This window comes from Allobacillus halotolerans (genome assembly GCF_018967645.1).
In the GTDB taxonomy this organism is placed as follows: Bacteria; Bacillota; Bacilli; order Bacillales; family Alkalibacillaceae; genus Allobacillus; species Allobacillus halotolerans.
The window spans coordinates 1-50,036 of record NZ_JAHLZF010000020.1; the positions used below are offsets into that span (position 1 = coordinate 1).

59 protein-coding genes, 1 tRNA gene, 2 pseudogenes and 1 riboswitch are annotated in these 50,036 nt (G+C 39.9%); of the genes and pseudogenes, 28 read left to right on the forward strand and 34 right to left on the reverse strand.

The annotated features are described in order from the left end of the window. Nucleotides 1–119: 119 nt before the first annotated feature. From KQ486_RS11660 to KQ486_RS11670, 3 genes are read left to right on the forward strand one after another with little or no spacing between them, the layout of a single operon-like run. Entirely contained in the window at nt 120–716 is a 597-nt protein-coding gene (locus KQ486_RS11660) for a rhomboid family intramembrane serine protease (protein WP_144162544.1), read from the forward strand. A gap of 29 nt (nt 717–745) precedes the next feature. Beyond that, nucleotides 746–1,651: a DMT family transporter gene (locus KQ486_RS11665; protein WP_144162542.1), complete on the forward strand. Its 906-nt coding sequence runs from the start codon at nt 746–748 to the stop codon at nt 1,649–1,651. A 15-nt stretch (nt 1,652–1,666) separates the two neighbouring features. Further along, complete coding sequence (locus KQ486_RS11670) at nt 1,667–2,512, forward strand: DegV family protein (RefSeq protein WP_216687719.1); 846 nt, start codon at nt 1,667–1,669, stop codon at nt 2,510–2,512. 132 nt (nt 2,513–2,644) lie between these two features. Here KQ486_RS11670 and KQ486_RS11675 read toward each other — a convergent pair whose 3' ends face one another. Both KQ486_RS11675 and KQ486_RS11680 read right to left on the reverse strand, forming a co-directional pair. Continuing rightward, nucleotides 2,645–2,938, reverse strand: a complete 294-nt coding sequence (locus KQ486_RS11675; RefSeq protein ID WP_216687720.1) for a YppG family protein — start codon at nt 2,936–2,938, stop codon at nt 2,645–2,647. Between the two features lie 55 nt (nt 2,939–2,993). Further along, on the reverse strand, nt 2,994–3,233 hold the full coding sequence (locus KQ486_RS11680; protein ID WP_216687721.1) for a glutaredoxin family protein: 240 nt from the start codon (nt 3,231–3,233) through the stop codon (nt 2,994–2,996). Between the two features lie 178 nt (nt 3,234–3,411). Between KQ486_RS11680 and KQ486_RS11685 the strand changes: the two genes are divergently transcribed. Then, on the forward strand, nt 3,412–4,023 hold the full coding sequence (locus KQ486_RS11685; protein ID WP_216687722.1) for a class I SAM-dependent methyltransferase: 612 nt from the start codon (nt 3,412–3,414) through the stop codon (nt 4,021–4,023). A gap of 87 nt (nt 4,024–4,110) precedes the next feature. Here KQ486_RS11685 and KQ486_RS14410 read toward each other — a convergent pair. Continuing rightward, nucleotides 4,111–4,260: pseudogene (locus KQ486_RS14410) on the reverse strand (glucose starvation-inducible protein B); the annotation flags it as partial. Nucleotides 4,261–4,380: 120 nt separating this feature from the next. Then, a pseudogene (locus tag KQ486_RS14415) lies at nt 4,381–4,644 on the reverse strand (KGG domain-containing protein); the annotation flags it as partial. Between the two features lie 369 nt (nt 4,645–5,013). Between KQ486_RS14415 and KQ486_RS11695 the strand changes: the two are divergent. Next, nucleotides 5,014–5,256 (forward strand): GlsB/YeaQ/YmgE family stress response membrane protein, encoded by a 243-nt coding sequence (locus tag KQ486_RS11695; RefSeq protein ID WP_144162574.1) that lies wholly within the window; start codon nt 5,014–5,016, stop codon nt 5,254–5,256. 46 nt (nt 5,257–5,302) lie between these two features. On the opposite strand, the gene KQ486_RS11700 is transcribed toward KQ486_RS11695, so the two are convergent. Then, complete coding sequence (locus KQ486_RS11700; RefSeq protein ID WP_144162528.1) at nt 5,303–5,506, reverse strand: hypothetical protein; 204 nt, start codon at nt 5,504–5,506, stop codon at nt 5,303–5,305. A 248-nt stretch (nt 5,507–5,754) separates the two neighbouring features. Between KQ486_RS11700 and KQ486_RS11705 the strand changes: the two genes are divergently transcribed. The 3 genes from KQ486_RS11705 to KQ486_RS11715 all read left to right on the forward strand — a co-directional run bounded on the left by KQ486_RS11705 (nt 5,755) and on the right by KQ486_RS11715 (nt 9,832). Then, nucleotides 5,755–6,759 (forward strand): LLM class flavin-dependent oxidoreductase, encoded by a 1,005-nt coding sequence (locus KQ486_RS11705; protein WP_144162525.1) that lies wholly within the window; start codon nt 5,755–5,757, stop codon nt 6,757–6,759. A 24-nt stretch (nt 6,760–6,783) separates the two neighbouring features. After that, nucleotides 6,784–7,464: a VOC family protein gene (locus KQ486_RS11710; protein WP_144162522.1), complete on the forward strand. Its 681-nt coding sequence runs from the start codon at nt 6,784–6,786 to the stop codon at nt 7,462–7,464. 583 nt (nt 7,465–8,047) lie between these two features. Further along, complete coding sequence (locus KQ486_RS11715) at nt 8,048–9,832, forward strand: M3 family oligoendopeptidase (RefSeq protein ID WP_216687723.1); 1,785 nt, start codon at nt 8,048–8,050, stop codon at nt 9,830–9,832. Between the two features lie 41 nt (nt 9,833–9,873). Here the strand turns inward: KQ486_RS11715 and KQ486_RS11720 are convergent, their stop codons facing one another. The 3 genes from KQ486_RS11720 to KQ486_RS11730 all read right to left on the reverse strand — a co-directional run bounded on the left by KQ486_RS11720 (nt 9,874) and on the right by KQ486_RS11730 (nt 12,184). Next, nucleotides 9,874–10,401, reverse strand: coding sequence for a GNAT family N-acetyltransferase (locus KQ486_RS11720; RefSeq protein WP_216687724.1), 528 nt, complete (start codon nt 10,399–10,401; stop codon nt 9,874–9,876). A gap of 110 nt (nt 10,402–10,511) precedes the next feature. Continuing rightward, nucleotides 10,512–11,336, reverse strand: coding sequence for a DUF368 domain-containing protein (locus KQ486_RS11725; RefSeq protein WP_144162513.1), 825 nt, complete (start codon nt 11,334–11,336; stop codon nt 10,512–10,514). A gap of 74 nt (nt 11,337–11,410) precedes the next feature. Continuing rightward, nucleotides 11,411–12,184 (reverse strand): ABC transporter ATP-binding protein, encoded by a 774-nt coding sequence (locus KQ486_RS11730; RefSeq protein WP_216687725.1) that lies wholly within the window; start codon nt 12,182–12,184, stop codon nt 11,411–11,413. Between the two features lie 46 nt (nt 12,185–12,230). Between KQ486_RS11730 and KQ486_RS11735 the strand changes: the two genes are divergently transcribed. Continuing rightward, a complete protein-coding gene (locus tag KQ486_RS11735; RefSeq protein ID WP_216687726.1) occupies nt 12,231–12,446 on the forward strand; it encodes a hypothetical protein in 216 nt (71 codons plus the stop codon). Here the strand turns inward: KQ486_RS11735 and KQ486_RS11740 are convergent. Together KQ486_RS11740 and KQ486_RS11745 are read right to left on the reverse strand one after the other, a co-directional pair. Beyond that, nucleotides 12,443–13,501, reverse strand: a complete 1,059-nt coding sequence (locus KQ486_RS11740; RefSeq protein ID WP_144162507.1) for a FecCD family ABC transporter permease — start codon at nt 13,499–13,501, stop codon at nt 12,443–12,445. The two genes, KQ486_RS11735 and KQ486_RS11740, sit on opposite strands and share 4 nt — an antisense overlap. Nucleotides 13,502–13,504: 3 nt before the next feature. Further along, a complete protein-coding gene (locus tag KQ486_RS11745) occupies nt 13,505–14,506 on the reverse strand; it encodes an ABC transporter substrate-binding protein (RefSeq protein ID WP_216687727.1) in 1,002 nt (333 codons plus the stop codon). Between the two features lie 126 nt (nt 14,507–14,632). After that, nucleotides 14,633–14,815: riboswitch (cobalamin riboswitch) on the reverse strand. 119 nt (nt 14,816–14,934) lie between these two features. On the opposite strand from KQ486_RS11745, the gene KQ486_RS11750 reads away from it, so the two are divergent. The 3 genes from KQ486_RS11750 (at nt 14,935) to KQ486_RS11760 (ending at nt 17,320) form a co-directional block, all read left to right on the forward strand. Then, a complete protein-coding gene (locus KQ486_RS11750; RefSeq protein WP_144162501.1) occupies nt 14,935–16,194 on the forward strand; it encodes a helix-turn-helix domain-containing protein in 1,260 nt (419 codons plus the stop codon). Continuing rightward, nucleotides 16,194–16,964: an enoyl-CoA hydratase gene (locus KQ486_RS11755; RefSeq protein ID WP_144162498.1), complete on the forward strand. Its 771-nt coding sequence runs from the start codon at nt 16,194–16,196 to the stop codon at nt 16,962–16,964. The genes KQ486_RS11750 and KQ486_RS11755 overlap by 1 nt, the downstream gene beginning before the upstream one ends. Before the next feature lie 113 nt (nt 16,965–17,077). After that, on the forward strand, nt 17,078–17,320 hold the full coding sequence (locus KQ486_RS11760) for a YkuS family protein (RefSeq protein ID WP_144162496.1): 243 nt from the start codon (nt 17,078–17,080) through the stop codon (nt 17,318–17,320). 112 nt (nt 17,321–17,432) lie between these two features. On the opposite strand, the gene KQ486_RS11765 is transcribed toward KQ486_RS11760, so the two are convergent. Continuing rightward, entirely contained in the window at nt 17,433–18,005 is a 573-nt protein-coding gene (locus KQ486_RS11765; protein ID WP_144162493.1) for an NADPH-dependent FMN reductase, read from the reverse strand. 392 nt (nt 18,006–18,397) lie between these two features. Here KQ486_RS11765 and KQ486_RS14570 point away from each other — a divergent pair, with 392 nt between their 5' ends. After that, nucleotides 18,398–19,045: a 3D domain-containing protein gene (locus tag KQ486_RS14570; RefSeq protein WP_144162490.1), complete on the forward strand. Its 648-nt coding sequence runs from the start codon at nt 18,398–18,400 to the stop codon at nt 19,043–19,045. A 122-nt stretch (nt 19,046–19,167) separates the two neighbouring features. Beyond that, entirely contained in the window at nt 19,168–19,530 is a 363-nt protein-coding gene (locus KQ486_RS11775; protein WP_144162487.1) for a SpoIIAA family protein, read from the forward strand. A gap of 148 nt (nt 19,531–19,678) precedes the next feature. On the opposite strand, the gene KQ486_RS11780 is transcribed toward KQ486_RS11775, so the two are convergent. Together KQ486_RS11780 and KQ486_RS11785 are read right to left on the reverse strand one after the other, a co-directional pair. Further along, nucleotides 19,679–20,419 (reverse strand): YqjF family protein, encoded by a 741-nt coding sequence (locus KQ486_RS11780; RefSeq protein ID WP_144162484.1) that lies wholly within the window; start codon nt 20,417–20,419, stop codon nt 19,679–19,681. Nucleotides 20,420–20,500: 81 nt separating this feature from the next. Continuing rightward, nucleotides 20,501–20,923, reverse strand: a complete 423-nt coding sequence (locus KQ486_RS11785; protein ID WP_144162481.1) for an organic hydroperoxide resistance protein — start codon at nt 20,921–20,923, stop codon at nt 20,501–20,503. A gap of 211 nt (nt 20,924–21,134) precedes the next feature. On the opposite strand from KQ486_RS11785, the gene KQ486_RS11790 reads away from it, so the two are divergent. Together KQ486_RS11790 and KQ486_RS11795 are read left to right on the forward strand one after the other, a co-directional pair. Further along, nucleotides 21,135–22,733 carry a catalase gene (locus KQ486_RS11790; RefSeq protein WP_144162478.1) on the forward strand — a complete coding sequence of 533 codons (1,599 nt, stop codon included), beginning with the start codon at nt 21,135–21,137 and terminating at the stop codon, nt 22,731–22,733. Nucleotides 22,734–23,011: 278 nt separating this feature from the next. Continuing rightward, entirely contained in the window at nt 23,012–23,287 is a 276-nt protein-coding gene (locus tag KQ486_RS11795; RefSeq protein WP_144162475.1) for a hypothetical protein, read from the forward strand. Nucleotides 23,288–23,342: 55 nt separating this feature from the next. Here KQ486_RS11795 and KQ486_RS11800 read toward each other — a convergent pair whose 3' ends face one another. Continuing rightward, entirely contained in the window at nt 23,343–23,540 is a 198-nt protein-coding gene (locus tag KQ486_RS11800) for a cold-shock protein (RefSeq protein WP_144089218.1), read from the reverse strand. Nucleotides 23,541–23,800: 260 nt separating this feature from the next. Between KQ486_RS11800 and KQ486_RS11805 the strand changes: the two genes are divergently transcribed. Next, a complete protein-coding gene (locus KQ486_RS11805) occupies nt 23,801–24,577 on the forward strand; it encodes a SurA N-terminal domain-containing protein (RefSeq protein ID WP_144162472.1) in 777 nt (258 codons plus the stop codon). Between the two features lie 101 nt (nt 24,578–24,678). Here the strand turns inward: KQ486_RS11805 and KQ486_RS11810 are convergent, their stop codons facing one another. Continuing rightward, nucleotides 24,679–24,927: a hypothetical protein gene (locus KQ486_RS11810; protein ID WP_144162469.1), complete on the reverse strand. Its 249-nt coding sequence runs from the start codon at nt 24,925–24,927 to the stop codon at nt 24,679–24,681. Nucleotides 24,928–25,177: 250 nt separating this feature from the next. On the opposite strand from KQ486_RS11810, the gene KQ486_RS11815 reads away from it, so the two are divergent. Continuing rightward, entirely contained in the window at nt 25,178–25,675 is a 498-nt protein-coding gene (locus KQ486_RS11815; RefSeq protein WP_216687728.1) for a CopD family protein, read from the forward strand. A gap of 48 nt (nt 25,676–25,723) precedes the next feature. Further along, nucleotides 25,724–26,650, forward strand: a complete 927-nt coding sequence (gene menA / locus KQ486_RS11820) for a 1,4-dihydroxy-2-naphthoate octaprenyltransferase (protein ID WP_216687729.1) — start codon at nt 25,724–25,726, stop codon at nt 26,648–26,650. A 58-nt stretch (nt 26,651–26,708) separates the two neighbouring features. Here the strand turns inward: menA and KQ486_RS11825 are convergent, their stop codons facing one another. The 9 genes from KQ486_RS11825 to KQ486_RS11865 form a co-directional block, all read right to left on the reverse strand. Beyond that, nucleotides 26,709–27,425: a Crp/Fnr family transcriptional regulator gene (locus tag KQ486_RS11825; protein ID WP_216687730.1), complete on the reverse strand. Its 717-nt coding sequence runs from the start codon at nt 27,423–27,425 to the stop codon at nt 26,709–26,711. Between the two features lie 99 nt (nt 27,426–27,524). Beyond that, nucleotides 27,525–27,605: transfer RNA gene (locus tag KQ486_RS11830), tRNA-Arg, on the reverse strand. Between the two features lie 201 nt (nt 27,606–27,806). Beyond that, the gene (locus KQ486_RS11835) at nt 27,807–29,702 is read right to left on the reverse strand and encodes a heavy metal translocating P-type ATPase (RefSeq protein WP_144162454.1); all 1,896 of its coding nucleotides are present in this window, start codon (nt 29,700–29,702) and stop codon (nt 27,807–27,809) included. Nucleotides 29,703–29,723: 21 nt separating this feature from the next. After that, nucleotides 29,724–29,930, reverse strand: a complete 207-nt coding sequence (locus KQ486_RS11840) for a heavy-metal-associated domain-containing protein (protein ID WP_144162451.1) — start codon at nt 29,928–29,930, stop codon at nt 29,724–29,726. Nucleotides 29,931–29,945: 15 nt separating this feature from the next. Beyond that, the gene (locus tag KQ486_RS11845; RefSeq protein WP_144162448.1) at nt 29,946–30,161 is read right to left on the reverse strand and encodes a heavy-metal-associated domain-containing protein; all 216 of its coding nucleotides are present in this window, start codon (nt 30,159–30,161) and stop codon (nt 29,946–29,948) included. Between the two features lie 362 nt (nt 30,162–30,523). Continuing rightward, nucleotides 30,524–30,967: a hypothetical protein gene (locus KQ486_RS11850; protein ID WP_216687731.1), complete on the reverse strand. Its 444-nt coding sequence runs from the start codon at nt 30,965–30,967 to the stop codon at nt 30,524–30,526. A gap of 123 nt (nt 30,968–31,090) precedes the next feature. Next, a complete protein-coding gene (gene arsC, locus KQ486_RS11855) occupies nt 31,091–31,507 on the reverse strand; it encodes an arsenate reductase (thioredoxin) (protein ID WP_144162442.1) in 417 nt (138 codons plus the stop codon). A 15-nt stretch (nt 31,508–31,522) separates the two neighbouring features. Then, nucleotides 31,523–32,815, reverse strand: coding sequence for an arsenic transporter (locus tag KQ486_RS11860; protein ID WP_370512031.1), 1,293 nt, complete (start codon nt 32,813–32,815; stop codon nt 31,523–31,525). Nucleotides 32,816–32,837: 22 nt separating this feature from the next. After that, nucleotides 32,838–33,605 carry a hypothetical protein gene (locus tag KQ486_RS11865; RefSeq protein WP_216687732.1) on the reverse strand — a complete coding sequence of 256 codons (768 nt, stop codon included), beginning with the start codon at nt 33,603–33,605 and terminating at the stop codon, nt 32,838–32,840. 123 nt (nt 33,606–33,728) lie between these two features. Between KQ486_RS11865 and KQ486_RS11870 the strand changes: the two genes are divergently transcribed. The 3 genes from KQ486_RS11870 (at nt 33,729) to KQ486_RS11880 (ending at nt 34,932) form a co-directional block, all read left to right on the forward strand. After that, nucleotides 33,729–34,151: a disulfide oxidoreductase gene (locus tag KQ486_RS11870; RefSeq protein WP_216687733.1), complete on the forward strand. Its 423-nt coding sequence runs from the start codon at nt 33,729–33,731 to the stop codon at nt 34,149–34,151. Between the two features lie 2 nt (nt 34,152–34,153). Next, a complete protein-coding gene (locus tag KQ486_RS11875; protein ID WP_216687734.1) occupies nt 34,154–34,630 on the forward strand; it encodes a thioredoxin family protein in 477 nt (158 codons plus the stop codon). 158 nt (nt 34,631–34,788) lie between these two features. Further along, nucleotides 34,789–34,932, forward strand: coding sequence for a hypothetical protein (locus KQ486_RS11880; protein WP_216687735.1), 144 nt, complete (start codon nt 34,789–34,791; stop codon nt 34,930–34,932). Between the two features lie 72 nt (nt 34,933–35,004). Here KQ486_RS11880 and ytzI read toward each other — a convergent pair whose 3' ends face one another. The 3 genes from ytzI to KQ486_RS11895 form a co-directional block, all read right to left on the reverse strand. Continuing rightward, a complete protein-coding gene (gene ytzI, locus KQ486_RS11885) occupies nt 35,005–35,154 on the reverse strand; it encodes a YtzI protein (RefSeq protein ID WP_144162427.1) in 150 nt (49 codons plus the stop codon). A 96-nt stretch (nt 35,155–35,250) separates the two neighbouring features. Then, the gene (locus tag KQ486_RS11890; RefSeq protein ID WP_216687736.1) at nt 35,251–36,111 is read right to left on the reverse strand and encodes a 5'-3' exonuclease; all 861 of its coding nucleotides are present in this window, start codon (nt 36,109–36,111) and stop codon (nt 35,251–35,253) included. Between the two features lie 18 nt (nt 36,112–36,129). Then, nucleotides 36,130–36,417 carry a hypothetical protein gene (locus KQ486_RS11895; protein ID WP_246569313.1) on the reverse strand — a complete coding sequence of 96 codons (288 nt, stop codon included), beginning with the start codon at nt 36,415–36,417 and terminating at the stop codon, nt 36,130–36,132. 199 nt (nt 36,418–36,616) lie between these two features. On the opposite strand from KQ486_RS11895, the gene KQ486_RS11900 reads away from it, so the two are divergent. Next, complete coding sequence (locus KQ486_RS11900) at nt 36,617–38,344, forward strand: ABC transporter ATP-binding protein (protein ID WP_216687737.1); 1,728 nt, start codon at nt 36,617–36,619, stop codon at nt 38,342–38,344. Next, entirely contained in the window at nt 38,337–40,166 is a 1,830-nt protein-coding gene (locus tag KQ486_RS11905) for an ABC transporter ATP-binding protein (protein WP_216687738.1), read from the forward strand. The genes KQ486_RS11900 and KQ486_RS11905 overlap by 8 nt, the downstream gene beginning before the upstream one ends. A 148-nt stretch (nt 40,167–40,314) precedes the next feature. On the opposite strand, the gene KQ486_RS11910 is transcribed toward KQ486_RS11905, so the two are convergent. Then, entirely contained in the window at nt 40,315–41,133 is an 819-nt protein-coding gene (locus KQ486_RS11910; RefSeq protein ID WP_216687739.1) for an RsiV family protein, read from the reverse strand. Between the two features lie 149 nt (nt 41,134–41,282). After that, nucleotides 41,283–41,612 carry a hypothetical protein gene (locus tag KQ486_RS11915; RefSeq protein ID WP_144162409.1) on the reverse strand — a complete coding sequence of 110 codons (330 nt, stop codon included), beginning with the start codon at nt 41,610–41,612 and terminating at the stop codon, nt 41,283–41,285. A 346-nt stretch (nt 41,613–41,958) separates the two neighbouring features. Between KQ486_RS11915 and KQ486_RS11920 the strand changes: the two genes are divergently transcribed. The 3 genes from KQ486_RS11920 (at nt 41,959) to KQ486_RS11930 (ending at nt 45,021) form a co-directional block, all read left to right on the forward strand. Continuing rightward, nucleotides 41,959–42,849: a cation diffusion facilitator family transporter gene (locus KQ486_RS11920; protein WP_144162406.1), complete on the forward strand. Its 891-nt coding sequence runs from the start codon at nt 41,959–41,961 to the stop codon at nt 42,847–42,849. Nucleotides 42,850–42,892: 43 nt separating this feature from the next. Beyond that, nucleotides 42,893–43,270, forward strand: a complete 378-nt coding sequence (locus KQ486_RS11925) for a RidA family protein (RefSeq protein ID WP_144162403.1) — start codon at nt 42,893–42,895, stop codon at nt 43,268–43,270. Nucleotides 43,271–43,542: 272 nt separating this feature from the next. Then, nucleotides 43,543–45,021, forward strand: a complete 1,479-nt coding sequence (locus KQ486_RS11930) for a catalase (protein ID WP_216687740.1) — start codon at nt 43,543–43,545, stop codon at nt 45,019–45,021. Nucleotides 45,022–45,170: 149 nt separating this feature from the next. On the opposite strand, the gene KQ486_RS11935 is transcribed toward KQ486_RS11930, so the two are convergent. Next, a complete protein-coding gene (locus KQ486_RS11935; protein ID WP_144162397.1) occupies nt 45,171–45,629 on the reverse strand; it encodes a hemerythrin domain-containing protein in 459 nt (152 codons plus the stop codon). A 135-nt stretch (nt 45,630–45,764) separates the two neighbouring features. Here KQ486_RS11935 and KQ486_RS11940 point away from each other — a divergent pair, with 135 nt between their 5' ends. Continuing rightward, the gene (locus tag KQ486_RS11940; protein ID WP_216687741.1) at nt 45,765–46,253 is read left to right on the forward strand and encodes a DinB family protein; all 489 of its coding nucleotides are present in this window, start codon (nt 45,765–45,767) and stop codon (nt 46,251–46,253) included. Between the two features lie 48 nt (nt 46,254–46,301). On the opposite strand, the gene KQ486_RS11945 is transcribed toward KQ486_RS11940, so the two are convergent. From KQ486_RS11945 to KQ486_RS11960, 4 genes are all read right to left on the reverse strand, one after another. Next, nucleotides 46,302–47,936 (reverse strand): b(o/a)3-type cytochrome-c oxidase subunit 1, encoded by a 1,635-nt coding sequence (locus tag KQ486_RS11945; RefSeq protein WP_144162391.1) that lies wholly within the window; start codon nt 47,934–47,936, stop codon nt 46,302–46,304. Next, nucleotides 47,937–48,422: a cytochrome c oxidase subunit II gene (locus KQ486_RS11950; RefSeq protein WP_370512030.1), complete on the reverse strand. Its 486-nt coding sequence runs from the start codon at nt 48,420–48,422 to the stop codon at nt 47,937–47,939. It abuts the gene before it with no gap. A 24-nt stretch (nt 48,423–48,446) separates the two neighbouring features. Continuing rightward, nucleotides 48,447–48,677, reverse strand: coding sequence for a hypothetical protein (locus KQ486_RS14425; protein ID WP_144162388.1), 231 nt, complete (start codon nt 48,675–48,677; stop codon nt 48,447–48,449). A gap of 268 nt (nt 48,678–48,945) precedes the next feature. After that, nucleotides 48,946–49,569, reverse strand: coding sequence for a trimeric intracellular cation channel family protein (locus KQ486_RS11960; RefSeq protein WP_144162383.1), 624 nt, complete (start codon nt 49,567–49,569; stop codon nt 48,946–48,948). Nucleotides 49,570–50,036 lie beyond the last annotated feature (467 nt).

Here is a 50,036-nt window from a genome sequence, read left to right on the forward strand (position 1 = left end):
AGACTTTGGGGAGGTACTTCCTTTTTTGTGTTTTGAAACCCTTGCCCTGTAAGGGCTAAGATTTATGAAATTTATTCTATTATAAAAGAAAAATGGTACTATTTAGTCAGGTGATTAAAATGTTCTTTGTGCGAACAGAAAACTTTCAACAATTTATCCGGTTTTATCCAGTCATCACAGCTTTGGCTGCGATTCATATCATTTTATTTTTATTGACGGAAGTCATTCCACTAAACGGCTTCTTGGAATTGAAAGCTTTATTGATCGGAAATAATTACTTAGTTCAAGTAGAAGATGAATATTGGCGGCTTTTCACACCAATATTTGTCCATCTATCGCTTACTCACGTAGTTTTCAATACATTCAGTCTCGTGCTTTTTGGACCTGCACTGGAAGTCATGCTCGGCAAGGTTAAATTCATTCTAGCATATTTGTTCATGGGAATAATCGGGAACGTATTCACTCTATATGTCGGGTCCCTCCTTATGAGCCATGCCGGTGCATCAGGTGCCATTTTTGGTATGTTCGGCTTGTATCTATATTTATCTTTTTTCAGAAGGGATTTAATCGATCACCAAAGCAGGCAAGTCGTACTTGTGATCATTGTTCTTTCATTAGTGATGACCTTTACAGGAGCCAACATTAACGTCTATGCACATCTGTTTGGATTGATTGCAGGAGTTGCTTTAGGACCGATTGTTTTTGGGAATAAATAATAGGTGGACTTAATGAAGGGAGTGTCTGTATGAAAGACAATAAGTTGGGCCCATATCTGGCGGTAGCAATCGGAGTGCTGGCGGTCTCAACTTCTGCTATATTTGTTAGGCTTGCGGATGCACCACCATCCATCATCGCTTTCTATCGTTTACTTTTAGCGGTTGTTATGATGCTTCCTTTAATTCTTTGGAAATATAGGGATGAATTCATCAAAATAACGAAGCAGGATTGGTTATATACAGCTGCGGCTGGGGTTTTTCTTGCGTTCCACTTTATATTTTGGTTCGAATCATTGGAGTTGACCTCTGTAGCTAGCTCGACTGTTCTCGTTACAACACAACCGATTTTTGCTTTTATCGGCACATATATTTTCTTTAAAGAACGATTCACCAGTGGGGCTGTATTCAGTATGCTCATCGCGCTAACTGGTAGCTTCATCATCAGTTGGGGTGATTTCCAAATAAGCGGAATGGCTCTTTTCGGTAATTTCCTTGCCTTAATGGGGGCCGTTACCATCACTGGCTATTTCTTATTCGGCCAAAATGTGCGGCAAAGGTTGTCTCTTGCAACCTATACATTCATTGTATATGGCTTCACGACAGTTACCCTATTGATTTATAATATGATTACTCGTGAGTCGTTTACTGGATACTCAGATGAGACATGGATTTATTTCTTCGTCTTAGCGATTATTCCAACGTTCTTTGGCCATACACTTTTTAACTGGGCATTAAAATGGGTTAGCGCATCGACCGTTACGATGGGGATTTTATTCGAACCGATCGGAGCAAGTGTTCTCGCTTACTTTGTGTTGAATGAGCTTGTTACGTGGTCTCAGTTCCTTGGCGGCTCCATCGTCCTATTTGGATTAGCCTTATTTATATTCAGCACGACAAAGAAAAAGAATGTGCGTGTCATAAATAAAAACACTTAACGGAGGGGATTTTTCATGAAAGTTCAGTTAATCACAGACGGAAGCGCGGATTTACCAAAAGGCTTTGCCGAAAAGCATAATATCATTGTTGTTCCATTAAACATTCATTTTGGGGAAGAGGAAATACGGACAGATGAATTGTCAGTTGATGAATATTATAAAAAAATGCGAGCTGCGGACGATCTGCCGAAGACTTCTGCACCGAGCCCAACTGCATTTTACGAAGCCTATAAACAGGTCGATCCGAACACACCGATTTTAACGGTTACATTGACGGAAGAATTAAGTACAACCAACCAAAATGCAATCATAGGAAAAAAGATGCTTTTAGAGGAAGAACCTAATCGCCAAATCGAGGTTCTCAATACAAGAACAGCCTCTGGCGGTTTGGCCTTACTCTTACATGAAGCGATACACAGCAAACGGCAAGATTTACGCGAACTCTTCACCTATTTAAAAGAGAAAAATGAGAAAGTGACAACACTCTTCTCTTTAGCCACAGTCGAGAACGTTGTCAAAGGCGGAAGATTGGATCGCGTCAGAGGAGCGATTGCCAAGACTTTAAACATTAAGCTATTGATGCGTGCTTCTGAAGTCGGAAATATCGAGGTTACCGAAAAAATACGAGGTGAGAAAAAAGCGCTTCGTCGTCTTGTAGAGCAAATCGGTGAATACTCAAGTTCCCTTCAAAATAAAACCATTGCCCTCGCGCATAGTAACTGTGAAGAAAAAGCTAAAAATGTATTGGAGAGCATTCGTGAAAAATACGCTCCGAAAAATGAATTTCTCGTAGATATGGGACCACTGATCGCAACATACGCAGGCGAAGGTGGAATTGTCATATCATTCTTTGAGGAGTAAATGAAGAAATGAAAACCCGAGCAATTTAGCCGTATAAATTGCTCGGGTTTCCTGCTTGTATAGGTCCATCAAAAGAATTCCAACCGTAAAAATCAATCTTACGCTTGGTTCAATACTTTTAATCTTTACCGTTTATGATTTAATTTTTCGAACAAAATCTTGCATGTTTTTTACCATTGGACGGATCTCTCTTGTCGTTCGAACAACATGGCCTACTGTATGCAGTACTTTTTCCATATCGACTTCACCTTCATCGTCTTTAAAATAGTCCGCTAATACTTGCTGGACAGCTTGTCGTTGCCAACCAGATTGCTTAAACGAATGCTTATTGCTACTTTTGGTCGAAGGCTCCGTCCAATATGGGCGATGATAAAATTGGTCTTGTGGAAACCGCTCCAATTCTCGCATGTCATCATCCCTTCCCATTTCCTTTACTGTTATTAGTCTATGTTCGTGATGGAAAGGGTGTGTCTCCAGCAAATTAAAAGAGATTTAATTCTTGCTTCAAGCGCGTCGGCTGAAAACCCAAAATGGCTTGGCTTCCAACAAATGTCGTCGGAGTACCAAACTGTCCTACATCTTGCAGTTCAACTAAGTAATCTCGATCTGCTGTAATATTCTTTTCTTTATAGTCTAGTTGATATTGATCTAACCACTGAAGCAAATCTTTACTTCGCTGGCAATTCTCACTTGTATAAACAACGATGTCATACTGCTCCAAGATGTTCACCTCAATCTATAAGATTTCAACAATCGTATTCCCGGTGTTTGTTAACACTAAACTCCAATTTAATCATTTAGTAATATTCCACCCATTATTTTTCCAATTCTTATAAGTAGATTCCACTTTCCTAACGAGTCAATCCATGCCAAAATAGATGACGAATGGAGTGATCTAAATGATTGAAGATACAGGAGAACGCGTGATTCCAAAAAAGATGAGCCCGATGAATAACCTATTGCTCGAGCATATCGCACGTTACCAGTTTGCCCTACCTTATCTTGAAGGGCGAGTCCTCGACATGGCTTGTGGTGCAGGCTACGGAACCCATATGATCGCCAAACAACGAAAAAAATTCATTGATGAAGTGATTGGGATTGATATCGATCCAGAAATTATCGCTTATGCAAAAAAGGAGTATTACCATCCGAAGTCATCGTTCGATATTTACAATGCTACCGAATCAACGCTGCCAAACAAGCTTGGCACATTTGATGCGATTGTCAGCTTTGAAACGATCGAGCATATTGCTGAGGAAAAAGACCTTCTAGACAATTACTATCGCTTATTGAATCCAGGTGGAACGTTAATCGTTTCGACACCTTTTGGTAAAGGCAGAGGAAAGCCGGTCGGTTCTCCCTTCCATGTCCATCAGCTAACAGTCGAGGAGTTTCAAGAGTTATTCACTGACTATGCAGAAACAGATTTTTATTATCAACGCGGCGTATTGATTGAACCCGGTCGTAAGGATCTCAGTTATCCATTAGGTATCGCTGTTTGTAAAAAATAATCAAGGATGTTACGGTGAAAATAAGTAAATAAGGCTCACGGGAATCATCCCGCAAGCCTTATTTTAAATGCGTTATTTACGAACTTATTTGTTGTCTCGCTGACGAGCTCTTTCGTTGCCGCCTTTTTCACCGATTTCTTGATAGAATTCTTTATCGTAGTTACGGCTTGTTGTTTTGCCGCCTTTTCTTCCTGCTTCCTCTAGAGACATTTTGTTGTTGTTTTTACGTTCTGCCATTCTTAACATCTCCTTTCGAAATTAGTAAGAATAAGCGGTAGGCTTAATGACGCCTACATTATAAACAATTCCACGTGTGTGTTTTCCTTAAACATTTTTGCCGGGATTTACTGATTAAGAATCTTTGTTTTGACGAGCTCTTTCGTTGCCGCCTTTTTCGCCAATTTCTTCATAGAATTCTTTATCGTGATTGCGACTTGTTGCTTCGCCGCCTTTTTCACCGATTTCTTGATAAAATTCTTTGTCGTGATTACGGCTTGTTGCTTCGCCGCCTTTTTCACCGATTTCTTGATAGAATTCTTTATCATGATTACGGCTTGTTGTTTTGCCACCTTTTCTTCCCGCTTCTTCTAGAGACATATTGTTGTTTTTACGTTCTGCCATTCTCAACATCTCCTTTCAGATTTGGATTGGCGAATCATCATCGCCTACACTAAAAGATTTTCCACGTGGGAATTATTTCTAAACCCTTATAATTGAATTCTCTTATATTTGCAGCACATCTATTGCTACGAAAGAATTCTACTTACATCTAACCGCGCGTGAACTCATCCCAATGTTCAAAGTTTATTTTTTGTTATCCTGTTTTTACATAGAAACATAAAACCGTGGCAAAATTAATGGTAAGAACACGATATCTTGGGTGTGAATGTTTGCTCCTGTATCGATTTTTGAAGGTTTCGATGTTTTGACTCACTCATCCAGTGGGTAAGGTTTACTAGAAACTGATAAAAAAAGGAGTGAAGAATCATGATTGGATTTTTACTATATTTATTAGTCGGTGGTATCATCGGTTGGATTGCTGGATTGATTCTAGGTGGTGTACCTGGTGGTATCATCGGTAACATTGTAGCCGGTGTCGTTGGGGCATGGATCGGTCACTCTCTAATGGGATCATTCGGGCCGGTCATTGCAGATATCGCAATCTTTCCAGCCATCATCGGTGCGTTGATCTTTGTTGCGATCTTAAGCATTATTCTTAAAGCAATTAGATAAAATGAAACAAAGCACGAATGGACTCATTTCCATTCGTGCTTTTTCTTTACGTTAATTTTCTTTCATAGATTAGCCAGCTACTCAATCGATACAATGGATAGATTACACACAACACATACACAAAAATCGGAACTTCAAAAACGAGTATAAAACTAATAATCAATAATAAGAAAATCAACGTCATCACGTTGCCATAGGTACCGTTAAGCGGCATCGCATCAAAAAACATAGACGCCTGTTCACGTTTCATCTTCACATGCTCTTTAAAGCATTTTTCATGAAAGGGCCGCAACACCATCTTCATATTGGACACAACAAGATTAGATTTTTTCCCAATCGATTGTTTACATCGAATACAGGTTATCGTTTTATCGGACATCGAAAGATCCTTTCTTTCAATTAAGTATATTCATAAACGTTTAAAGCATAATGATTGAAAAGCGTATGTCATTCTAAAATAATTATAAACATAGTCTTTTAAAAAAGAAAGGTGTCGTGATGGCAATTCAATTAAGTGTTTTAGATCAATCACCCATTTTACAAGGGAGTAGCCCACAAGAGGCACTTCAACAAACAATAGAACTCGCCAAACGAGTTGATCAATTAGGATATAAACGTTTTTGGATGAGCGAACACCATAGTGCTCAAAGTTTAGCTGGCTCAACACCAGAATTATTGACTGGAATCATCGCTCAAGCGACTGAACGAATTAAAGTAGGAACAGGCGGCGTCTTATTGCCACATTACAGCACATACAAAGTGGCAGAGATTTTCAGAACATTGGAGAGTCTGTATCCTGGACGAATCGACCTCGGAGTTGGACGTGCTCCGGGCGGGATGCCTGGTGTAAACTATGCATTGAACAAAGGAAAATATCCTGACGTTCAATCTTTCCCTAAGCAAGTCGCTGACCTTCTTTCTTACTTAGAAGGCGGAAGTCCTGAAGGTTATCAAGCATACGCAACACCGCTTGGACCGACAGTTCCGCCAGTATGGATTTTAGGTTCTAGTGGTTCAAGCGCCGGACTTGCTGGTGAACTCGGTGCCAATTATACATTCGCTCAATTTATTAATCCGGATGGAGGTCCAGCAGCGATCCAGCAATATTATGACCATTTCATTCCTTCTGAAAGACAAAAAGAACCGAGCGCAAGTGCCGCTGTATTTACGGTCGTTGGTAATACAGAGGAAGAAGCAGAGTATCTCGCCTCCTCTCTTGATGTATCTTTATTGATGGCTGATCAAGGTCAAATTCGAAATCATTTTATGTCTCCGGAAGAAGCCCAGCGTTATACGTTTTCTTATTTCGAAGCCGAACGAGTGAAGTATAATCGAAATCGTATGATCGTCGGGAATGTCGAAAGTGTCAAACAGCAGTTGGAGCAGATGGCAGCAGATTTTCAAATTGATGAAATCATTGCCAATATCATTGTGTACCCATTTGAGAAACGATTAGAAAGTTATGAGAAATTGGCTCAAGCTTTTCAGTTAAATAGAAAGTAAATCATATGAAAAGGGGTTTTTGAGATGGTTGCATTTGATCACCTTGTCATTTTTTCGAATGATCCTGCTCTGGATGCTTCCGATTTTGAGAACAATCATCAACTTCAAGCCGTTCAAGGTGGCGAACACAAGGATTGGGGAACGTATAACCATTTAGCATTTATGAAGAATAACAGTTATGTTGAATGGATTGGCATTCGCGATCAAGCGTTAGCTGAAACTTCGGATAACCCATTGATTCAGCACACCGTACATGCGAGCGTGCAACATACGAAAGGGCCGATTCAGTTCGCCCTTCGTGTGGAAAATATCGATACTTTTATCGACCATTTTGAAAAGAAAGGCATCGCCTATAAAGGACCATTTCCCGGCAGGCGAGTACGCGCGGATGGCAGTGTGCTCGAATGGCGAATGTTATTTCCTACTTATTCATTCGACGAAGCTCCCCTTCCTTTTTTGATTGAATGGTCTGGCGAGGGGAACCAACCGACGGATCTTAGTCAGCTTAATGAGGTGACATTTTCGAGAATTCAACTATCTGTTAATCAGCCTATGGAGTATAAGAAAAAGCTGAAGGAAATTTACGGGCTATCGGAGAGAACCAACTCCTTATTTCATTTGGAAAATGGAGAAATTGAAGTCAAGCAAGGAAACAACATCGTAGCACAATTTGAATCTATTCGATTTCAAAAGTTTTCATCCTAGATATTTTTTGAACACGGAAAAACCCGGCTTTTTTCTTCCTTCTGTGGTTGAGAGCTATTATCAAACACGGAAGGACTTCTTTTTTGCTCCCTTCCGTTGTTGAGAGCCCTTGTCGGACACGGAAGAACTCGCTTTTTTCTCCCTTCCGTCGTTGAGAGCCTCTATCGGACACGGAAGGGCTCGCTTTTTTCTCCCTTCCGTCGTTGAGAGCCCTTGTCGGACACGGAAAGTCACCTTTTTTTCTCCCTTCCGTCGTTGAGAGCCCTTGTCGAACACGGAAGGTCTCGCCTTTTTCTCCCTTCCGTCGTTGAGAGCCCTTGTCGGACACGGAAAGTCACCTTTTTTTCTTCCTTCCGTCGTTGAGAGCCTCTATCGAACACGGAAGAACTCGCTTTTTTCTCCCTTCCGTCGTTGAGAGCTATCATCAAACACGGAAGTCCCCTCTAGATATGACAAAATCACCGCATTTACTACTCTCACACAAAAGTATTTATTTCTATTCTCGAAATATTATTTATTCGGAATAATTTTTTTGCTACAATAGAATGTGTTTAGAAAATTAAGAAGTTTCGGAGGGAAGTTTATGGCCTATTCACAGGTTTGGGATTTGGATGTCTTTTTTGAAGGTGGTAGTGATTCTCCACAATTAAGAGCTCATTTAGATGAAACAAAGGTTAAGGTCGATCAATTCGCAGGTAAGTTACAAACGTTTGAAACACCTACAAATCAGAGTGCTGCTGGTTCTGTCGCTCAATTGCTAGAAGAAGGGTCAACGATTCAAATGCATATTAGCCAGGCGAGTGGATTCATCAGTTGCTTGGAAGCGCAGGATATGAATGATACACAAGCAAACACGCTTCGTAGTGAAGTCACGCAAATTGTAGCTACCTTTAGTTCAGCTTTTAATTCATTGGAACAAAAGCTAGCCAAGACAGAGCAGACAGTTTGGGAACAGCTAATCCAAGACGAGCAATTGTCCGACTTTCGTTTTGTTTTAGAAGAGTGGCGAGCAAAAGCGAAGGAGCAGCTTTCCGAAAAGGAAGAATCGCTCATTTCAGCTCTTTCCGTTGACGGATACCATGCTTGGGGACAAATGTACAATACGATTGTTGGTCAAATGACCGTTCATGTAACAGTCGATGGGGAGGAAAAAGAACTTTCTGTCGGACAAGCGAACAATCTCTTATCACATGAAGATCCTACGGTTCGTAAAGAAGTCTATGAAAAATTAGAAGATGCATGGAAGAGTAAAGAGGCCCTATTCGCCCGAACGCTCAACCATTTAGCTGGTTTCCGGTTGAATGTCTACGAAAAACGTGGATGGGAGAATGTGTTGAAAGAGCCGCTCGATTATAACCGGATGCAGCAGGAAACACTCGATGCGATGTGGGGTGCCATTACCAAACATAAAGCTACATTCGTAAAATTCCTTGAACGCAAAGCGAAATTATTGGGGAAAGAGCAGCTTGATTGGTATGACCTGAATGCTTCGACACAGGATAATAACCAAAAACTTTCCTATGATGAAGGCGCTGAATTTATCTTAAAGCATTTCCAAACCTTCAGTCCAAAAATGGCCGACTTTGCGAAGATGGCTTTTGAAGACCGATGGATCGAAGCAGAAGATCGATCAGGGAAACGGCCAGGTGGATTTTGCACAGGTCTGCCACTCAGCAATCAATCGCGGATTTTTATGACCTATAGTGGCTCCATGTCGAATGTGGCGACACTCGCTCACGAGCTTGGTCACGCTTATCATAGTTATGTTCTCCGTGATGTTCATCCGTTGAATCGTCGCTATGCGATGAACGTCGCTGAAACGGCTTCGACTTTTGCGGAAATGATCGTGGCGGATGCATCTGTCAAAGAAGCTCAATCAGAAGAAAATAAAATTGCTTTGCTAGAAGATAAAATTCAACGAAGTGTCGCTTTCTTCATGAATATTCATTCTCGCTTTTTATTCGAAACCCGTTTTTATGAAGAGCGGAAAAATGGTTTTGTTACGGCAGATCGACTGAACGCTTTAACAGATGAAGCTCAACGAGAAGCTTATGTCGATACGATTGCGACAACAAGTCCAAGTTATTGGTCCAATAAGCTTCATTTCCACATTACCGGCGTGCCGTTTTATAACTTCCCTTACACATTCGGTTACCTCTTCTCGCTCGCGATCTATGCGAAAGCATTGGAAGAAGGAACGGATTATGAGGACAAGTATATCGCATTGCTTCAAGATACAGCGCGAATGACGACAGAAGACTTAGCCAAGAAACATTTAGGTGCAGACATTACAAAAGAATCTTTCTGGGAGAAAGGCATCGAACTTTGCGAAAAAGATGTAGAAGAATATTTGCGATTGACTGACTAAAATAAAATCCTAGTTGGGCTTATGACCCGACTAGGATTTATTTATGAATGGATTTTCTTTTCATAATATCTAAAAGGAAACGGCTCTCCTTCTTGGTATTTTTCGATAACAAATTGATAATTTGCTCGGTTAAATAATCGTAAAGCCGCTTCATTGATCGCATTTGTATCTGCGCATATATAATGGATACCCTTTTCCTTACCCAATTCCTCTGTAAAACGAAAAAAGGACTGCGCGATGCTTTTCCCTTGATAGTCCGGATCAACCGCCAGCCGTTTCATGCATAAATACGGTTCCTTATATGTCCAAGGTATCTCAGCATATTCTTCATGTCCTTCTGTACTGATGCACACGGCCCCTACAATCGTTCCACCAATTTCATATACGTATAACTGCCTGTTATGTATGTCATCTTCATAAAATGCCTCAGGATATGAACCATTCCATTGCGGGTTTCCTTCATCATTCATTTTTCTTTTCGACCGCTTTGCTACCGCTTTAATGCATTCTAAATCTTCAGGCTTCGCTTGTCGGATCATATCTGTCTCACCCCTTATATCTTTATCCATTTAAAGGGTTAATTCTCCATACGTCAAGCGTTTTTATCAGAAAAATTCATAAAAAAACAGTCCACGCTAAACTGCGATGAACTGTTCCGAATCAAATGTAGAATGATTTTTTATTCCTCTGTCAATTCCAATTTTCCTAAACCATAAGCTGCAATCAACCCACCAATTAAGCAAATTACGCTTACGATGTTTCGCATCTTATCCAATTCGAATCCAGGGTAAATGACGACCAATGCACCGATGACCAAGCCTATGATCAACGCATACATATGGAAATAGAACCGATCAAACAACACACGAATGATTCTACTCATGATCAATAACCCAAGTACAATCCCTAAACCTAATGGGATTAACGCTTCGATTACGAGATTTTCGATAGAATGGGTAAAGGTTTTGTACATACCAATGAGCAACAATAAGAACGAGCCACTAATTCCAGGGAGAATCATTGCTGAACTCGCTAACCAGCCGGATAGAAATAACATGAGGTAATCCATGCCTTCAAATTCTGTCATCGGGGTGATTGATTCATCGCCACGGAAAACGACCATCGAACCTACAAAGATCGCTGCTAGTAAAAGAGTCAAATAATGAGAACCTTGAAACTGACGACTTCCATCTGCCTGACGCCATAGAAATGGAATTACACCGGCAATCAATCCGAGAAAAGCAAATATCAGCTGATGCGGATAGTTATTTAATAACCAGTTAATAATTCCACTGAAAAAATAGACAGCAGTTAACACACCAACGCCTAACGGTGCTAAGAATGCCAAATGTTTTTTCCATTCACGCGTAAATATGCCATTAATGCCTTCAATCAGGCGTTGATAAATCCCTAAAACAACAGCAATCGTGCCTCCGCTCACACCCGGAACGATATCACTCGCTCCCATAAGCGCACCACGATATAGATTTTTCCATTCAATCATATGTTAATCCCCATTTCTCTTCTTCATACACTTTCAATATTATACTAGATAAGACTAGCATATGCCCATGTTTTTTAAAAATGTCCTAAGAGAATTTGGGGTACATTTGATTTTGGATGACGAATAATTTCAGGCGTCGTATGGTAAACATTTTTCAGTAAGTCTGAGTCAATAATTTCTTCATTACTCCCCGAGCGAACGACTTTCCCTTCACTCATCAAGATCAGTTCCTCACAAAATTGGGAAGCTAGATTTAAATCATGCATCACCATGATGACCGTCAAGTTATCTTTACGTTGCCATTCCTTGACTAATCTTAAGATGTTCAACTGATGACCGATATCCAAGAAAGTCGTTGGTTCATCTAATAACAGTAATTCCGGTTGCTGAACCATCGCCTTGGCAATTGCGACACGCTGCCTCTCTCCCCCACTAAGGGTATCAAGAAATTGATCTTTCAAATCGGTCAGTGAGGTGAATGCCAAGACTTCTTCCACTAACTCATAATCCTTTTTACTCTCTCGTTGGAAAAAACCCAAGTGTGGATAACGTCCAAGGAGAATGGCATCAAAAACTTTAATAGGATAGGCGGCTAGTCCTTCTTGTGTCAATACAGCAATCCTTTGCGCCAGTTTTTTTACATTCCAATGCTGGACGTCTTGACCGTGAAAAGTAATGCTTCCACCCGTAGGCTTTTCATAAGCAGAAATCAATTTCATCAAGGTCGATTTTCCTGCACCATTCGGGCCAATCAATCCAATTGAACTGCCTTTAGGCACATCAAAAGAAACATTGTCCAAGAGGCTTTTATCTTCTATTTTTTTAGTCACTTGCTGGATTGATAACATGATGCTCCTCATCCTTTTTAGTTAAATTAGGATCCGTTAAAGACTGTTGTTTAAATTTAAAGTCGTCCGCCAGGTGCTAAATGTTCAAAGAAAGCGTCTGAACGTTCAAATGATGACGCTGACCGTTCAAAAAGGCGTTCTAACCGTTCAATCTAGGCGTCTGAATGTGCAAAACACAACGCTGAACGTTCAAAGAAGCATTCTAACCGTTCATAGATTAACGCTAACCGCTCAAACAGGCATCTTCCATCTCGATCTCTAGAAATAGCCACGTCTAGCTCTCCGCAATAAATAAGCGAAGAAGGGTGCGCCCAAGAATGCTGTAATGATGCCTAAGGGAAGCTCTCTCGGCTGCATCACTGTTCTCGCAAAAGCATCAGCTCCGACGAGAAAAATTGCACCACCGATTACGCTTAATGGAATGATCATGCGGTAATCCGCTCCGAAAATCAAACGGATAATATGTGGGATGACCAAACCGACAAATCCAATGGCTCCGGATACAGATACGGCCGCTCCTGTAATCAATGAAGCCAAAACCAACATAATAATTCGTGAGCGTTGCACAGAAACACCGCTATGATGTGCCGCTTCTTCTCCTAAACCAAGCATATTCAAATCTCTTGAGAAAAAATAAGCGATGACAACAGCGATCGAAATGACTGGAAAAACCACCTGAGTATAGCTCCAGTCTGTTAATGTTAGACTTCCCATCATCCAAAAAACAATCGTTTGTAGCTGCTCGTTCGATAATGCCATAATTAATGATAAACATGCGCCTAAAAAAGCTTGGATGACGACACCTGATAAAATCAACGTTTCAACCCGCATTTTCCGCTCAACCGTTGCTAAATAATACACAATCATTAAAGAAGCAAGACCTGCTAAAAACGCCACGAAAGGTAGGGTGAATTTTCCTAACCATGCAATTTGCCAGCCGAAAGCCATCACTAAAGCAGCACCGAATGAAGCGCCTGACGAAACACCTAAAATAAAAGGATCTGCAAGTGGGTTACGCAATACACCTTGGTAAATTGCTCCTGCCAATGATAATGCCGCACCCACCAAAGCACCTAAAATGACCCTTGGCAGCCGGATATCCCAAATAATTGTTTCGGTTGATTCCTTCCAATCAACCGAAACCCAGTTTTGAACAATAGGAATTTTTGAGAGAACGACTTTCCAAACAACAATAAAATCAATACTTGCTGCACCCAACGTAATGGATAGGCTCATCACGATCAATAATAGAATCGATAAAAGAATTGACCAAAAAGCAACTTTTCCAAACGAGTGGGTCGATGTTGGATGTTTCATTGGTTACTCCATTAAATCGGGATAAAGGATGTTTACTAATTGTTCAAGTCCTTCAATCAACCGTGGACCAGGACGTGACAGAAGATCATTATCGATATTATGGACTTCTTCATTTTGAATAGCCGTTACATCTTTCCAGTTTTCTCGTGCAAGGACTTGTTCCTCGACGTCTTCCATGTAGTAGCCGTATGTGGTGATGATCACATCAGGATTCGCTTCAATCACCACTTCTTCGTTCACCTGTGGCCAGCCTTCTTCTCCAGCCATGATGTTTTTACCACCAGCGATTTGTAGCAGCTCATTCATGAATGTATTTTCTGCAGCTGTAAATAATTCTTGATCAATCTCAAACCAGACGGATTTCTTTTCGTCTTCAGAGAGCTCGGCCGTTTTCTTTTCAATTTCTTCTATTCTGTTTTGCATATTTTCGACGGTCTCATTGGCTTTCTCTTCTGTTCCAACCGCTTGACCAGCTAAACGTAAATCCTCATAAGTTTCTTCCAATGTTTGTGCACCGAGTACAATAACTTTCAAGCCTTTGTCCCGTAGTGCTTGAATATCATCTCCATTATTTAAATCAGCCACTACCAAATCTGGCTCTAGTTCGACAATTTTTTCGAAATTTAAGTTCATGTCACCGACTTTTTCAATATCGGTTACTTCTTCCGGATAGTTGGACCATTCATCTACACCTACGACTTTGTCGCCACCACCAACAGCGTACACAATTTCAGTCGCACTTGGGATGACTGTCACAACTCGCTCAGGTTCTTCTTCAATGGTTACTTCTTCCCCTGATTTATCTGTTAAGGTTACAGATTCGGAGGCTGCACTCTCTTCATCATCTTGCGCCTCTTCTTCCGACGTTTCCTCACTTGATTCATTTTCCTCTACTTGCGTTTCTCCCTCATTTGATGTGTCGTCTCCACCTTGACAAGCCGCTAACCCAATAACGAATGCCATGACCAATAGGATTAAAAACTTTTTCCAACTTCCCATCTTCATGTTATACTTCCTCTCTCATCAGTATTATTGTATTTTTCGCATAAAAAAGCTCTGAATCCTTTGTCATAAGGAGCCAGAGCATACATAACAATATCGATGCGCAGGCGATCCTTTGACCCGAAGGATTGAAGCCAAAACAAATAGGCAGGTCTCCTGGCTTAGAGTCATTGCATTCCATCCCTTCCCATTTTTAAAAAACAGTGGTTCGATGGTTTGCTTCTCATTACAGTGGCGGGACCGCGTCGGATTTACACCGATCTTCCCTATTATGTGAGTCGTAATACTCACACCTACACGTTTCGATTATACGATTGTATATTCATCATAATTCGAGCAATTATTTTCGTCAAGATAATATCTATCCTTTTATTAATATTCAAAAAAGTATGGTAATATATAGTTAACTGGAAAAAGTAAGGTGAAGAAATATGGATCTTGGTGCCATCATACAATACTATCGTACCAAAAAAGGTTATACGCAAAAACAGATGGCGGATGGCATTTGTTCTGTATCTTATCTAAGCAAAATAGAAAACGAGATGATCACGCCGAAAGAAGACGTAGCGAGATTGTTATTTGACCGGTTAGACATCAGTTACGATGACATCACGCATAGCGATAACCACCAAATTATCCGTAAAATTTTAAAACTATATAAGCGGATCAAAGAAAAAGATTATGAAGCGGCAAAAGAATCTATTGATGAATTGAAACGAATCCTCACACCTTTTCACGCACCGGAAGCATTGAACATCTTTCAATTGGTATATTTTTATTTCATCATTCAAACAAGAGAAAATGAAAAAGTTGAACAAATGTACCAAGAGGTCCTGCGTTTGGAAAATCGTTTTGAAAAAGAAGAGCTTTACCTTTTCCACAAGGTTATTGGCCTTTATTACAATTACAAAGCACAACCAAATAAAGCTCTCAATCATTTTGAAACAGCGAAAGCAATGTCAGTGAAATGGACAATCAAAGATACAGAGATCTATTATTTACTTGCTCTTTCATTGACTAGAATCCGGAAGCCGGCCCAATCGAATTATTACTGTCAAATCGCTAAGGATCAATTCGAATCAGACTTCTTATATACGAATGTTACCGATTGTTATATTTTATTTGGTGTTAATTATATGTTGCTGGAAGCTTATGACGTTTCAGAAAAATATTTTTTGCAAGTGTTACATTCGAAACCAATGGGGGATTTGCCCGACGTCCAGCGACGTGTTAAGCATAACTTAGCCATTCTTTATTTTTATATGGAAGAATATGATCGTTCCATTTCTTATATGGAACAGTTAAACAAATATGATTATAACTTATACGACAAAATTCAAGCCTTTTACATGCAAGCAAAAATTCATTATTTGAACGATAATGATAAGCAAGCCATCAAGTTTCTTAATAAAGGTGAAGAAGCCCTTAGAGAAGTGAAATACTTGAAATTCCAATACCAATTCTATGTACTCAAACATCAAATATATAACAAAACAAAAGACCCTGAATTCCTGAAAAAGGCTAAAAATGTTCTATTGCCTTATTTCCAACATTCAGGTGAGAAGAAAACAATCAAAGAACTTTCTTTAATTCTGGGACACCAATCTTATGATAACGGCGATTATAAGCAAGCAGCCGATTATTATAAATTTTTGATTGATCAATTTAATCACGTAAAGGATGAGGTGTAATGAGTAATACAGTAACTGTACAGTATGAAGAAAAAGTCGCTAAAATCACATTGAATCGACCTGACAAGATGAACTCGATGAACCAGGAAATGTTGGAGGAAATGGCCACCAAAATGGAAGAGGTCAGTCAAAGTGAAGCACAGATTGTGATTCTGACTGGTGAAGGCCGTGCTTTTTCAGCGGGCGGCGACATTAATATGATGCTTGATAATGACGATCCTAGTGACTTCAAAAAGATTATGGACACCATTGAGAAAACAGTTAAAACCTTTTATAGCATGCCGAAAATCACTATCTCGATGTTAAATGGTGCAACTGCTGGACTCGGTTTAAGTTTGGCATTAGCTGCAGACTATGTTATCGCTCAAAAAGAAGCCAAAATTGCCATGAATTTCATTGGCATTGGGTTGATTCCCGACGGTGGCGGGCACTTTTTCATGGAGCAACGACTCGGCACACATTTAGCTAAGCAAATGATCTGGGAAGGCAAAATGATGCAAGCCGAAGAAGCAGAGAAATTAGGCCTTGTCGACCTTGCAACTGAAAACGCAGAAGAAGCCACTCAAAAATACGTAGAAAAATTACAAGGCGCACCATTACGCGCCATGATTCGAACGAAGACAATTTACCATCAAGAAAACCTCAATAAGCTTGAGTCTTACTTAGCAGGCGAATCTGAAGGTCAAGTTGCCATGAGGCAAACCAAAGACCACCAAGAAGGAATTAAAGCATTTATGGAGAAGCGAAAGCCCGAATTTCGTGGTGAGTAGTTTATTGATGTATTAAGTAACCATCCAGGAAAGCACGCTATTTATTCGATATGTATAATCGTTGCGCTCCCCTCCAATAATAATTGACGAGATTATTATTGGAGGTGTTATAGATGGCAAGAGTTGCTGTAGAAGATACGTTGACGAACGTAAAACAAGCACTACAGAAGGATGGACATGAAGTTGTGTCACTTGAATCAGATCAAGCAAATGACTGTGATTGTTGTTGCATTTCTGGTCAAGATCAAAATGTCATGGGAATGAGTGATGCAACGACGCAGGCAACTGTAATTAATTGTGATGGTAAAAATGCCAATGAAGTTGTCCAGGAAGTGAATGAACTTTTTCGTACTTAATGGTTCCATTGTCTATGGACAAATCAATAGACATGTAAAAAGCCAGTCAATCCGACTGGCTTTTTTGATTGCTTAAATGTTGATAACGATTGATAAGTCATTTACTGACGAATTAATAAAATTCATGTCCAAAGTTATTGCCTTTTCTTGCTTCGACACTCATTGTCATATAAAGATCAAAAATTCGAAGCATCTCTTTGAGACGGCTTATGACATCTTCATTGATCAATTCATTTGTTTCTGTAAAATGCTCGCTATGCGCATAAACATAATTCGGCGTTACCAATGAACGAAAGTAACTTAAAATTGGTTTTAATTGATTCTCAATGACCAAGTGATGCTGAAAAGTTCCTCCATTTGCGATAACCGAAACGGGCTTGTATCGCATCGTTTTCGGCGAAATTAAATCTAACAAGTTTTTAAAAGAGCCTGGGATTGATCCTTGGAAAATCGACGTAGCAATAATATAGCCATCTGCAGCTTCCATTTTAGCGATGGCTTCTTGTGTATCTTCATTGTATTTTTCTTTTGATCGACCATCCGCAAGCTCGAGTGTTAATTGATCCAATGATAGTTGTTCCACATCATACGAATAATTTCCTTCATTTAAATAATGTTCAATTTCTTTTAATAGAACTTTTGGTTTCTCACCTGTCACCGTTCCATTGATCAGTATTATATTCAAAAAAACCAAACCCCTCTCTATCTGTACCTTCCATTTATTTTCATTTTTTATTCGTTTTCTATTACACTATCTCTCTTACGTAAACGAATTTTATTCAAATAGTTAACTCGTTAACTTATAAACTTTGAACGAGTTGGAAATGATAGGATTACGCACATGCAATCCAATCTATACGGAATATCCATTTCTATCTTATCAGATTTCAGACTATTATGTTTCATTACATGCTTTGTTAAGAGATTGTTTTCATTCTGTGGTTTGATTGAAACTAGTCTGTAGTCATTATTTGATAGAATCCTACTTGTGACTAAATAATCAGTGGATGGCATTTGCGTGCAGGGTAGAATCCTTGGCCTTAAAAGCCAACCATTAAAATATTCGGAGGGATTTTCATGCATCAATCTATTAAAAAAAATATCGGATTGGTCAGTCTCGTTTTAATCTGTTTGACAATGTTAACGGTTGCTGTTGTAACCGGTCAAAGTGACCAAGCAGATCAGGAATCCAGTGTACAAGCTGAAACTATCGATAATCAACAGACGGTCGGACAATTAGCAACAGCACAGTTAAGCTTAGATGAAAAAGATAAACTAGCAATGAATCAAGCAGCAATGAAAGAAGCTGTTAAAGAGCAGCCAACTGCTGTAAAGAAGAAACCCGTACAAGAAGCAGCAAACAAACAGACGGCGCAATCTAGCCAAGAAAAATCAAAGGGTAAAATTGTACAAGCCAGTCAACAAGAATCGAACAACCAAACACTCTATGTCACTGCAACAGCATACACAGCTTATTGTGATGGTTGTAGTGGTGTAACTCGAACAGGAATCGACTTACGTGCGAATCCGAACCAAAAAGTGATTGCGGTTGATCCAAATGTGATCCCACTTGGATCGAAAGTATGGGTTGAAGGTTATGGAACAGCAATTGCTGGTGACACAGGTTCAGCGATTAAAGGAAAACGTATTGATCTTTTCATCCCTTCTCATGAAGAAGCAATGCGGTACGGTGTCCGGGAAGTGAAAATAGAAGTAATCGAATAACTTATTCCGAGCCAATTGTTCACTACAATTGGCTTCTTTCTTGTTTCAATCACCCTCCTCAAGGGAAAGGGATAAAAAATTGCCTTACTCAAAAACCTGAACGGCAATAAGGAGGCATTCGCATGTTTTCTTTTTTAAAAAGTAGAGATGATCAAACGATCGCTTTAGGAATAGAAGGTAAAGTCAGTCAAACTGACGCCGAACGACTCAGCCAGTATGTAGAGGAAAATTTTGGTGATGACCAGCCATTTAATGTCGTCGCATATATGGATGAAGTTGAGAGCACAACCTTTAAAGGGGCTCTGGAAGGAATGAAGTTTGACACAAAGCGATGGGATCAATTTCAACGTCTTGCGTTCATTAGTGATAAGGATTGGATAGAGGCTGCGACGAATATTGGTTCACTATTGCCAGGTGTTGAAACGAAGCATTTTAATAAAGACGAAGTAGAAGAAGCATGGGGCTGGATTATGGAGAAGGAATAATATAGAACAAACGAAGAGACTGGGACAGAAGAAACGTATTGATGCATCAATTGAGAATTTCTTTGGAATTGGAGCAATTCGCCATGAAATTCTTGACGGTGTGATGCATTTGTCGGGCGGCTCGACACGTTTGTCCCAGTCTCTTTTTTTAATCGGAAAAACGAAATGGCCAAAACAACGCTCTTTTTTGGTAAGCGTAAAAGCAATACGGTTCTTCAAGAATCGAACCATCAGGCAATTGGGGCAGCATTCCGTTTCGTCGGATTGATACATCCACATCAGCCACTTTCCACGGTCTATGGTGAATTGGCCCTTCGATGAGCCGGTTTCCGAGCGTGGAATACAAAAAGTAGCGGTCTGCTAGCCATTTCGCCAAACTACCTTTTCCTACTGAAAAAGTCTTTTCTGATGGCTTAAATTGCCCGACAAATAGGCGTTGATAATTCATCATTCTTTTACTTTGATAATAATGGATGCCTTCCCTCTCGTTCTTTTCTAGAGACATTTCCGCCAAATAATAAGGTAAGGTCAGAAAGCGTGCCCCCAATACTGCTACAGGGTGTTCCGCTTCCAGATTGAAAAAATATACACCCGGTTTTCCATTATGAGTGACATATGTTCGGACATTTAATTCTAAGAAAGTATTTATTCCTTTCAGGGACTGTGTCCTCAAAGTAAAATCGTTGATGCTAAACGGGAGTACCGTAATCCATGCCTTTCCCTCAAATGTATCCAACTGCAATCCCTGCGGAAGCAGCGTCTGAACGGCTTTAGGATCCACAGGATAATTGATGAATAAGAGATCTTTCCATAACTGACTAGCGATCCACGGACTATCTGGGAAAATCGTTTTGCGATGAGCGGTCTCTTTTAAAATTTCTTCATACATAGAAGCCACCCTTTAGATGAACAAAGATTATGTACAAAAAAGCTGTCCTTTTTGTTAATGGACAGCCTTTTTGAATTGCATTTAGGATTCATTTGATTTTGCTTCTAATTCAACATCGACGTTTCCTCTTGTCGCTTTGGAATAAGGGCATACTTGATGTGCTTCTTTCATTAACTCTTCTGCCTCATCTTGAGCGACACCATTAAATTCAGACACTAATTTAACGGCAATCTTAAAACCGCTCTCTCCCTCTTTCAAAAAGCTGACTTCTGCTGTTGTGACCGTATCGATTTTTTTATTCTTTTGCTTGGCAACCAAATTCAACGCACCATCATAACAAGAGGAATAAGCAGCCGCGAAAAGTTGTTCAGGGTTCGTACCTGTTTCATTCGAATTTTCTGTAGGCATGACAATATTTAAGTCAATGACACCATCTTCTGATTTTACGTGACCATCTCTTCCACCTTTTGCTGTTGCTTTTGTTGTAAACAATTCGTTACTCATCGTCAACACTCCTTTTCGGTTGGATTTTTTGGTTTCTATGAACTTTTCCCTTATGTTGTTTACTTTAACCATAAATGAACAGACTGCGTACTTCAAATGAAATGTCAGAAATCTTCGGCAAAAATCCGATTAAATTCTTGTTGGTTGGGAAAACATACATATAGCTCTTCTATGTTAAATAATAGAAGAAATACCTTTCCAGGAGGATTTCATGGCAGACAAATCCGATCGTAGTAAACAGGAGAAGAATAAGGAAAGGCTGACTAACCGACAAGGTCATCCGGTAACACAAAATCAAAATATCCGAACTGTCGGTAATCGTGGGCCAGGCACATTGGAAAATTATGATTACATCGAAAAGATCAGTCACTTTGACCGTGAACGGGTTCCCGAGCGTGTCGTACATGGCAGAGGTGCCGGTGCGCATGGCTATTTCGAAGCATATGGAAAAATTGGTGATGAACCTGCATCCAAGTACACGAGAGCGAAACTTTTCCAAGAAAAAGGTAAACGAACCCCTGTGTTTGTCCGTTTTTCAACCGTCATCCATGGTACACATTCACCGGAAACATTACGGGACCCACGCGGCTTTGCAGTGAAATTTTACACAGAAGACGGAAATTGGGACTTAGTTGGAAATAACATAAAAATCTTTTTCGTCCGTGACGCAATGAAATTTCCAGATATGATTCATGCATTCAAGCCGGACCCTGTGACAAATATTCAAGACCCTGAACGGTTCTTTGATTTCTGCGCGAGTTCACCGGAAACTTTTCACATGGTCACATTCATTCACTCTCCATGGGGGATTCCAGCAAATTACCGTCAAATGCAAGGTTCTGGTGTGAATACTTACAAATTGGTGAATGATGATGGCAAAGCTGTTTTGGTGAAATTTCATTGGGAGCCAAATCAAGGAATTAAGAATCTGACACAAAAAGAAGCAGAAGAAATTCAAGGACAAAACTTCAACCATGCGACGCAAGATCTGTACGAAGCCATTGAAGAAGGAAACTATCCAGAATGGGAGCTATATGTTCAAATTATGGAGGACGGAGAGCATCCGGAACTTGATTTTGATCCGCTAGACGATACAAAACTTTGGCCAGAGGACCAATTTCCATGGCTTCCTGTCGGAAAGTTGGTGCTCGACAAGAATCCTGATGATTATTTTGCGGAAGTTGAGCAATCTGCATTCGGTACGGGTGTATTGGTTGATGGCATTGATTTCTCTGATGATAAAATGCTGCAAGGGCGTACCTTCTCTTATTCCGATACACAACGACACCGTGTTGGAGCAAATTATTTACAATTGCCAATTAACCGTGCAAGGACAGAAGTGAATACCAACCAAGAAGGCGGCAACATGCGTTATGAGGTCGATCGTGAGCCGAGTAAGAATCCTGCCATAAACTATGAACCATCCATTTTGGGTGGCTATGAAGAAGCTGAACCATATGGCAAGGATCATGAACCATATGTCGAAGGAAACTTAACACGCGAGTCCATTGATCGGACAAGTAACACCAAACAAGCTGGTGAGACGTTCAGACAGTTTGAAGAATGGGAAAAAGCAGAGTTGATTTCCAATCTTGTCAATGATTTATCTGTATGCGATCAACGAATCCAAGATCGTTGGATGGAGCTCGCAGAAGAAGCCGACGAAGAATATGGACTCCGATTACGTGAAGGTCTTGAAAAAGCGAAGAATGGGATGGATGATTCAAGTAGAGGCCCTATAGGAAACACATCGGCATCTGAAGCTACTGAAAAAGCAGAGCGAGAAGGACATGAAGCAGATCCTTATTAAAATAGCAAGATCTCCAGTTTTTTATTGAACTGGAGATCTTTTTTATTAATCATCCCGAATTTAACATGGTGAAATGCGCGATATACTTGAGCTAGCGACTTCCCCTGCTTTGAACCAACGGACGATATTTATGTATTTAAAGCATTGTCAAACAGCCACCAGCTTCCTGCACTGCCAAACTATTCTATTAAAGTCTGCCGGAGAGAACTTGGCAGGCCTATTGCATGCTTTGAGAGAGCTTATGACTGTCCAAGGCGCCAAGCTGACTGTTCAATAGAGTGATCGTTCAAACTACACGCGTGAATGTTCAAAGCAGGGAGCTGACTGTTCAAAATACGTGCCTGATCGTTCAAACCAATCGACTAACCGTTCAAATGACGTGCCTGATCGTTCAAAGCAGGGAGCTGACCGTTCAAAATACGCGCGTGACCGTTCAAAGCAGGGGGCTAACCGTTCAAACCACGCGCGTGACCGTTCAAATCAATAAGCCAACCGTTCAAACTATGTACGTAATCATTCAAATCAAGACGCTGTCTCTGAAAAACGGTGAATAAAAGTACAAATAAATAAAAAAGATGCACGCCCGTAAGCGTACATCTTGTATAGTCATTATTGAGCAACAACGTTAGCTGCTTGTGGTCCGCGATCGCCTTCAACGATTTCGAACTCTACTGTTTGACCTTCTTCTAAAGTTTTGAAACCTTCAGCTTGGATTGCTGAGAAGTGTACGAATACATCGTCGCCATCTTCGCGCTCGATGAAGCCAAAACCTTTTTCTGAGTTAAACCATTTTACTGTACCTGTCATATGAATGACCTCCTTTAAAATACTACAAAACAATTGGATCTTGTTACTTTGACTTCCTAAAGAGAGGCCACCCAAGTAAACAATGAATCGAATCATTTCGTACATTTACTACTATAACTCGCCTCCAGTAAAAAAGCAAGTGAAAAGAAATATATTACATTTTAATTTCAATTCCTGTTAAAGCTTGTATATTGTTGGAACCGTGTGCTAAAATTCAGGTCGTACCTAATTTAATTCACTCAAAGGAAGGGTTATTTTATATGAAAAAATTATTTCTCATCAGCGTATTGTTACTTTTATCCATTGTAGCGGTTGCATGCGGTGGTGACGATGGGGATAACGAGAATGGTGAAAACGCCAACGAATCCGAAAATGAGAATACTGAACAAACAGAAAATGCTGAAGGCGAAAACAATGAAGGTCAGCAAGAAGTCGAAGAAGTAAAAGCAGATGAATTTCCTGACGTTGTTGCAAAAGTAAACGGAGAAGAAATCACAAATGAACAACTTGCACTAAACGTAAATGCTATTCAGCAACAGTATCAAATGTATGGCATGAACATTGACGAAAATAAAGAAGGCATTCAACAGACTGCTTTAGATCAGTTAATCAATACAGAAGTCATCGAGCAATCTGCAAAAGAAAACGGTATTGAAGCATCTGAAGATGAAGTTAAATCAAATTATGATGAGCTAGTGACTCAACTGAAAGAACAGTATGAAACAGATGATGTTCAAGAAGTTTTTGAAGAAAATGACGTTACAGAAGAAGAGATCAAAAATGACATTAAAAGAAACATTGTGATCAATAAATTCATGGAAGAAAATATTGAAGATGCCGATGTCACAGAAGAAGAACTACAAGAAGCGTATGAAAATTACGAATCACAAGCTAAAGAAATGGAACAAGAAGTACAAGACTTTGAAACAATGAAACCTCAATTAGAACAACAACTACAGTCACAGAAAGCTCAAGAGCAGCAACAAAAGTACATTGACGAGCTACGTGAAAAACAAGAGATTGAAATATTGATCTAACGTAATCAAAAGCATGGAGTGCCTCGCACTTCATGCTTTTATCGTTTACATATAAAAAATCTGCACGCTATTTTGATTAGCAGTGCAGATTTTTTTATGGATTATAATTCATTTTCAGCCAACACAAGTTCCATCGGTTCAACAAACCATTCATTCCTTTCCTGGATCATCGGGATATATAAACCTCCCTCGTTGACTAACCGGTCAATTCCTTCGTTGTAAATATATTCGTGCTCCACTAAGTGGGCTTGATCATTAAGCTCATTCAACACATCCGGATGGAATACGCCACCTTCATTCATCATCCGATCAATTCCTTCATCATACTGATATTGTCTATCCAAAAACATATGAACCCCCTCCTATTATTTTGAAGAGTAAAATGTCTTTACAAAGTTTGTCGGATATAGAGCGGAATACCTTCCCTCTCTAGTTCTATTATATCATGGAACTCCTTAATATTTATCAGCGTTTATTAATATTATGTGAATATTTGCACTTGGAAAACAGTTCCATTTTACGTTTCTTGATTTACATCAAGGAAATGAGCGTCAAACGTTGATACGATCATATTGAGGGTAGAAATGAGGAGGGTATCCGATGATATGGACAATGTATCAAACAGTGCTTTGGTTGCATATTGTCATAGCAATCTTATGGGTCGGAGGGGTTATGTTTGTCGGGTGGGCAGTCTATCCCGCTTCCAATAAATTAGATCGGGCCCAACAACGTACGTTTTTAACTGCTTTGATGAAACATACGCATTGGTTATTTGTCATTGAAGGGATCGGTGTCATTTTCACAGGTATTCTACTCGGTACCATCCTCGGGCCAATTGACCAATGGAGTGATTTATATACAACAATGTATGGGCGTAAGTTCATTGCTGCCTTCTTTTTAGCTGTTTTCGTATTACTTTGGGGTTCTTTGATTGGGTTCCGAAAAACAATGAATGTATTAGAAGATAATACGATATGGAATTTAGCCAAAAAAGATATGTGCACTCCATTGAACCGCGCTTTTCGATTTACTGCACTAGTCGCAGGTGTTGAAGTCATCGGCTTTCTAGGAATCATCGCATTGATGCTTCAAATCTAGTAATGTGGGTTATATAAACGATAAGGCATGTTAGAGAGGATGATGCAGATGAGTTTAGCGATTAAGCATCCGGCCGAGCTATACCATTACCGACATTCTTGGTTTCATCTTTTTCGGCCACTAACGTTTACCGGAACGATTGCTCCTGCATCTGCAGGAGCTGTTTTGTCGATACAACATCATACTTTTCAAATAGAAATTTTCATACTGTTTCTTTTTGCCATATTACTCGTTCAAGGTTCGATTAACATGCTGAATGACTATTATGATTTCAAGCGAGGGCAGGATCAGGAGAAATGGATTCAGCCTATTGAAGACTCCGGAATCGTCCACGGACCGAGTCATGATTCTTTACCGAAAGTCGCAGCATTGATGCTGGCAATCGCCTCATTGATTGGACTGTGGCTTGCAATACTGACAACTTTTTGGATCGTTTTAGTAGGAGTTGCAGGAATGATTGCTGGGTGGCTATATTCTGGTGGTCCCCGCCCATTGTCTTCAATGGCACTTGGTGAAGTGACGGCATTTATTTTTATGGGCCCAGCCCCTCTGTTCGTCTCTTTATGGATTCAAGGCGAGCACCCTGGTTTTCACGCTTTTTTAATCGCTCTGCCTTTCGCCTGGATGATTTCCACGATGATCCTGACAAATAATATTCGTGATATTCAAAAAGACACCAATCACCGTATGACAATCCCAATTTTACTTGGAAAAAGAAATGCGGTTAAGTTACTTACGGTTATCCTCATGTTTGGCTATCTAACCATGTTTTTATTAGTCTTGGGGGATTACCTACCATGGACGGTTGTTCTCTCCATTTTAGCGATACCATTAGCAATCAGACTTGTGACATCTTACCGAAAGGATGCCACAAGAGCTGAAGAGTTAGCTGGTATGAAACATGCCGCCGTCCATCATTGGGCATTTAGTCTATTGTTTATCACTGGATTCTTAATTGGAATTACATTGCTATAACATTCTTCCTCTTTGACTCATCGACATGACGTTGATGAGTTTTATTTTTGATAAATATTTATATCAACAACAACCCATCCATATCGATGATTTCAATATTCGTTCTTGAAAGTTGCTTAATCAATCCACGGTCCTCTAAATCTGCCAGGCGTCGACTAATTGTTTCCGGTGAGGTTCCTAAGTAAGATGCTAGGTCATGACGGCTCATTGGCAGTTTGATGGTTTCACTTCCACTTTTATTCGCTAAATCGGCTAGGTATAATGCGATTCTGGTTTCGACTCTTTCGGTTGCGAAGTTTGTTGTTTGCGATCCTGATTCTTCCAGTCGTTTAGAGAACTCTGTCAACATTTTTAGCGATATGGTTGGATACTTCATTAAAAAATTTTGTAGATCTTCCTTTTTGATCATACAGATATTCGTTTTTTCCATCGCCTCAGCATAGTCATGGTGCGTCGATTCGTTGAATAATGCATATTCCCCTGTAAAGTCACCTGGGTATAGCACTGTTAAAATTTGTTCTTTCCCAGACTCTGCCAACCGATAGATCTTTACCTTCCCTTGGTGAATGATATACAACGTATCCGACCAGTCCCCAGCCCCGAAGATTGTCTCTCCTTTCTTGAAAGAAACGTGTCGAACTACATTCATTATTTCATTCATCTGCTCATGTCCAAGATGGTTGAAGATCGGCACTTGAGAAACACAGGCTTTTCGCGACCCGCCCGGATGGCACGTATGTCCTGTGCCTTGTTCTTGTGTATGTTCCTCTGTCATTTTCATCCCCCATTCTTTAGTGGATCTGTTGCTTCTATCATCGGTGATAATCTCAATAGCGTCAATCCATTTACTCTGTTGTGACGGCTTACTGGATTCTGGTACGACCCAGGAGCGATTCGAACGCCCAATCTACAGCTTAGAAGGCTATTGGTCTACTCTATTGAATTACTGATATGCGTCCAATTCGGTAAAATATGAACCCCTTGTATATCGATATGAACCCTACTTGAAATTATTTGATACCACTCACTGAATATATGTGCCCATGAATGACTTTTTTGAGCCAAACTCAGAAAAATATGTGCCAAAGAATTTACGATAAAGAAAAAAACCAATGCTACGGCATTGGTTTCCGAATAAAAGGGAGTGTTTAGATGATTAAGCATGTGCAGGTAATGGTTTAATCTTTTTCTCTGATGGTTCACGGTTGAATCGAATCAACCGCATACCATTCAAGATGACGACCAGGATGCTTGCCTCGTGGACGAACATGCCTGATGCTAAGTGAATGCTTCCAACTAGCACACCGAGTAGTAATACGAATACTGTTCCGACAGCAAACCCCATGTTTTGTTTCATGTTCCGAACCGTCACTTTTGCTAATGCGTAAGCGTGAGAGAATTGCTTCAATTTATCCGCCATCAAGACGACATCAGCTGTTTCCATGGAGACGTCTGTTCCACCTTCGCCCATCGCCAATCCAATATCCGCTTTCGCAATAGATGGCGCATCATTGATTCCATCACCGATCATCGCGACTTTATGCCCTTCGTTCTGTAGCTTTTCTACGAATTTCACTTTATCTACTGGCAATTGTTCCGCATGATACCCATCCAAGCCAAGTTGATCTGCCACTCGCTTCGCTGTGTGCGCATTATCACCTGTAAGCATGATCATTTGCTTGATTCCGTGTTCACGAAGTTCTTTCAAAGCGTCAACGGCATCTTCACGGATTTGGTCAGCAATCGAAATGATGGCTACTAATTGGCCGTTTTTTGCTGCAAAAATGGCTGTGTTGCCTTTCTTTTCTTGTTCGATTGCATAGTTATTGACTTCATCTGTTAGTTTGATGTCGTCCATCTCCATTAACGCTCGGTTTCCAATGCTGAATTGATGGCCAGCAACGCGGTTTCTAAGTCCGTTTCCTTTTACGACATCAACATATTCATAATCATTTTGTAATGATAACCCTTTTTCTTTTGCATGCTTGACAATCGTTTTTCCTAAATGATGCTCTGAAGCCATTTCTGCTTGCGCAATCATTTGTAGCAAGTCGTCAGGATTTTCATCGCCGATCACATGAAAATCAGTCACTTCTGGTTTTCCTCTTGTTAGCGTTCCTGTTTTATCAAAGACAATGGTGTCGATTTTCGATAATCGGTCCATGACATCGCCGCCTTTGATCAAGACGCCACGCTTTGCTCCATTTCCGATGCCGGCCACGTTTGACACGGGCGCACCAATGACTAACGCACCTGGACAAGCAATGACCAAGAAGATGATCGCAAGGTGAAGATCTTTGGTGATCAAATAAACGAGAACCGATAAGACAACGACTGATGGTGTATAAATATTTGCGAATTTATCTAAAAACCGTTGTGTTTTTGATTTGGATTCTTGTGCTTCTTCCACTAGCTCAATAATTTTTGCGAACGTAGTGTCTTCTCCAACTTTTTCAGCCACCATTTCGATATAGCCTGAATCAATGATTGATCCGCTGAAAACGTCATCATCATTTGTTTTTCCTACTGGAACAGACTCACCTGTAATGGCCGCTTCATTAATCGTTGCTTCACCGGTTAAAATTTTTCCATCGACTGGAATTTTTCCGCCCGAGCGAACGACGACTCTCTCTCCTTCTTCAACTTCATCTACCGATACGGATACCCAATCTCCATTTCGAAAAACAGAAGCTTCATCCGGTGCCAATTCCGTCAATTCTCTTAATGATGCTCTTGTTTTGTTGAGTGTACGCGCTTCAAGATATGCTCCAAATAAGAATAGAAATGTGACCGCTGCCGATTCAACATATTCTCCTATAAATAACGCAGCTGTTACTGCAATGGTCACCAATAACTCGATGCTAAAAGCTTTCATTCGCAATGCTTGGAACGCTTTAATGGCAATCGGAACACCCGCAACAATTGTCGCGACGATCAATGCCCCTTGTTTGATTGCTACAATCTCCATCCAATGAGCGATGAAAGCAATAATCAATAATGCTCCTGCCGTAAACGTCAGTTGATTTGTCTGCCTTTGTATCCAACGAATCATTCTGAACACTCCCTCTCTTTTTTACCTGACTTTTGTATCAATTTGTTGTATCCAATGTTCTACCGTGTCCGAATCAATCTTTTCTTCATCATACCGGCATAAAACCTTGCCAAGTTGATGAAATACCTTTCCAAATTCAATACCTTCTTTTTCAAGAATCATTGATTCCATCTCACTTGCACATCCTGGGCAAGTGAGTGGATCAATGGTGAGGAGTATCTTTTTCAATGTGTTCCCCTCCAATCAAGAAGCTGACAATACTGGGTAACCAAGCTTCGTGACCGTATCTTCAAGTTGATCCTTATTCACTTTTGCTTCATCGTATTGGACCTTGACTTTACTTGAGTTAAAGAGAACCTTCACTTCATCCACACCATCCATTTTTCCTAAGTTACTTTCAATCTTTTTGATGCAAGATGGACATGTTAACGTTTCTAATTGAAATTTAGTTGTTTTCATCTTCATCTCTCCTTTGTTTTTTGGTTCATCTTAAGTATAGAAGGGATTGTGGTTCTATTCCTTGACCTATATCAAGATATACAGATTTTTGTGGAAATCTTTCTGGATAGTGGTCAATCGTTGCATAAAAACTGCACAAAAGACTATTAGACGGCTGGTGATATGCTCCCTTTTTCCGTAAATATGTGCCTGAAGACGAGATTATGAGCCCAAAAGACTCCGTTATGCGACCAACTGGCTAACTTATAAGCCCAAACATCGTAAATATGCACCCAGATTCAAAATATATGGTCCCTAATGGGTAAAATGAACAGAAAAAAACACCCAATCACGTAGATCAGGTGTTTAACCGATTATGTAGGTTAATCTTCCGTGTCCTCGATTGGCATGGACACACAGCCATCTTCATCATAACTCATCGCCTCTAAAACGAGTTCATTCCCTTTTGGCAGCACCACTTCCTTTTCGCAGTATTGGACGATGTCACCAAAGTACTTTTCTTTTCCGTATATGTAATAGACATCGGGATCATCGACGAAGCTGACAAAAACATGCGCTTTATAATAATCTTGGTGTGTATCGTAAGGCGGTCGAACTATTTTTGCATCTGAAATTTCTTCTTCTGAAAGACCAACCGATTCTAAATGATCGATTGTAGCCGCTTCCAGTCGTTCATCGAAAATGGGCACACCATTATTGACATAATAAATATAGAAAAAAGGCGATATAACCAGCAACAAAAGCGCCGTATAAATAAACGTAAACACGACATATTTCCAGCGAATTTTATGTATGAACTTTTTCATCACCGTTCCCCTCCCCCCCTTTTATTTTACAGAAAATTAATAAGAATACAATAAGAAAAAGGGGGATTTAGTCCTATAAGAACGAAAAATGTTTATGAAGAATTCCTTCTTCTTTCAAAAGCCCTACTCATTCTCGGCGAGCCATTTGATTCGTCTTTCAATTTCATCTCGAACACTGCGGAATTCATGCAGAATCTCTTCTTCTGTTCCTTCCGCTTTTGCTGGGTCCGGCAAGTCCCAATGTGTTGTTTGAACTCCTGCTGGGATTGTCGGACAACGATCTTTCGCGTCACCGCAGAGTGTAATGACAAGGTCTGAACGGTTTAAAATTTCTGTGTCGATTAGTGAAGAAGATTGATTGGAGATATCGATGCCTTTTTCTTGCATCATCTCAATCGCTCGTGGATTCAAGCCATGCACTTCAACCCCTGCACTATAAACATCCCAGGTTTCTCCAAGCATTTCTTTTCCAAATCCTTCAGCCATTTGACTGCGACAAGAATTTCCCGTGCAAAGAAAATAAACTACTTTTTTATTCATTTTAAGACTCACTCCTTAAAATAAGATCAATGTGAAATACAAGCCGAATAACGTAATCACCAACACAGGAACTGTTAAGATGATCCCGACTTTAAAATAATATCCCCATGAAATGCGAATTCCTTTTTTCGATAGCACGTGTAACCAAAGTAAGGTGGCAAGCGACCCAATCGGGGTAATCTTTGGACCTAAGTCACTGCCGATTACGTTCGCATAAATCAAAGCTTCCTTCGTAATGCCGGTTGCACTTGTATCAGCAATCGCCAATGCATCGATCATCACAGTCGGCATATTATTCATCACAGATGACAAAATAGCAGCGATGAAGCCCATGGACATCGTCGCAGCAAGCAATCCGCCTTCTACCGTATAATTAATGATTTCTGCCAATAAGTCGGTCAACCCGACATTTCGTAAGCCGAAGACGACGACATACATGCCGATTGAGAAAAACACAATATCCCATGGTGCGCCCTTGATGACTTCTTTTGCGGAAACGGCTGGACTTCTTCTACCAATGACGAAAAAGATAATCGCTGTGACTCCAGCTACGACAGACACCGGTACCGCGATGAATTCACTGGCAAAATATCCGATCAATAAGACCCCTAAAACAATCCATGATAGCCTGAACATCGTATGGTCCTTAATGGCTTCACTCGGTTTTCGTAACGCAGTCACATCATAGTTGTCCGGAATCGATTTACGGAAAAATAAAAACAGCACAACCATGCTTGCGACAAGCGAAAATAGGTTTGGTAAAATCATTCGAGCCATGTATTCAATAAAGCCAATCGAAAAGAAATCGGCTGAAACGATATTGACAAGGTTACTGACGACAAATGGCAAGGAGGTCGTGTCAGCGATAAACCCACTTGCCATGATGAACGGCAGAATCATCGCTTCTTTAAAGTTCAAGGCACGGACCATCGACAGGACAATCGGTGTCAGAATCAAAGCAGCACCATCATTGGCGAATAACGCAGCTACACCCGCTCCAAGTAATGTTACGTAAAAAAACATTTTTACGCCATTTCCTTTAGCCAACCGCGCCATATGTAAAGCAGCCCATTCAAAAAATCCTATTTCATCCAAAATCAATGAAATGAGAATGATGGCGACGAAAGCAAGTGTCGCATTCCAGACAAGCTCCGTTACGGTAATGACGTCATTGAACGTAACGACGCCAAACAATAAGGCAATGATCGCGCCCACACAAGCAGACCAACCAATACCTAGATTTTTTGGCTGCCAAATAACAAAAAGTAATGTAAGTAGAAAAATTGCAATGGCGATTGTTGTTTCCACGATGTCATACTCCTTTTATTAGCTAGATTTCTTCCCAAGTAAACGTTACTTCGCCTTCTATATTGACTCCATTAAAAAAGAACAACAATTCACCTGTTTCAGTTGCCTCATATGAAATGGTTTCATTTTCTTCAATGGTTAAATCTCCCATTTCATGAACGTCAGGTGAGAGACGGAGTCCGTGTTGAGCATCATTCTCTAAATTCCAATCAATCTCAATTTCATATTCCTGTTCTGCCTCAACTGGAATCCATACAGGCTCTTCCCCATTGAAATTATCGAATTCAGCGTGATATGAATTTGCCTCATACGCACTTGAAAACCCTGATTTGATTGCTGGGTTTGTGAAGACAATAAACAAGATCGCGATCAATGATGGAATGCCAATCATCAAGATTTTTTTCACATTCATGCGAAACACTTTTAAAAACAGATAAAATACGATAAATCCTAACACAGTATAAATACTTGAATAAATCACCACAAAGAAATACCATGAAAAGGAATCAAACAACACAGTAACAAATAATACAGCCCAAATGATGATTCCAGCTAATGTATAGGCTGAAACATAAGACCAAGTCGATGTTTCATTGATTTTTTTGAAAATCCAGTCAATCAAAAAAGAGATACCTATTAAATAAAACGTGAAAATCATCCAATGCAATGGGTTGGACACATAATCATTCGCAGCTTGTAAACTCATATCAGAAAACAATAAATTCGCGATATATGTAAATAGGAAAGCTGCTAAAGCAATCGAGAGCCTAGATAAGATCTTAAATATCATTTTCTTTCCTCCAATCTTCTCTATCTTACAATAAGAGAAGGTGTAAGAAAATATTCAAAGCATACTTCTTACTTTTTGATGTTTTTCGTACTATAATTTTGATGTAACTATAGGAGATTTATTATGACAAAACGAGCTGAAAACTTTGCGATCACCGGATGGGTCATCGCTTTGGTCGCGACACTAGGATCGCTTTATTTTTCGGAAGTTCAGCAGTATCCACCTTGTGAGCTATGCTGGGTTCAACGTATCTTTATGTATCCCCTCGTCCTTATTTTATTGGTTGGAACTTTACTGAAGGACACGAAAGTATTCATTTATTCAATCGTTTTTTCTAGTATCGGTCTAATCATTTCGATTTATCACTATGGGATACAAAAGTTGGAGTTCTTACGGTCTACTGCTCCGAGCTGTGGACAAGTTTCTTGTACTGGAACCTACATTGATTGGTTAGGCTTTATTTCCATACCATTTCTCGCCGGCACTGCATTTTTACTGATTTTAGTAATCAGCATCTTAGGATTCAAACAATCAAAAGGAGTGTAACTATGAAAAAAATTCTTATATTTGGCGGTCTAGTAATCGTTTTATTCATAGGCATCGTTTTACTAACCAATATGGCAACATCTGAAAAAGTCGAAGGGAATCCTTATGGAAAAGATTCCTTACATCCAGAAACGGTTAAATTATTGGATAATGAACATTATCAAAACGTTATTACTCCAGACGAATTAGAAGAAGACTTATCTTCTGGCGAAACGATGACTGTCTATTTCTTCAGTCCGACTTGTGAACATTGTCGGGAAGCGACACCAAGATTATCCCCATTAGCAAAAGAAAAAGGTGTTGATTTAAAGAAATTCAACCTTTTGGAGTTTGAAGATGGGTGGAGTGAGTACAACATCGAAGCAACACCTACATTGATTTACTATGAAAATGGTGAAGAAGTGCATCGAATCATGGGTGCTGCGCCAACAGATAAATACGAAGAATTTTTAGAGGAATATTCGTTGAGTAATGAATAGAATCGAGCTATAATCTGCACTGACTTCGGTCGGTGCTTTTTTGTGTTGTTGAAGTAGTTCGAATTAATTTTGAATCTATGCGATTTATCCTTAAAAACTTGAGGGTTGACGGATTAACGCTGAAGAACGACAGATTAACACTGAAGGTTGGCGAATTAATGCTGAAGAACGGCAGATTAACATTGAAGAACGACAAATCAACACTGAAGCACGCTGGATTAACACTGAAGGTTAGCGGATTAACGCTGAAGAAGCTTCAATCAACACTGAAGGTTGGAGCATTAACACTGAAGAAGTGCTGAATATATACAAAACGCCAAATAAAAAAGCTGTTCGATATCAGTAATTCATAACCGACATCGAACAGCTTTCCTTCATTCAGCTTCTTTCATTTCTGTTTGTGTCTCTGGAAGTGGATCTACCTCGTGTTTATAATTATATCCCTTTGAAATAGCCATCAATGTTACCGCCAACACAACAATAAAGATTACCAATCCGATCGCCATTGTGTAGATTAGTGTCAATGGTTACCCCCCTTACTGATCCAATCGCTTCAACACGGTTTTGTTCGCCAATGAGTGATGCTACTTTTTGATTCATATACTTTTCCGATTCTAGCTTTATACCAATTGTTCAATTCGCTTAAATTCCAGCTCGTTGAATTTTTCCATAACCCGCTCCCGGTTAGGTTGAAACACTGCATCTGACAAGTCACAAAACGCTTCTGTTTCACAGTTGATTTCAGCCAGCTGACGAGATAAATGTACCATTTCCAAATCGGTTTCAAATTTCGTTCGCTGTGCTTTTGTCAATGAATCTAAGTTTTCCAAAATAGCTTCCAACGATCCGTGTTTTTGCAACAATTTAAGGGCTGTCTTTTCGCCAATCCCTCGAACACCAGGATAATTGTCACTGGAATCTCCCATCATTGCTTTCAATTCAATCATCTGTAGTGGTTGGATCCCGTGTTCTTCTACGAAACGTTCTGCATGATAAATATCGTAGTTTCCGACTCCTTTTTTCATTAGAACCACTTTCACTTGTTCATCCAGCAATTGCAGGATATCTCTGTCTCCGGTCAAAATCAAGACCTCTGAATCTTCTTGATATGCTCTTGCCAATGTTCCAATACAATCATCCGCTTCATACCCTTTGATCCCTATGTTTGGAATATCCATTGCTTCCGTCACTTCCTTGACGAGATCAAACTGGGGAACCAACTCTTCCGGCGGTGCTGAACGGTTTGCTTTATAGCCGTCGAATAGATCATTTCGGAAAGTGTGTGAACCCATATCCCAACAGCAAACGACGTGTGTCGGCTGAAAGTGATTCGTTGCGGTCAGTAAATGCCTTGTAAATCCGTGGACAGCATTCGTCGGAATGCCTTTTGAATTCACCATGAAATAGCCTGACATGGCTGTCGCATAAAACGCACGGAATAAAAGTGCCATGCCATCAACGAGTAATACTTTTTTCTCCATTATTAAGTCCTTCCCCTTCTATTTTTGTTCTACTTCTCGGAACTTTTTAATAAATTCTATCGGTTCATCCTTTACATTCAACGTCATGACGCCTTTCGATGTATGCAAGTAAAAAAATCCATATTCTTCCGATAACATGCGATACGATAGATCAAATACTTGATGAATCTCGTATTCTTGTTCATCGGTCACAATTTTATCTTCATATAAGTAGACGTAACAAACGTCTTCGATGTGCTTTTGTTCAAGTTTGATGGGATCCATTTCTCTTCTGAATTTTACATATTGGTGCTTTTCTAATTCCATACCGTCTCTCCTTCAATCGTTCGGTGTGTCGCCATTATATCATGCGCGGAAGGAAAAATCGCTGTTACCGTTTTCCATTAAACCATTACCAATGATGACAAAGATGGTTCATTATAGTAATATAACGCAAAGTGAATATGTTAGAATAATCACAATGGTTAAAAATTATGAACAGCTTACCTAGATGGAGTTGAGCACCTTGAAGAAAATCTTATCACATCTGAAACCTTATCGTTTACATATGATTGTCGCTTGGTCCCTCATGTTGATTGAATTGGCAGTTGAATTGATGCTCCCATTCTTTCTCGGAAAAATGATTGATGAAGGTATTGTGACTCAAAATATGGATACGGTCATTAAATGGGGCGTTTTAATGCTCGTGCTTGCAGCGTTTTCATTTATTGCCGGGATGCTGAATTCGTTCTATTCAGCTTATGTCACTTTCCATTACGGTTACGATATCCGACAACGGCTTTTTGAAAAAGTTCAATCGTTTTCCTTCAAAAATCTACACCATTTTCCGACATCCGGTTTGATCACACGCTTCACCAATGACGTTCGTATGGTACAAAACGGGATTTTCATGGGACTTCGGATTATGCTTCGAGCACCCCTTTTAGTCATTGGCGGTGTTCTCATGGCGTTTCTCGTCAATTGGCAAATTTCTTTAGTCTTTTTGATTTCTGTTCCTGTACTTGTTTTATTAATTTTGTGGGTCATCAAAAAAGCGAGTCCTCTTTTCACAAAAGTGCAAGTTCGGTTGGACCGCGTCAATCGGGTCATGCAAGAGAATTTGTCTGGCATCCGCTTGATCAAAGCATTTTTACGAAAGAATTTTGAAGAGAGTCGATTTAAAGAAGTCAATACAGAGCTTATGAACCGGACGAAATCAGCTTTGCGTTTGATCGAATCGTCCATGCCCGTTCTTTTATTTGGCATGAACATGAGTTTGTTGGTCATTTTATGGTATGGCTCAACTGAAGTCCAGGCAGGACAAGCACAAGTCGGTGAAGTCGTCGCCATCATCAATTATGCACTACGGGTATCGATGGCCATTACGATGTTTGGATTTTTGACAATGGCTTTATCACGGATGAAAGCATCTGCCGATCGGCTTCAAGTCGTCATGGATGAAGAAGTCGATTTACTCGAAAAATCCAATGCAGAAAAGGATCTGAAAGTAACTGCTGGGAAGGTTGAATTTTCAAAAGTTGATTTTTATTATCCCGAAACAACGAATAAAGTACTGGACCATGTATCGTTTACCACCCAACCGGAGGAGCGTATCGCGATTATCGGTGCAACAGGTTCAGGTAAATCGACGCTATTTCAGTTAATTCCTAGGCTTTATGATACAACGGGTGGTCAAGTGAAGATTGATGATGTCGATGTTCAGGATTATCCTTTAGACACACTACGAATGGCGATTGGCTTCGTTCCGCAGGCGCCTTTATTGTTCACAGGTAGTATTGAAGAAAATATTCGCTGGGGAAAAAATGATGCTACGAAAGAAGAAATCATCCAAGCCGCTAAAGACGCTCAAATCCATGAGACAATTATGGAACAACCTTTAGGTTACGAGACCAAAATCGGCCAAAAAGGCGTCAATCTGTCCGGAGGTCAAAAGCAACGTGTCTCTATTGCCCGAGCTTTGATTCGCAGTCCAAAAGTTCTTTTGCTAGATGATAGTACAAGCTCGTTAGATTTAAAAACAGAATCTAAACTTCTTCAGGCGATCCAAACTTATGGGTGTACAACATTCATTGTGACGCAAAAAATCGACACGGCCAAGAGCTGTGATCGCATCATTTTAATGGATGAGGGACGTATTTTAGCAGAAGGTTCACATGATGAACTCGTTGATACATCTGAACTTTACCAAAACATTGTCGCATCACAAGTTGGAGATGAGGATTTATATGCTTAAACAGCTACTGGAACCATTTCGACAGCAAAAAATAGATTTATCAGAAGCAGAACGCGTCACCGATGAACGGGCAAAACCAAAAGTACGGAATTGGAAAAAGACGGTGCGTCAAATCTTCTCTTACTTATTGGCGGAAAAATGGATGCTTCTGCTTGTTACCGTCATGGTTGCTCTAAGCTCCGGCTTTGCCATTCTCGGTCCGTATATGATTGGAACGACAGTCGATGAGTACATTGCTGTCCAGGAGATGTCAGGGATTAACCGTATGCTTTTTTGGTTATTTCTCGTCTATCTAGGCTACTCCATCGCGATGTTTTGCCAGCATTTTTTCATGATTGGCATCGCCCAAAACACGGTATACACCATCCGCTCGGAGTTGTTTGAGAAGCTACACACATTGCCGATTCCTTTCTTTGACAGAAGGCAGCAAGGTGAAATCATGAGCCGGGTAACCAATGATATCGATAATGTCAGTAACACATTAAACACGTCCATTATTCAAATTTTATCCAGTGTCCTCACGCTGATCGGGACAGTCAGTGTCATGGTCTATCTCAGTCCATTACTGGCACTGATCACCATGTCCATCATTCCAATTATGGTATTTGGCATGAAGTGGATCACAAGTAGGACTGGCCCGTTGTATAAAATCCAACAGCAACGGCTTGGACATTTGAACGGCTATGTGGAAGAAACGATATCAGGCCAACGGATTATTAAAACATTCTCTCAAGAGGAGCGAGTGACTGACGAATTTGAACAAAAAAATGATGACGTGCGGAACTCAGGCTATTGGGCAGGTACGATCTCTGGATTCATTCCGAAGCTAATGAACATGTTAAATGTGCTTAGTTTCGCTTTGATTGCTTTTATCGGTGGTGTGTTTGTATTGAACGACATGATAACCGTCGGAACCATCGTGATATTTACTGAATTGGCACGTCAGTTCACACGACCGTTAAACGAGCTGTCCAATCAGTTCAACCAACTATTGGCTGCCGTAGCTGGAGCCGAACGAGTTTTTAATATTATGGACGAAGACGGCGAAGAACTTGATGAAGTAGACGCTAATTCAATCGACGTACCTAAGGGTGAGATTGAATTTAAAAACGTCACTTTTTCTTATAACCCTGACGAACCAATTCTAAAAGGAATCAGTTTTACTGCAGACCCTGGCAGCACAACTGCTTTTGTCGGACATACAGGGGCCGGCAAAACAACAATCATTAACCTCATTGCTCGATTCTACAATTATGACGATGGGGAAATATTGCTAGATGGAAAAGATATAAAAAGTATTAAACGGAATAGCTTACGGAAACATATGGCGTTCGTTTTACAAGATGCTTTTTTATTTGAAGGCTCCATTCGTGAAAATATTCGTTATGGAAAGTTGAATGCAACCGATGATGAAGTTGTCGAGGCAGCTAAAAATGCCAATGCGCATGACTTTATCTCGAAACTTCCGGAGCAATACGATACGCCAATTGATGCGGATGGCATGAGTATCAGTCAAGGGCAGAAGCAACTAATTACCATTGCACGCGCGCTTTTGGCAGATCCGAAAATACTTGTACTGGATGAAGCAACAAGCAGTATTGATACGGTAACAGAAATTAAAATTCAGGAAGCGTTAAAACGTTTGATGGAAGGTCGGACCAGTTTTGTTATTGCTCATCGCTTGAACACCATTAAATCAGCCGATCAAATCATTATGCTCGAACACGGAGAAATTATCGAGAAAGGAAGTCATGACGAACTAATATCACAAGGCGGCCGGTATGCTGAGCTTTATGAAACTCGGCTAGAGGAACCAGGATAATAATTTTCAAATCAAATAAACATACTAAAATTAGTGGGTAAGATCATCGACGGATGACCTTACCCACTATTTCTGTTTATACGATATAGTGAGGCCGGAACAATTTTCATAGCGCTGGTTAAAGCACTTTGTTCCACCCTCGTTTTTCTCATAAATAATACTCATCCGTCGTTTCATCAATGGCCTCGATGCGCTCTAGCCATTCTTCATTCATAAACTCTTTCATCTCATCTATTGGAACTTCAACCTCTGGCATGCCTGCCACACCTGCTGTAACTTCGTATTTATCAAATTTAACGACCAAGTTATGATCGCGAATAAAAACATTCGAGAAGTCATATTGATCTTGATTTAACCATTCCTGTAACTGGTCTTCCATAATATAATTCGAATAATAATCAGATGCTCTCAAATTCTTTTCAACTAACTCAAAGAACTTGTCTTGTGCTTCAAATGGCTGATCAAATAAATCAATCGGATCCACAAAATCCTCGGTTAACAGGTCGACCAAATAAACGGAAGATTTTTGATCGAAATTGGCTCCGCCTGTATAGGTTTCTTCAGCCATAACGACAGAAAAGAATTCTTCTCCACTTTTATAAAGATCGGTCGTTACAAAATAGGCTCCTTGGTGTGATGGAGATACATTACCACTGTGTTCGAGTAATGCAATGAAATGTTCTATACGCTGTTCGGCTTCCTCATCAAAGAACTGATCGATTGCTTTTACCCCGAACAATGGTATTTCCACCTGTAGTTCATACGTTTTAGCTTTTTCATTCAATCGTTTGATCTTTACCTCTTCAAAATCTGTATCGACAATTTCATCTTCAACGTTGTTTTTACTCATGACTGGTAGTGCTTCTTCATACTCGATTGATTCCGTTTTGTCCCAGCCAAATAAATAGCCGATAGACATACTAATGATTAACGCGATCACAAAATAAGGTATTGTTTTATCTTTCATGATGTCTTCATCCTCATCTGTTCATTTATCCTTAGTTAGCCCAACAGATTCGAGGATTATACACGTTAAAAAATAAGTGAATTTACGAACTATGTACCCAAATAATGAAAGGCAGTGGCTCGCGTGCCACTGCCTTGGTATTTTACTTATTAGCCATCATTTTTAACGTCAGAATCTAAGTCATCACCATCTGCGTCTCCTGATCCTGTGTCAGGTTCAGCACCTTCAGACTCCATGTCGGATTCTGTGCCAGCACCTGTGTCGGAATCGGTACCTTCAGATCCCATATCGGAATCTCCTTCAGTTCCTGTTGAACCAGTGTCTGTGGAACCTGTATCTGTTTCACTAGAACCTGAATCTTCTTCTGTTGGTGTTCCAGTGTCTTCATTCGTTGCTGGGTCCTCTTCACCAGAGTCTCCACCGCAAGCTGCTAAAGTAAGAATTAGCGCAAAAAATGAAGTCATAAATAGTTTCTTCATGAAGTAACACTCCTTAAAATGATTTTTTCTTGGTGTTGCGTCGTGCTAATACATTAATAACCGTTCTGAACAATACATAAACGCATGTTAATGAATTGTAATGTATTCCTTGTTTAACTCGAACGAAAGTCCTTTTGAACGATTGTATATTAAATATTTTTCCCTTAAATTTAGGTAGATATACACCGTTTGTTTTACGATGATTTTTCAACCATGAGAAACATCTTAAACATCCAACGATTATGTAATATATTTTTTTAAAAAAGTCGTTTGAAATGGTTGTTCTTGGACTGTTAGCGAAAAATATTGGTATGATAAAAAGACAAACATTAAAAGAGGTTTTTCTATGTCGGATCGTTTTCAGAAAGCTCAATTTGCATCGATTATCGGGATGGTCGCCAATGTAATCCTAGCCATCATCAAAGGGATCGGTGGAGTTCTTGGCGATAGTCGTGCATTAATCGCCGATGCTCTCCACTCTGCTTCTGATGTCATCAGTTCAATCGCCGTATTGGTCGGTGTCCGTGCCGCACAAAAACCACCTGATTCAGAACATCCCTATGGACATGGTAAGGCTGAAAACATTGCTACCTTGATCGTATCGATGTTGTTGATTGTTGTTGGGTTTGAAATTTTAATGGATGCCGTCTCTGCCATTTGGTCTAATGCTAAACAATCAACACACCCACTGGCATTATATATTGTTGTCTTTTCCATCATCGTTAAAGAAGCTTTATTTCAATATAAAAACCGTTTAGGGAAAAAAATCAAAAGCCAAGCAATCATCGCAGATGCTTGGCATCATCGGTCAGATGCGATTTCTTCAGTCGTTGCTCTCGTTGGTATTGGATTAGCAATGATTGGTGACCGCTATCAAATTTCTTATTTAACTTATTTCGATCCAATAGCCGGAGCAATCATTGCTGGAATTATTATGTGGATGGGTTTTAGTTTAGGAAAAGAGGCCGTTAGAATTTCACTCGAAATTGTTCTAGACGAAGAAGAAACGGAAAAATTTAATCAAACAGTGAAACAAGTCAATGGCGTTAAGAGAATTGATTCTTTGCATGCGAGGTCACACGGTTCTTATGTTATAATTGATACTAAAATCAGCGTTGATCCCACAATCACAGTCGATGAAGGTCATGCGATTTCGGCAAGAGTGAAAGAAATATTAATGAATCATTTTGAAGAAGTGCATGATGTCCATGTTCACGTCAATCCGTATTATGATTGAACAACAAATTGAATAATAACTTTTTAGGAGAGGAGAATGAACGATGAAGAAAGCATACTCCACCAAAGAAGCACCAGAAGCAATTGGACCTTATTCTCAAGCAGTTGAAGTAGGTGATCTCGTCTTTATCTCAGGACAAATACCACTTGATCCAAAATCGATGGAGATTGTCAGTGAAGATGTTGCAGATCAGACACACCAAGTCATGAAAAACTTGGAAGCTATCCTGAAAGAGGCTAACTTACAGTTTAAAGATGTAGCGAAAATGACTATTTTATTAAATTCCATGGATGATTTTGCGACAGTGAATGAAATTTATGCGAGTTATTTAGAAGAACCTTATCCAGCTCGTGCTGCCTTTGAAGTCAGCCGCCTTCCGAAAGATGTAAAAGTAGAAATTGAGGCAATCGCAAGTAAATAAGCACAAAAAGACACCATAGATTTCTTTTCTGTGGTGTCTTTTTTCTCAAATACCCTCAACCAATTGATAATATCCAACAAAAACAAACCACTCTCGATAGCTTACGACAAACGCCACAAAACCTAACACATCAATTCCAAACAGTTATTTATACATAATTAGTTAATTGAACCCAATAAATAAATCTTATTTATTTATAATCATTATTATTTACAAACCAATTTAAATATATTATGATAAGTATACAATTCAATGAAGGAGGATTTTAATCAATGGATCAGAATAAAAAACGACTGACAACTTCTAGTGGTGCTCCTGTAGGGGACAACCAAAACTCTGTTACTGCTGGTAATCGTGGACCTGTACTATTGCAAGACGTGCATTTACTGGAAAAACTTGCACACTTTGACCGCGAGCGTATTCCGGAGCGTGTCGTTCACGCAAAAGGTGCAGGAGCTTACGGCTATTTTGAAGTGACAAACGATGAAATATCAAAATACACAAAAGCAGACTTTTTAAACGAAAAAGGGAAACGTACGCCGATGTTTATCCGCTTCTCAACAGTTGCTGGTGAACTAGGCTCGGCTGATACTGTCCGTGACCCGCGTGGTTTTGCGGTGAAGTTTTATACGCAAGAAGGAAACTATGATTTAGTCGGTAACAATACACCGATTTTCTTTATTCGTGATGCCATTAAATTCCCTGATTTCATTCATACACAAAAACGAAATCCACAAACAAACTTGAAGGATAAAAATGCTGTATGGGATTTTTGGTCTCAATCACCAGAATCCATGCACCAAATCACTTACCTTCACGGTGACCGCGGTATTCCGGCGACTTACCGCCATATGAATGGATACGGAAGCCACACGTACAAATGGGTAAATGAAGAAGGAGAAGCGTTTTGGGTTAAATATCACTTCATCAGTGACCAAGGCGTCAAAGGATTGGATGTAGATCTCGCAGACGAACTTGCAGGAACAAACCCTGATTATCATACAGAAGATTTGTTCAATGCAATCGAAGCTGGTGACTACCCTTCTTGGACTTTATATGTACAAATCATCCCATTTGAAGATTATAAAACGTACAAGTGGGACCTATTTGATGTCACCAAAACGGTTAGTCAAAAAGATTATCCGAGAATCGAAGTAGGAAAAATGGTATTGAACCGCAATCCGCAAAACTACTTTGCAGAAGTTGAACAAGCTGCTCTATCTCCAGCACATTTCGTACCTGGAATTGAAGCATCCCCTGATAAAATGCTTCAAGGACGTTTGTTCTCCTATTCCGATACACAGCGTTACCGTTTAGGCGTCAATCATGAACAGCTCCCTGTTAACCGCCCAATTGTTGAAACACACAATTACCAGCGCGGCGGAACCATGCAATATGGTCATCAGGTAAGTTCTGTCAATTATGAACCAAATAGCTATGACTATGAGCCAAAAGAAGATTCATCTGTAGTCATGGATCCATTCGAAGTTGAAGGCCATGCGGACAGTGTTGCGTATGATTCCGATGATCATTACACGCAAGCAGGTGATCTTTACCGTCTAATGAGCCAAGATGAGCAAGATCGTCTAGTTAAAAACTTCGTCGATCATATGAAACCTGTAACAAGGGATGACATTAAACTCCGTCAAATTGGTCACTTCTACAAAGCAGATCCAGATCTAGGTACACGTGTTGCTGAAGGTTTAGGATTGGAAGTACCAGCTGAAGTTAAAAGTGAAGTAACCGAATAACGCTTAATTTTTTACGATCCACTCTCTCAATTCCAGCTGCACCGTTGCAGCTGGAATTTTTTATTGATTGATTTATTTCTCGCCCAATAAAAAACCAGACTGGGAAGAATTCCAGTCTGGTCATTTTTCATATAAACGATGTTGCATACTTAGTAACCACTATAAGAGTCATTATGAAACTTTCCGCTTGCTTGATATAAATACTTTTCTGGAACGGCTTCTTCAATCACAGGGAATAATTCACGTTCTTCCAAACGAATGTGTTCATCCAATAAGTGACCCAATAAGTTCAGTTGTTCATGATCAGCCTGTTGATTGTTTCGGATTGCTGTAATCAAGCCTCGAATTTCCGCATGTTGATAGAGAACTTTTTTGACCAAATCGACATTGGGTTCACTCTCAAAACGTAAGTACAACGGAATGAGTACTTCCTCTTCATCTCGGAAATGTTCATTCCCGTCCTTTTCCCAAAATTCAACAAGCTCACGTAAGACAATCTTATACGTCTTCTCACCTTTACTTGTTCCTATGTCCTTTAAATCTTTTGAAATTACTAATGCATGATGATGATGATGTGATAATGGAAAGAGTCCTTCGTGTCGTTTCACGTAACATACCTCCTCATTGTTCTATACCCGGAATCCGAATTGTTTATGTTATACTTTTAAATAAGAAGTCAGACAATAACTAGAAATCATCTATTCTCAACTTAGCAAACAACGGAGCAGAAAGGAAGGATTTTCATGAATCAAGCAAAGACTCTACAAGATATCATGTTTGAAGAGATCGAGCTTTGTGTCCGGACGACTCAGAATTTATTGTTGCACATTAAGGATACCGATTGGGATTATCGCCCAGCTGAGAACATGCGGACACTAAGAGAACTTGTAATCCACCTTGTTTCTATTCCAGCCACAGATCTTTATATCTTAAAAGAAGAACCATTAGAGAAGGTTCGAGAGCTTGAAAACAAATATAGTCAATTACAAACTCCAACGGATATGGGTGTGGTGTTTGAAGAAGGTTACCATGCACTTTATGAATATATGACCTCTTTGTCTGAAGAAGAATTTTTCACGAAAAAAACGAAAGCATTTTATATGGAAGATGGCCATACACAAATACAATGGTTAGCTGAGATCCAGTCTCATGTCTTTCACCATCGTGGCCAATTCTACAATTATTTAAAACAATTACAGTATGATGTGACAATGGCTGATCTATACGCCTAATGTTTTTAACAAAAGCAGACACCGATATCGGTATCTGCTTTTTTGTTTTTACCAGTATTTGAACCCGCTAGATCCTGGTGGTGAGTTATTGATAATGTCGATAATCGGTAAGGTGTACGCAATGAAAATCAATGCAAACACGATTCCAATCCAAAGTTTCCAATTTTCAAGCCAGTTTGGCGTCTGTTGTGTCGGATTCAATTCTTCGGCAATTGGGAATTCCTCGTTGCCTTTCGGTGCGAAGAAAGCTAGATTGATCAAAACGATGACAAAGAGTACTAACGAGATGACCAACAATGTTCCACCGACTGCGTGAGCCATTTCATACGCTCCCCATGAAGAGGCGACTTCATGACCATTGTAACTAGTCATTTGCGTACGTCTTGGGTTTCCGAGTAGCCCTGAAATATGCATGGCAGAAGACATGATTCCCATGCCGACAGCCCAAAGAACTGTTTGATAGATTCCAATCTTATTCATCTTCTTCGTTAAGATACGGCCTTTCAAATGTGGAATGATCCAATAACTGATTCCGAAAAATGTTACTGCAACCGTTCCACCGACTGTGATATGAAAGTGCCCTGTGACCCAGATCGTATTATGGACGATTTGGTTTAATTGGTGGGAAGCGTTAATGATTCCACCTGCACCTGCTGGAATGAAAATTAACATCCCCATGAAAGGTGCCAAGAATCGCACATCGCCCCACGGCAACTTTTTAAACCAACCGAACAGCCCTTTTCCACCTTTTTGACGTCCTGCAATCTCGAATGTTGAAAACAATGCGAATGCAGTCATTAATGATGGTAGAATAACAGCAAATGTTAAAATGACTTGGAAAAATTTCCATCCTTCTCCAATTCCTGATTCAAGCAATTGGTGGTGAAATCCTACCGGAATGGAGAACAAAATGAATAATACAAATGAAAACCTTGCCAATTGATCACTGAATACTTTTCCGCCAATAATTTTTGGTACCATAACGTACCAAGCCATATAAGCTGGCAGCAACCAAAAATAGACGAGCGGATGACCAAAATACCAAAATAATGTTCTTGTTAACGCGACGTTAATTGTATCCGTCCAACCGAAAGCCCAAGGTAGGAACTGGAATAGAACAGCTGCGACTACACCGATCGTAGCGATTAACCATAGAACTAATGTTGCTACTGCCATATAGGCAAGTAATGGCGTTTTCTCGCCAGGGTGTTCTTTTTTCCATAAACGATATCTACTGATCACCGCGAATGCGCCAAAATAAGTTCCGATAATAATCAATGCTAAAGCAATATAGAAAAACGGTGAAGCTTGTAATGGTGCATAAAACGTATATAGTACAGTGGCTTTATTTAAAGCAATCATTAATGCAGCCAATACCAATCCACCAGTTAACAACCAGAAACCAATCCAACCGGCTTTCCGTTGTTTGTTGGTGAATTCTCCAGTCGACTTCGCAACACTTGCGTAGAAAAATCCAAAGATAAAATACGTTGTAAACACTAAAGCCATGACCACTCCATGGCCGGTTAATATTTGATAATAGTTGATCCATGATGGCAATGTAATTAATTCACTTCTTACTAAGGTTTGCAGGAGTCCAAGCAACCCGGCAAATAATATCGATCCAAAAGCAACATAAAAATGAGCTAAACTTAATCGTGCGTCCAATCGATTGATTTTCATTTATATCACCTCCAAGTTTGTGCTCATGAAGTGATGACCTGTTCCACAATATTCATTACATAAGATTAGATAAGAGCCTTTTTCATTAAATGTGTAGGTCATTGAGTTTACGTGTCCCGGTGTTACCATCATATTTGCAGTCGTTCCAGCAATTTCAAAGCCGTGAACAACATCAAGGGAAGTAGCTTTAATATGAACTGTTGCCCCTTGAGGAATTTCAATATCTCCAGGTGTAAAGCCGTATGATTGCAAAACCATAATCAATTCGTATTCATTTTCGCCAATCTGTTTCAATCCCGGTTCGTTAAATGGTGCAGATTCTGTAACCGTTTCAGGATCGACTAGCGTCATATCACTTGGTGCTCCTTGGTGTTCTCCCCCTTCTGCTTTTGAAAAGGCTTGAACGCCAACAATCGTTAAAAAAGAAATCAAAGTAATAATCCCAACAATCATCCAAATTTTTTCGAACTTATGCATATGCAGCATCGTTCGGTTCCCCCCATTCATCTGTTAGCTTGCTTGGTAAAGTACATAAACAGCTACCCACATAATGACAATGATGGCTCCAACAATTAATGAAGAAATAAAAGCCCCATTCAATTTAGGTTCTTCATCTTGGAACTCATTTTCAATTGCCTGGGTAGATTGAACATCCAAATCCTCGATTACAATGTAATCCTCATTTTTCTTGTACGTCTCATTTTTCACCGAATCTACCTTGCTTTTTGATTTGGCACCCATCATTTCTCTCCTCCCTTTTGTGTGGTTACTTTTATTGTAGAATCTTAAAAAACTCAAATTGTGATTTAAATCACAGTTTTGAGCGATTCCATGGAGGTTTTGTGAAGATAAGATGTCGATTGTGTGAAAACGGTTACATGAAAGGTTTTTTTGATTTTTGAAGCAATCGAGATGGTTATTCAAAGAGGATGTCGGTGGATAAACGGTTTCATGGTTTAACAGTGTTGGTCATAAAAAAAGAAACCCAGCAACTGCTGGATTTCTTTCCTTATTTTTTAGATCGAATTAATTCTAACCAATTCAACCGACTAGGTAACTCCCATTTTCGGATGATGGATAAAATACGCATCGTGACAATTGCCGAAAGCAGGATATATATTTCTGTTTGTGTATCTATTACACCAAGCCCTACGATAAATGCACCGAGAACAGCCCACATGGCGTAGATTTCTTGATGCAACACCATTGGTTTCCTGCCAGCCAACAGATCGCGAATAATTCCTCCACCACAACCGGTTAACACACCTGCAACGATAACTGCACTGAGCGGATATCCAGCCGCCAAAGCCAATAATCCTCCTTGCACTGCGAAAGAAGCCAACCCGATCGCATCAAAGAAGGCTCCCCATCGATTCCAGGTCATTAACCAATGAAAAGGAATAAAAAACATAATTGTCATCGTCACGAATGCTACAGTAAACAAAGTCCCCTGTGCCCATATATCTGAAATTGGCAACCCTACGAGTAAGTTACGAAATGCACCGCCACCAAATGCTGTCACATAGCCAAGCAAATAAACACCAAAAATATCATATCGCTCTTCCATGGCAACGATTGCTCCACTGATCGCAAAAGCCATCGTCCCAATAATATTCAAAACTTCCCATGTCATGCTGATCACCTATTTATCTACTATTCATATCAATTTTAAACCAGACGGCAAGCAAAAGAAATGATAATGGTTATTATTAATAGTAATGCGAGCTGATTGTAATTTAATTTCTTAGTATATTGTTATTAGAGAATTGATTGTACCGTTCTTGACTTGTTGTAAGAATTTTGAGAGGAAAATAGGTTGGTTGCTGGCTATTTAGGTAAAAAGACGAGATCAATTTAACCAGAATTTGCTGTTTATTTATAATTTAGGCGATTGGTGACTCTATTCGACCGAATCTCTCTCCCCTCTTATGATTCGGGCGTTTTGGAGCCTCCTATTCGACCGAATCCCTCTCTCCTCTTATGATTCGGGTGATTTGGAGGCTCCTATTCGACCGGTTCTCTTTCTCCTCTTATGATTCGGGCGTTTTGATGCCCCCTATTCGACCGAATCTCTTTCTCCCTTATGATTCGGGCGTTTTG

Bases quoted from the DNA above. Each gene is read 5' to 3' on its own strand.
- KQ486_RS11660 (WP_144162544.1), top strand. From the start codon at position 120: ATGTTCTTTGTGCGAACAGAAAACTTTCAACAATTTATCCGGTTTTAT.
- KQ486_RS11665 (WP_144162542.1), top strand. From the start codon at position 746: ATGAAAGACAATAAGTTGGGCCCATATCTGGCGGTAGCAATCGGAGTG.
- KQ486_RS11670 (WP_216687719.1), top strand. From the start codon at position 1,667: ATGAAAGTTCAGTTAATCACAGACGGAAGCGCGGATTTACCAAAAGGC.
- KQ486_RS11675 (WP_216687720.1), bottom strand. From the start codon at position 2,938: ATGGGAAGGGATGATGACATGCGAGAATTGGAGCGGTTTCCACAAGAC.
- KQ486_RS11685 (WP_216687722.1), top strand. From the start codon at position 3,412: ATGATTGAAGATACAGGAGAACGCGTGATTCCAAAAAAGATGAGCCCG.
- KQ486_RS11700 (WP_144162528.1), bottom strand. From the start codon at position 5,506: ATGAAACGTGAACAGGCGTCTATGTTTTTTGATGCGATGCCGCTTAAC.
- KQ486_RS11705 (WP_144162525.1), top strand. From the start codon at position 5,755: ATGGCAATTCAATTAAGTGTTTTAGATCAATCACCCATTTTACAAGGG.
- KQ486_RS11710 (WP_144162522.1), top strand. From the start codon at position 6,784: ATGGTTGCATTTGATCACCTTGTCATTTTTTCGAATGATCCTGCTCTG.
- KQ486_RS11715 (WP_216687723.1), top strand. From the start codon at position 8,048: ATGGCCTATTCACAGGTTTGGGATTTGGATGTCTTTTTTGAAGGTGGT.
- KQ486_RS11720 (WP_216687724.1), bottom strand. From the start codon at position 10,401: ATGGATAAAGATATAAGGGGTGAGACAGATATGATCCGACAAGCGAAG.
- KQ486_RS11725 (WP_144162513.1), bottom strand. From the start codon at position 11,336: ATGATTGAATGGAAAAATCTATATCGTGGTGCGCTTATGGGAGCGAGT.
- KQ486_RS11730 (WP_216687725.1), bottom strand. From the start codon at position 12,184: ATGTTATCAATCCAGCAAGTGACTAAAAAAATAGAAGATAAAAGCCTC.
- KQ486_RS11740 (WP_144162507.1), bottom strand. From the start codon at position 13,501: ATGAAACATCCAACATCGACCCACTCGTTTGGAAAAGTTGCTTTTTGG.
- KQ486_RS11745 (WP_216687727.1), bottom strand. From the start codon at position 14,506: ATGAAGATGGGAAGTTGGAAAAAGTTTTTAATCCTATTGGTCATGGCA.
- KQ486_RS11750 (WP_144162501.1), top strand. From the start codon at position 14,935: ATGGATCTTGGTGCCATCATACAATACTATCGTACCAAAAAAGGTTAT.
- KQ486_RS11755 (WP_144162498.1), top strand. From the start codon at position 16,194: ATGAGTAATACAGTAACTGTACAGTATGAAGAAAAAGTCGCTAAAATC.
- KQ486_RS11760 (WP_144162496.1), top strand. From the start codon at position 17,078: ATGGCAAGAGTTGCTGTAGAAGATACGTTGACGAACGTAAAACAAGCA.
- KQ486_RS14570 (WP_144162490.1), top strand. From the start codon at position 18,398: ATGCATCAATCTATTAAAAAAAATATCGGATTGGTCAGTCTCGTTTTA.
- KQ486_RS11775 (WP_144162487.1), top strand. From the start codon at position 19,168: ATGTTTTCTTTTTTAAAAAGTAGAGATGATCAAACGATCGCTTTAGGA.
- KQ486_RS11780 (WP_144162484.1), bottom strand. From the start codon at position 20,419: ATGTATGAAGAAATTTTAAAAGAGACCGCTCATCGCAAAACGATTTTC.
- KQ486_RS11785 (WP_144162481.1), bottom strand. From the start codon at position 20,923: ATGAGTAACGAATTGTTTACAACAAAAGCAACAGCAAAAGGTGGAAGA.
- KQ486_RS11790 (WP_144162478.1), top strand. From the start codon at position 21,135: ATGGCAGACAAATCCGATCGTAGTAAACAGGAGAAGAATAAGGAAAGG.
- KQ486_RS11800 (WP_144089218.1), bottom strand. From the start codon at position 23,540: ATGACAGGTACAGTAAAATGGTTTAACTCAGAAAAAGGTTTTGGCTTC.
- KQ486_RS11805 (WP_144162472.1), top strand. From the start codon at position 23,801: ATGAAAAAATTATTTCTCATCAGCGTATTGTTACTTTTATCCATTGTA.
- KQ486_RS11810 (WP_144162469.1), bottom strand. From the start codon at position 24,927: ATGTTTTTGGATAGACAATATCAGTATGATGAAGGAATTGATCGGATG.
- KQ486_RS11815 (WP_216687728.1), top strand. From the start codon at position 25,178: ATGATATGGACAATGTATCAAACAGTGCTTTGGTTGCATATTGTCATA.
- menA (WP_216687729.1), top strand. From the start codon at position 25,724: ATGAGTTTAGCGATTAAGCATCCGGCCGAGCTATACCATTACCGACAT.
- KQ486_RS11825 (WP_216687730.1), bottom strand. From the start codon at position 27,425: ATGACAGAGGAACATACACAAGAACAAGGCACAGGACATACGTGCCAT.
- KQ486_RS11835 (WP_144162454.1), bottom strand. From the start codon at position 29,702: ATGATTCGTTGGATACAAAGGCAGACAAATCAACTGACGTTTACGGCA.
- KQ486_RS11845 (WP_144162448.1), bottom strand. From the start codon at position 30,161: ATGAAAACAACTAAATTTCAATTAGAAACGTTAACATGTCCATCTTGC.
- KQ486_RS11850 (WP_216687731.1), bottom strand. From the start codon at position 30,967: ATGAAAAAGTTCATACATAAAATTCGCTGGAAATATGTCGTGTTTACG.
- arsC (WP_144162442.1), bottom strand. From the start codon at position 31,507: ATGAATAAAAAAGTAGTTTATTTTCTTTGCACGGGAAATTCTTGTCGC.
- KQ486_RS11865 (WP_216687732.1), bottom strand. From the start codon at position 33,605: ATGATATTTAAGATCTTATCTAGGCTCTCGATTGCTTTAGCAGCTTTC.
- KQ486_RS11870 (WP_216687733.1), top strand. From the start codon at position 33,729: ATGACAAAACGAGCTGAAAACTTTGCGATCACCGGATGGGTCATCGCT.
- KQ486_RS11875 (WP_216687734.1), top strand. From the start codon at position 34,154: ATGAAAAAAATTCTTATATTTGGCGGTCTAGTAATCGTTTTATTCATA.
- KQ486_RS11880 (WP_216687735.1), top strand. From the start codon at position 34,789: ATGCTGAAGAACGGCAGATTAACATTGAAGAACGACAAATCAACACTG.
- KQ486_RS11890 (WP_216687736.1), bottom strand. From the start codon at position 36,111: ATGGAGAAAAAAGTATTACTCGTTGATGGCATGGCACTTTTATTCCGT.
- KQ486_RS11895 (WP_246569313.1), bottom strand. From the start codon at position 36,417: ATGGAATTAGAAAAGCACCAATATGTAAAATTCAGAAGAGAAATGGAT.
- KQ486_RS11905 (WP_216687738.1), top strand. From the start codon at position 38,337: ATGCTTAAACAGCTACTGGAACCATTTCGACAGCAAAAAATAGATTTA.
- KQ486_RS11910 (WP_216687739.1), bottom strand. From the start codon at position 41,133: ATGAAAGATAAAACAATACCTTATTTTGTGATCGCGTTAATCATTAGT.
- KQ486_RS11915 (WP_144162409.1), bottom strand. From the start codon at position 41,612: ATGAAGAAACTATTTATGACTTCATTTTTTGCGCTAATTCTTACTTTA.
- KQ486_RS11920 (WP_144162406.1), top strand. From the start codon at position 41,959: ATGTCGGATCGTTTTCAGAAAGCTCAATTTGCATCGATTATCGGGATG.
- KQ486_RS11925 (WP_144162403.1), top strand. From the start codon at position 42,893: ATGAAGAAAGCATACTCCACCAAAGAAGCACCAGAAGCAATTGGACCT.
- KQ486_RS11930 (WP_216687740.1), top strand. From the start codon at position 43,543: ATGGATCAGAATAAAAAACGACTGACAACTTCTAGTGGTGCTCCTGTA.
- KQ486_RS11940 (WP_216687741.1), top strand. From the start codon at position 45,765: ATGAATCAAGCAAAGACTCTACAAGATATCATGTTTGAAGAGATCGAG.
- KQ486_RS11945 (WP_144162391.1), bottom strand. From the start codon at position 47,936: ATGAAAATCAATCGATTGGACGCACGATTAAGTTTAGCTCATTTTTAT.
- KQ486_RS11950 (WP_370512030.1), bottom strand. From the start codon at position 48,422: ATGCTGCATATGCATAAGTTCGAAAAAATTTGGATGATTGTTGGGATT.
- KQ486_RS14425 (WP_144162388.1), bottom strand. From the start codon at position 48,677: ATGGGTGCCAAATCAAAAAGCAAGGTAGATTCGGTGAAAAATGAGACG.
- KQ486_RS11960 (WP_144162383.1), bottom strand. From the start codon at position 49,569: ATGACATGGGAAGTTTTGAATATTATTGGGACGATGGCTTTTGCGATC.